Below are 52527 nucleotides of genomic sequence, written 5' to 3' on the forward strand. Positions count from 1 at the left end.
GCGCATGCGCGCGCCCGGCGGCTCGTTCATCTGGCCATAGACCAGCGCGCATTTGGAGCCGGCTCCGCCGCCCTTCTTGTTGACGCCGCCCTCGATCATTTCGTGATAGAGGTCGTTTCCTTCGCGCGTGCGCTCGCCGACCCCGGCGAACACCGAATATCCGCCGTGCGCCTTGGCGACGTTGTTGATCAGCTCCATGATCAACACCGTCTTGCCGACGCCGGCGCCGCCGAACAGGCCGATCTTGCCACCCTTGGCGTAAGGCGCGAGCAGATCGACGACCTTGATGCCGGTCTCGAGGATCTGCGCCTCGGTCGCCTGCTCCGCATAGGACGGCGCCTGCTGATGAATGGCGCGGCGGGCGGTGGTCACGATCGGACCGGCCTCGTCGACCGGCTCGCCGATCACATTGATGATGCGGCCGAGCATCTCGTCGCCGACCGGCACCATGATGGGGGCGCCCGTGTCGGCCACCGGCGTGCCGCGCACGAGGCCTTCCGTCGAGTCCATGGCGATGGTGCGAACCGAGTTCTCGCCGAGATGCTGCGCCACTTCGAGAACGAGGCGATTGCCCTGATTGGTGGTCTCCAGAGCATTCAGGATTTCCGGCAGGTGATCGTCGAATTTCACGTCGACGACAGCGCCGATCACCTGCGTGATGTGACCCGTGGGCGTGGGGGTAGCCATTGTCTCGTCCTCTCGGCTGTTGTTCTGGTCAGAGCGCTTCGGCGCCCGAGATGATCTCGATGAGTTCCTTGGTGATGATCGCCTGGCGCGAACGATTGTAGAGCGTCGTCTGCTTTTTGATCATGTCGCCGGCGTTGCGCGTGGCGTTGTCCATCGCGCTCATGCGCGCGCCCTGCTCGGAAGCGGCGTTCTCGAGCAATGCGCGGAAAATCTGCACCGATATGTTGCGCGGCAGCAGCGTCGCCAGAATTTCGTCCTGGCCGGGCTCATATTCGTAGGACGCCTGCGGGCCGGTCGCCGCCGTGTCGTTCTCATTGGCGGAAATCTGCGCCGGGATCAGCTGCAACGCTGTCGGAAACTGCTGAATCACAGATTTGAAGCGCGAGAAGAACAGCGTCGCCACGTCGAACTCGCCGCTCTCGAACAGATCGATGACCTTGCGGCCGATCGCGTCGCCCTGCTCGAAGCCGAGCTGGCGTATGCCGCGCAGCTCGACCAGCTCGATGATGTTCTTCTCGTAATTGCGGCGGAGCTGGTCATAGCCCTTCTTGCCGACACAGAGAATCTTGACCGTCTTGCCCTGGCCTTGCAGCCGCTGGATATGCTCGCGGGCGAGACGCACGATCGAGGAGTTGAACGCGCCGCAGAGGCCGCGCTCGGCGGTCGCCACGACGAGAAGATGCGTCTCGTCCCGGCCATTGCCCGAGAGCAGCACCGGCGCGCCGGAGGAGACGCCCCCGGCGAGATTGGCGAGCACCTTCTCGATGCGCTCGGCGTAGGGACGCGCCGCCTCGGCGGCGACCTGCGCGCGACGCAGCTTGGCGGCCGCGACCATCTGCATGGCCTTGGTGATCTTCTGCGTCGCCTTGACGGAAGATATGCGGTTTCGAAGATCCTTCAACGAGGGCATGAGAGAACCCGTCTCATTGCGACCAGAACCGACCCGTCGTCGTTGCGGAACGCGAAGCGGAGACGCGATCCGAGAGCCGCGCGACGGCGCTCGGTCGTTTCGCTTCGCTCACCACGACGGGCCATTGATTCCGGTCCTTGGTTGCGCGCGTCAGGCGAAGGATTTCACGAAAGCGTCGATGACGCTCTTCAGCTCGGCGGCCGTCGCGTCCGGCAGATCCTTCGTCGTGCGGATCGTCTCGAGGATGTTCGGATACTGCGTGCGCAGCAGCGCCAGCAGTCCGTCCTCGAAAGCGCGCACGCGAGCGACCGGCAGCGGATCGAGATAGCCGTTGACGCCGGCGTAGATCACCACCGTCTGCTCTTCCATCTTCAGCGGCGAGAACTGCGGCTGCTTCAGCAGCTCGGTCAGGCGCGCGCCGCGGTTGAGCAGGCGCTGCGTCACCGCGTCGAGGTCGGAGCCGAACTGCGCGAAGGCCGCCATCTCGCGATACTGAGCGAGCTCGCCCTTGATCTTGCCGGCGACCTTCTTCGTCGCCTTGGTCTGCGCCGAGGAACCGACGCGCGACACCGAGAGGCCGACGTTCACCGCCGGGCGGACGCCCTGATAGAAGAGGTCCGTCTCCAAAAATATCTGGCCGTCGGTGATCGAGATGACATTCGTCGGAATATAGGCCGACACGTCATTGGCCTGCGTCTCGATGATCGGCAGCGCCGTCAGCGAGCCGGAGCCGCGCTCGTCATTGAGCTTGGCGGCGCGCTCGAGCAGGCGGGAGTGGAGATAGAACACGTCGCCCGGATAGGCCTCGCGTCCCGGAGGACGGCGCAGCAGCAGCGACATCTGGCGATAGGCGACCGCCTGCTTGGAGAGATCGTCATAGACGATCACGGCGTGCAGCCCGTTGTCGCGGAAATACTCGCCCATGGCGCAGCCGGCGAAGGGCGCCAGGAACTGCATCGGCGCGGGATCGGAAGCGGTGGCCGCCACGATGATCGAATAGTCGAGCGCGCCGCGCTCCTCCAGCACCTTCACGAATTGCGCGACGGTGGAGCGCTTCTGGCCCACCGCGACATAGACGCAATAGAGCTTCGCCTTGTCGTCGTCGCCATCGTTCAGCGACTTCTGGTTCAGGATCGTGTCGAGCGCGACGGCCGTCTTGCCGGTCTGGCGATCGCCGATGATCAGCTCGCGCTGGCCGCGGCCGATCGGGATCAGCGCGTCGATGGCCTTGAGGCCGGTCGCCATCGGCTCATGCACCGATTTGCGCGGAATGATGCCGGGCGCCTTCACGTCGACGCGAGCGCGCGTCTCGGCGTTGATCGGGCCCTTGCCGTCGATCGGATTGCCGAGCGCGTCCACGACGCGGCCGAGCAGCCCCTTGCCGACCGGAACGTCGACGATCGCGCCGGTGCGCTTGACCGTCTGGCCTTCCTTGATGTCGCGGTCGGAGCCGAAGATCACGACGCCGACATTGTCGCTCTCGAGATTGAGCGCCATGCCGGTGATGCCGTTCTCGAACTGGACCATCTCGCCGGCCTGGACATTGTCCAGCCCATAGACGCGGGCGATGCCGTCGCCGACCGACAGGACCTGACCGACCTCGGCGACTTCGGCCTCATTGCCGAAATTGGCGATCTCGTTCTTGAGGATCGCGGAAATCTCTGCGGCGCGAATAGCCATCAGCCGACCTCTTTCATGCGTGTTCGAATGGAATTGAGCTTGGTCTTCAGCGACGCGTCGAGCATGCGCGAGCCGATTTTGACGACGAGACCGCCGATGATCGCCGGATCGACCTTCACTTCGAGGTCGATCGTCTTGCCGCCGGTGACGCCGGCGAGCGCGTCGCGCAGAGCGCTCTCGTGATGAGAGGCGAGCGGCGCGGCCACGGTGACGTCGGCGCGCACGACGCCCTTGGCGGCGTCATGCAGCTTGCCATAGGCGGCGACGATGGCGGGAAGAAGGAAGAGGCGACGTTTTGTCGCGATGAGCTTCACGAAATTGGCCGCGACGCCCGTGACGCCGGCGGCGTCGAGAATAGGCGAGAGGGCCTTGATCTGCGTTTGCGCAGAATAGATCGGGCTCTTGATCAGGCGCTCGAGATCCTTGCTCTCGTCGATCAGCGCGACAAAGCCGCGCAGCGCCGTCGCGATCTCGTCGGTGGAGCCTTTCTCCACCGCGAGATCATAAAGGGCGGAAGCATATCGCCCCGCTACTCCGGATAGATCGTCTCCGCCTGAAGCCACTTGCGTATCGCTCTCGGATCGCCGTCGCTCGAGGCGCCTCGCGCGCAACGCAGATATGCGTGCGACGAAATCCGCAATGGCCTCGAACAACGTGTATTGTCGGGGGAAGGAGCCAAGGGCGACGCCCCAGCTCCAAGGCGATCGTCCCCTAACACAGCATATTTTGCGGCGCAACCCTGCGGTGGCTGCGGAGAGGGCGGTTTTCATGGATCGCCCAAAAAAGCGTCACCTCTCCGTCATCGCGCGCAGGCCGTCGACTTGGCCTTTGACAATGTTGTATTTTTTGATGCTTCGCGATTTTTCGACGCATGCGCGCGGACGTCGGCGGCTTGCGCCGCTCGCGCCGCCATGGCACTGCGAAATCATATCCACAGATGGAGACGAAAGATGACGCGAGCGGTGGTCGGCATCATCGGAGGATCGGGCGTCTATCATCTGCCCGGCCTGCAGGATTTGCGCGAGGAGCGCGTGACGACGCCCTGGGGCGACCCGTCCGACGCGCTGCATTTCGGCCGCATCGGCGAGACCGAGGTGGTGTTTTTGCCACGGCATGGGCGCGGTCACGCATTCTCGCCTTCGGGCATCAACTACCGCGCCAACATCTATGCGCTGAAGCAAGCGGGCGTGACCGATCTCGTGTCCGTCTCGGCTTGCGGCTCGTTCAAGTCGGAGCTCTATCCCGGGCTCTTCGTGCTGCCGGATCAATTCGTCGATCGCACATTCGGCCGGCAATCCTCCTTCTTCGGCAATGGCTGCGTCGCGCATGTCTCGTTGGCGCATCCGGTCGCGCCCTTGCTCGCCAAGCGCATCGCCGCTGCGGCGAAAGCGGAAAGCATCGAGCATTCCGTCGGCGGAACCTATGTCTGCATGGAAGGCCCGCAATTCTCGTCCTATGCGGAATCGCTGACCTACAAGGCCGCGGGCTATGACGTCATCGGCATGACCGCCATGCCGGAGGCCAAGCTGGCGCGCGAGGCGGAGCTCTCTTATGCGACCATCGCCATGGTCACGGATTTCGACTGCTGGCATCCAGAGCACGACAATGTCGATGTCGCCGCCGTCATCGCAGTGGTGCGCGACAACGCCGACAAGGCGAGCCGCCTGCTCGCGCGCCTGCTCAGCGATTTTCCGCAGGAGCACGAGCCCTGCCCGATCGGCTCCGACCGCGCGCTCGACAACGCAATTCTGACGGCGCCCGATGCGCGCGATCCGGAATTGTTGAAAAAGCTCGGCGTCATCGTCGCGCGTGTGAGCGGCGCGGCGGCGTGACGATCGCGTTCAGCCGCGGTTAATGGCGAATTCGCGAGCATAGACTCCGATAGAAGGAGCATTTCATGCGGATTTTTTCTCTCTTCGCCATATGCGCGCCGATGCTCGTCGTAACATCCGCCCATGCGGCGGAGCGCGCGCATTGGGATTTTCCCGTCGCCGAGGTCCACGGAACGGCGACGCAGAACGTCAAGCCAGATCACGCCGATATTCAGCTCGGCGTCTTCGCCGATAAGCCGACGGCCGCCGAGGCGACGGCCGAGCTCGCGCGCTTATCGTCAGCGCTCATGCAGGACATAGAGGCAGCCGGCGTCGTGCGCAAAAATATCCGTTCGAGAAACGTGCAAGTGGCGCCCCTCTATTCCGAGGAGCGCGACCCGACGAATCGACAAATCATCAAGCGGAGCCTGACCGGATTTCACGCCTCGACGGATATCGTCGTCTCGACCTCCGACGTCGATCGCGTCGGCGACATCATCGGCCGACTTCTCGGCGCCCATGCCAATCGGCTCAATGGCGTCTGGTTCCGCGTCACCGACAGATCGGAGCGCGAGGAGATATTGCTCGGCAAGGCGATCGCCAATGCGCGTCATCGCGCCGAGCTGCTCGCCGAAGGCGCTTCGATGAAGCTCGGCGAGTTGGTGGCTATCGACCTCGACCCAGAATTCGCGATGGGCGAAGCGGCCGATCTTCCCAGCATGCGCCCCGATTCCGGTCCGCGCTCGATCACCATTCCCGTCAATCCGGGCGACGAACGCATAGAGGCGAGCGTGAAAGGCGTTTGGCGGCTGCTGCCGAAATAGCGCGCCCGAGGGCCCGACCTCGCGTCACTCCTCGCAGCTCTCCAGCCACACATCCGCGAGTCCGCGCCGCTCGCAGACGCCCGCGAGATATTTCTCGATGCGGCGCACGCGCTCGGCGTTGGCGGGCGTGCCCGGCGCGTAATCCTTCGGATCATTGCCGGTCGCGACGAGCGCGAGAAACTCCTCGTCGTCCAATTCCGCGAGCGGCTTGCCGAACCATTTGCGCGCCGCGAAATCGAAGCCGTTTACATCGATGAAGGCGGCGAGCTGCGCATTCTTCGAGGTCTGCGCGCCGACGGCAAATTGCGCGATGAGCGTCTGGCGGATCTTTCCGAAGCCCGGCTTGAAATCGGCGAAATAGAGCTTTTTCACCACGGATTGCGCAACAGTGGTGGCGAGCGGCGCGCTCCAGTCGACGCCGCCATGCGTCCAAAAGCTCGGGTCCTGAACTTTGACGAGCGTCTCGATCCGCTCGCGCGAAAAGCCGGGCGGCAATTTCGCGCCGTGATCGGTTTCCGCCTCATAGCGCGCAAAGAGCGCCGGCGTCGCCGCGCGGGCGAGCGCGATGGAGACCGCCTCATAGCCGACGAGGGCGGCGAGCGCCGCGCCCGCGAAGGCGGCCAGCGCCGAGCCCGCCGTCGCCGCGGCGAAGGATCGGGCCCGTCTTTTCGCATACAGCATAATCTGACAACTCCCGCCGAAACTCCCGCCACACCTTGCCGATCCGGAGTTTTGCGAGGAAAATGGGCGGCGCTGCGACAGGCCCATGGCCATCTCGCGGCCGGCGCCCCGGCGATTGCGGCGAGACGGAGCAGCGGATGCCTTTCGGCCGAGAATGCGCTATGACACGACGAGCCGAACACAATTCGCCGAGATTTCGCCCATGTCCCTCGCCTCCTCGATTCGCACGATTCCCGACTATCCCAAGCCCGGCATCATGTTCCGCGACATCACCACTCTACTCGGCGACGCCAAGGCGTTTCGTCGCGCCGTGGACGAGCTGGTGCAGCCCTGGGCGGGAACGAAGATCGACAAAGTGGCGGGCATGGAGGCGCGCGGATTCATTCTGGGCGGCGCCGTCGCGCATCAATTGTCGGCCGGCTTCGTGCCCGTGCGCAAGAAGGGCAAGCTGCCGCACACGACCGTCTCCATCGCCTATTCGCTGGAATATGGCGTCGACGAGATGGAGGTGCACGAGGATGCGGTGACGAAGGGCGAGCGCGTGATTCTCGTCGACGATCTCATCGCCACCGGCGGCACGGCGGAAGGCGCCGTGAAGCTGCTGCAGAAGATCGGCGCGGAAGTGATCGCCGCCTGTTTCGTCATCGACCTGCCGGAGCTCGGCGGCGCGCGGAAAATCGAGGCGCTCGGCGTGCCGGTGCGCAGGCTCGTCTCCTTCGAGGGCCATTGATTTTGCCGGCCGGGAGCGCTTTTAGCCGCGTCTCGGCCGTTCCTTCGCCAATATCGCGTTTCCTAATGCGTATTTCGCTGATTCTGTAACGACAGCCATGACGTCGAAACCGTCGCGCCCCATCCTCCTCGCCACGGCGCTCGTTCTGAGCTTCGTCGAGATCGGCGTTTTTGCGGCCTTCGCGTCGCGCGGTCCTTCGCAGCGAGCCGAGCCTCCGCTGCGAGCCGAGCCTCCCCACGAAGCGATCGCCGCGCCGCCGCGAGCCGCCGAGCGGCTCTCCAACCCCTTCGGCGCCGTGCTGCAAAATCTACGCGGGGCCATTGTCGAGACCGCGCGACGCGAGGAGGCCGCCCCTTCGGAGGAGGCGCCGGCGGCCGTCGCGGAGCCGGTCGCTCCGGCGCCGTCCTTCCTCGCCTCGCCCTCTCCCTTTTGGTCGGCGGAGCCGACGCTTTCCGCCGCCGCCCCGCCCGGCGACGCGCCGCTGCCGCCGGCCCGGCCGCGCGATCTCGCCGCCGAGCCGTCGACGATTCCGCTGCCGCCGATCGCCGTGACGCCGCCGGCGCAGTCCGCGGCCATGCCGGCGCTCGCCCTCGCCGCGGCACCGCCGGCCAATGAGCTGCCGCCCCTCACCCGCCGCGACGACGGGAATTTTCGAATGGGCGCTGCGGTCTATGTCCGCATTTTCAAGAAGGAAGGCGAGCTCGAGCTCTGGCAGAAGCAAGGCGGACATTACGCGCTCTATCGGACCTATCCGATCTGCCGATGGTCCGGCCATCTCGGGCCGAAGCTGCAATCGGGAGATTATCAATCGCCCGAGGGTTTCTACAGCGTCTCGGCGCGCCAGCTCAATCCGAACTCCCATTATCATCGCGCCTTCGACATCGGCTTTCCGAACGCTTTCGACCGGCAGAACGGCCGCACCGGCGGCTCGCTGATGGTCCATGGCGCCTGCAAATCCGTCGGCTGCTTCGCTATGACCGACAGGGTCATCGATGAAATCTACGGCCTGGTCGAGGCCGCGCTGCGTGGCGGACAGCGTGAGGTGCCGGTCCATATTTTCCCCTTCCGCATGACCGATACGGCCTTCGCCAAGGAGACGCAGGGCGATTGGACGACGTTCTGGTCGGCTCCGCCGGAGCATCAGCAATGGAGCGGCTTCTGGCGGAATTTGAAGGAAGGCTATGACCTTTTCGAGCAGACCGGCGAGCCGCCGACCGCCTACGCCTGCGGCTCACGCTACGCCTTCGGTCCCGCCGGCGGCTCCTGCCGTCGCATCGCCGGCTGGTAATCAATCGAAAATACCGATCGATTCGACAAGGATAATGCGTTGGACCGATTGATCTGAGACTGCGATCTGGACCGGACCCCAGAATGGAGTTCGGCCAAATGGAAGCTGTCTCGTCCGCCGCGCCCGCTTACCCGGGAACCGCGCCCTCCTTTCGCTCCCGCGCTCTCCGCTCTCTGCGCGGCGGCCTCGCCCCGCTCCCCGGCGTCGCCTTGACGGCGGCCATAGCGGCGGCGGCCTTCGCGCTGCGCCAAATTCCCGGCGTCGGCGCGCTGAGCCCGATGATCCTCGCCATTCTCATCGGCGTCGGCGTCCGCAATGGTTTCGGCGCACCGGCCTGGGCCGCGCCCGGCGTCGCCTTCTCGCTGCGCAAGCTCCTGCGCTTCGCCATCGTGCTGCTCGGCCTGCAATTATCGGCGGCGCAGATCGCCGATGTCGGCGTCGCCGGCCTCGCCATTATCGCCGCCACGCTGGTCGCCACTTTCCTTTTCACCACGGGTCTCGGCCGCGCGCTGGGCGTCGACGCCAAGCTCGCGCGATTGATCGCCGCCGGCACATCGATCTGCGGCGCCTCGGCGGTGGTGGCGGCCAATGCGATCACGCGCGCCCGCGACGAGGATGTCGCCTACGCCATCGCCTGCGTCACCGTTTTCGGCACGCTGGCGATGGTCTCCTATCCCGCGCTCGCCGATCTCGCACGGCTCGGCCCGCGCGCCTATGGTCTATGGGCCGGCGCCTCGATCCATGAAGTCGCGCAAGTGATCGCCGCGAGCTTTCAACATGGCCGCGAGGCCGGCGATTTCGGCGCCGTGGCCAAATTGTCGCGCGTCATGCTGCTCGCGCCGACCTTGCTCACGCTCGCCTTCGCGGCGCGGAGAGGCGGGCGCGGCGAGGAAAAGTTTTCGCCGCCCTTCCCCTGGTTCGTGATAGGCTTTCTCGCCTTGGTCGGCGTCGGCAGCCTGGTCGCCATCCCGCCGGACGCGAAAGCGGCGATCGCGACGACGACGACCGTCCTGTTGTCGATGGCGCTCGCCGCCATGGGGCTCGAGACCGATGTCGCCGCCCTGCGCGCCAAGGGGCTTCGCCCGCTGGCGCTGGGCTTCGCCGCCTCGCTCTTCGTGTCCGGCTTCAGCCTCGCGCTCATCGAGGCGTTCTTTCGCTGAGGCGTCATGACGCTCGAGCAATTGCGCATCTTCGTCGCCGTCGCCGAGCGCGAGCATGTCACGCAAGGGGCGCGCGACCTCAATCTCACCCAATCGGCAACGAGCGCGGCCATCGCGGCGCTCGAAACCCGCTACGCCACGAAATTATTCGACCGCGTGGGACGCAGAATCGCGCTCACCGAGGCCGGACGATTGTTTCTCGTCGAGGCGAGAGCGGTGCTAGCGCGCGCCGCGGCGGCGGAGGCGACCCTCTTCGATCTCGCCGGCCTCGAATGCGGCTCGCTGAGCATCGCCGCGAGCCAGACGGTCGGAAACTACTGGCTGCCGCCGATCCTCCATCGCTATCGCACGCTCTACCCCAAAATCGCGATAGAGCTGAAAATCTGCAACACGCTGACGGCCGCCGACATGGCGCGCGCCGGCGTCGTCGATTTCGCGATCGTCGAAGGCGAGATTTGCGACACCTCCCTGGCGATCGAGCCGGTCGCCCGGGACGAGCTGAAGCTCGTGACCTTTCCCGGCCATCCCTGGACGCGGGCGAAGCCGAAGCAGGCGGATGATTATCGGTCCGCGAATTGGGTTCTGCGCGAGAAGGGCTCGGGAACGCGCGCCATTTTCGAGGCCGTCCTCGGCCAATTCGGCGTCGACGCCGCCGAGCTGCGCATCGCGCTGGAGCTGCCGACGCACGAGGCGGTCGCTGCGGCGGTGGCGGCGGGCGCCGGCGTCGCCATGCTTCCGAGCCTCATCGCCGAGGCTTCCGCCGGGACCTTGGCGCCGCTCGACATTCCGCTGCCGAATCGCCGATTTCTCGCCTTGCGGCGCGAAGGCCGCCACATCACCCATGCGGCGCTGGCCTTTCGCGCGCTCTTGCAGCCCGGCTCGCCCTGAATCGCGCGCCGGCGCGCGGCGCATTCTCTCCCGCGCGCCGACGCGCCGCCGCTCGGACGTTCCCGTCGTCCGTCGGTCAGCGGAACAATTGCGACAATTGGTGCATGACGACGAGGAAGAAGGCGAGCACCGCGCCAATTCCCAACAAAGCTTTCACGACACTGCCGGCATTGCTCGTCTGCATGGCTCCCGCTCCGTGTTCGTTTGCGACGGATGGACGGTAGCGGAGCCAAAAATTGCGCTAAACCGCCAAGATTCCGGAGCCGACGGGTCCAAACGATCGCCAGGCGCGCCCGGCTTGACAGAGCGCGCGCGGCCGGAGGAAGCTGCCGGCGGCCCTGGGAAAAGAGCAATAATGCCGAATGGAGGGGTCCAATGACGCGCCCCTTCGCCTTCAGCCTGTCGCGCGCGATCGACCCGCGCCGCGGCGCGCCGCTCTATCTCCAGATCGTCCATTCGCTCATTCACGACATCAGGAGCGGACGGCTCGCGCCGGGCGCCGCTCTGCCGAGCAGCCGCGAGCTGGCCGAATCGCTCGGCGTCAATCGCAAGACGATCGTGCTGGCCTATGACGAGCTCGTCGCCCAGGGCTGGTTCACGACCCATGGCACGCGCGGAACCTTCGTCTCCGCCGAGCTGCCCGAGACGCTGCCGGCGCGGCGCGAGGCCTCCGCCGATCCGCGCACGCCCGGCTTTCCGTTCCGCGCGACGCCGAACCCCTCCTTCGTGCTGGCGGGGAAAGGTCTCGCCATCGACGACGGGCTTCCGGACGCGCGCCTTTTCTCGATGGACACGCTGCTGCGCGCCTATCGCGACGCGGGACGGCGCGCGGCGCGCTCCGGCGGGCTCGGCTATGGCGATCCGCGCGGGACCGGCGAGCTGCGGCGCGCCATCGCCGCGATGCTGGCCTCGCACCGCGGCCTCATCGTCGACGCCGAGGATGTCTGCATCACGCGCGGCAGCCAGATGGGGATTTTCCTCGCGGCGCGCATTCTCGTCGCGCCGGGCGACGCCGTGCTGGTCGAGGGGCTCGGCTATTCGGCGGCGCGCGAAGCCTTCGCCGCCGCCGGCGCCGAGGTGATCGGCGCCCGCCTCGACGCGGACGGCGTCGATGTCGAGGATGTCGAGCGACTGTGCCGACGACATCCCGTGCGCGCCCTCTATGTGACGCCGCACCATCAGTTCCCGACGACCGTTCCGCTGACGCCGGAGCGGCGGCTGCGGCTGCTGGACCTCGCCGCGAAATTCGAATTCGCGATCCTGGAAGACGATTACGATCATGAATTCCATTTCGAGCGCCAGCCACTGCTCCCCATGGCGAGCTATGCGCCGGGACGGGTGATCTATATCGGCTCGATGTCCAAGCTGCTGCTGCCCGGATTGCGCATCGGCTATGTCGTCGCGCCGACGCCGGTGGCGAGGTCCATGGCCAACGCCGCGGCGGCGGTGGATCGCCAGGGCAATGCGCTGACCGAGCTCGCCGTGGCCGATCTCATCGATTCCGGCGAGCTGCGCCGCCATGTGCGCAAGGCGCGCCAGATCTATGCGCAGCGGCGCGACGCTTTCGGCGATTTGCTCGCTCGCTCCTTCGGCGAGGCGATCGGCTTCCGCATCCCCGCCGGCGGCCTCGCCTTTTGGACGACCTTCCACGACGAGGCGACGCTCGACGCGCTCGAGCGCAACGCCGCCGCCCATGGCCTGCGCTTCCTGCCGTCGCGCTGCTTCGCGGCGCCGCCGCAATGCGGGCGCGGCCTGCGCCTCGGCTTCGGCAGCCTCGACGCCGCCGAGGCGGAGCGCGTCATCGCGCGCCTGCGCCGCGCCGCCCTCGCCGAGCCCTCGCTATCCTGTTGATTTGGGGAGCTCTGCCCAGCCGATCTGGACGTAGCCGGCCGCTCGAGCCACATTGGACGCGAGCCCGGGCCGGGGCGACGCGGAGAGACGCCGATGGGAGCGACGCAGGAGAATAGTCGCGCGACGGTCGTCGCCGACGCCGCGAAAGACGCGCTCTGGGATCATATTCTCCGCGAGGCCGAGGATATGCTGGCGCGCGAACCGGCGATGGCGAGCCTGCTGCTGACATTCGTCCTCAACCGACCGTCCTTCGAGGACGCGGTCGCGCGACGATGCGCGGCGCGCCTCGGCGGCGCGGTGACGGAGGACCTTCTCTTCGACGCCTTCGCCCGCGCGCTCGACGCCGATTCCACGATCGGAGACGCGTTTCGCGCCGACATCAAAGCGGTCGTCGAGCGCGACGCCGCCTGCGGCCGGCTGATCGAGCCCCTGCTGTTCTTCAAGGGCTTCCACGCGCTTCAGACGCATCGGCTCGCGCATTGGCTGTGGAGCAACGGCCAGACGGATTTCGCGCTCTATCTGCAGAGCCGCTCCTCCGACGCCTTCCAGACCGATATTCATCCGGCAGCCCGCTTCGGCCGCGGCATATTCCTCGATCATGCGACCGGACTCGTCGTCGGCGCGACGGCGGTCGTCGACGACGACGTCTCCATTTTGCAGAGCGTGACGCTGGGCGGCACCGGCAAGGAGAGCGGCGATCGCCATCCCAAGGTGCGGCGCGGCGTGATGATCGCCGCCGGCGCGAAGATTCTCGGCAATATCGAGGTCGGCGCCTGCTCGCGCGTCGCGGCGGGCTCGGTCGTGCTGCATCCGGTGCCGCGCAATTGCACTGTCGCCGGCGTCCCCGCCAAAGTGGTGGGAACCGCCGGCTGCGCCGAGCCGGCGCGCGACATGGATCAGTTCCTGAACAGCCTCTCTTACGATTCGTTCAGCTATTCCATCTGACCCGCCTATCGTTATTCAAGGCTTCTCTCTTCAAGGCGTCTCTCGACAAGTCTCTCGACAAGTCTCTTGGCCGACGCGGCCGGCGAGCTGCGCGAAGGAAAAGGCTTTGCCGGCCGCCGATTCGCGCAGAGCGAGACGCAGCAGCCGCGCCGGAAAGCAGATCGCCTCGAAATTGGCGTCGCGCAGCTCGCGCGGCCGCAGCGGATCGCGCGCCAGAGAACGCTCGACGTCGCCGAGCAGCGCGTCGATCTCCTCCGCGCCGAGCACGCCCTTGTCGCGCAATGCGCCGAACAGCGCCGAGAGTATGGCGTAGACGCCCTCGAGCTGAAGATTGGCCGTGTTCATATGTCGCCTCCGACGCCCCTTCAGCGTAACCGCCGGCGCGGCGATTCGATCCATCGGCCGCGAAAAATTGTTGCCGACGCAAATCGAAGCGGTTCAACCCGCGCTCCAGCGCAGCACGGGCTTGCGCGCGGCGGCGGTCTCGTCGAGGCGGCGGCGCGGGGCGTAGCGCGGCGCTCGCGTGAAGCGGCCCGTCTCGCCGCGCTTCGCGCTGGCGACGAGAGCGCGCAAAGTCGTGACGAAGAGATCGAGCGAGCGCTTCGATTCCGATTCTGTCGGCTCGATCAGCATGGCGCCGTGAACGACGAGCGGGAAATAGATCGTCATCGGGTGAAAGCCCTCGTCGATCATCGCCTTGGCGAAATCGAGCGTCGTGACGCCCGTCCCCTCGAGAAAGGCGTCGTCGAACAGAACCTCATGCATGCAGGCGCGGTCGCCATAGGGCTGCGTCATCACATCGCGCAGCGCGGCGCGCAGATAATTGGCCGACAGCACGGCGTCGCGCGAGGCCTGCGCGAGCCCATCCGAGCCATGCGACAAAATATAGGCGAGCGCGCGCACGAAAGTTCCGAATTGTCCGTGGAACGCCGTGAGCCGGCCGAGGCTCTGCGTGCCTCGCGCGTCCTCGACGAGCCGAATCGTCTCGCCGTCGCGCAGCAGAAACGGAACCGGCGCGAAAGGCGCGAGCCGCTGCGAGAGAACGACCGGCCCCGAGCCCGGGCCGCCGCCGCCATGCGGCGTCGAGAAGGTCTTGTGCAGATTGAGATGCATCGCGTCGACGCCCATGTCACCGGGCCGCGCGACGCCGGCGATGGCGTTGAAATTGGCGCCGTCGCAATAGAAATAGCCGCCCGCCTCGCGCACGCGCCGCGCTATGGCGACGACATTGCGCTCGAACAGGCCGCAGGTATTGGGATTGGTGAGCATGATCGCCGCGACATCCGGGCCGAGCGCGGCCGCGACCGCCTCCTCGCTCACCACGCCGTCAGCTCCGGCCTCGATCGCGCGCGGGCGAAAGCCGAGCAGAGCGGCGCTCGCCGGATTGGTGCCATGCGCCGATTGCGGAATGAGAATCGTCTTGCGCGCATCCGCTTCGCCGCGCGCCTCGAGCGCCGCCTTGATCGCCATGAGGCCGCAGAGCTCGCCATGCGCGCCGGCTTTGGGCGAGAGCGCGATCGCGCTCATTCCGGTGAGCGCGAGCAGCCAGCGCGACAGCTCCTCCATCAACGCGAGTGCGCCCGGCGCGGTGGATTGCGGCTGCAGCGGATGAATATCGGCGAAGCCCTCGAGCCGCGCCATTTTCTCATCGAGTCGCGGATTATGCTTCATCGTGCAGGAGCCCAGCGGATAGAGCCCCGCGTCGATCGAATAATTCATGCGCGACAGACGCACATAATGGCGCATCGCCTCGGGCTCGGAGAGGCCTGGCAGGCCGATCGGCCGCTTGCGCTCGAGATCGCCGAGCCGCGACGCGAAGGGCGCAGGCTCTTCCATGTCGACGCCGGTCGTCTCCGGGCGGCCGATCTCGAAGATCGGCGGCTCCTCTTGATCGAGCCCGCGATTTCCCGAGACGGTCGCGAAAGAAAAATCCTCTGGATGATCGAGCATCAGAGCGCCCCTTTCAATGCGGCGACGAAGGCCTCGCGATCCTCCACCGTATCGACCTCGGTGCAGGCGACGATGAGAAGATCGTCGAGCCCCGCGCCCGGCAGCAGACGCGAGACCGGGACGCCGGCGAGCACGCCCTGCTCCGCCATATGCTCGACGAGCTGCACCGCGTCGCGCGGAACGCGCAGAGTGAATTCGTTGAAGAAGCGCTCATTGAGCGTCTCGACTCCGGGAACGGCGGCGAGACGCTCGGCGAGATCGACGGCGCTCGCATGATTGACCCGCGCGAGACGGCGCAGCCCCGCCTCGCCGAGCAGGCTCAGATGAATGCTGAAGGCGAGCGCGCAGAGATTGGAGTTGGTGCAGATGTTGGAGGTCGCCTTGTCGCGGCGAATATGCTGCTCGCGCGCCGAGAGCGTCGCGACATAGCCTCGGCGTCCGTCCGCATCGACGGTCTCGCCGACGAGGCGCCCCGGCGTCTGACGCAGATAGAGCTGCCGTGTCGCGAGCAGGCCGAGATAGGGCCCGCCGAAGGAGAGCGGATTGCCGAGCGATTGGCCCTCGCCGACGACGATATCCGCGCCCATCTCGCCCGGCGGCGTCAGCAGGCCGAGAGAGACGACCTCGGTGAAGACGGCGATCAGCAACGCGCCATGACGATGGCAGGCCTCGGCGATCGGCGTGAGATCGCGCAGATTGCCGAAGACGTCCGGCGTCTGCACGATGACGCAGGAGACGCTCTCGTCGATCGCCGACGCAATGTCTTCCCTTGCGCGCACGTCCGGCGCGAGGGAGACGATCGCGTCGCCCGCGAAATGCGAGATCGTGCGCAGCACTTGCGCATAATGCGGATGCAGGCCGCCGGAGAGCACGGCTTTGGGCCGCTTGGTGATGCGATGCGCCATCAGCGCCGCCTCGGCGCAGGCGGTCGAGCCGTCATACATCGACGCGTTGGCGATCTCCATGCCGGTCAGCATGGCGACCTGCGTCTGAAACTCGAAGAGATATTGCAGCGTGCCCTGCGATATCTCCGGCTGATAGGGCGTGTAGCTGGTGAGGAACTCCGAGCGCTGGACGAGATGATCGACGCTCGCCGGAATGTGATGCCGATAAGCGCCCGCGCCGATGAAGAATGGCGCGCGCGCGGCCGAGAGATTGCGTTTCGCCATGGCGCCGAGCAGACGCTCGACCAACATCTCCGATTTGCCGCGCGGAAGATCGAGCGGCGCGTCGAGGCGCAGCGCCTCGGGCACGTCGGCGTAGAGCGCAGCGACATCGGCGACGCCGATCGCGGCGCGCATCTGCGCGCGATCCTCTTGCGTCAAGGGCAGGTAGCGCATGGGCTCATCCCTCGCTCTCGAGAAAGGCGCGATAGGCGTCTTCGTCCAGCAGCGCGTCGAGCTCGGCGGGGTTCTCGACGCGCAGCGTCAGCAGCCAGCCTTCGCCGAGCGGGTCCTTGTTCACCGCATCCGGCGACGATACGAGACCCTCATTGACGGCCAAGACCTCGCCGGAAATCGGCGCATAGACCTCGCTCGCCGCCTTGACGCTCTCGATCGTCGCCAATTGCTCGCCTCTCGCGACGCGCTTGCCCGGCGCGGGGAGCTCGACAAAGACGATGTCGCCGAGCTGCGACTGCGCGAAATCGGTGATGCCGATCGTCGCGACGGCGCCGTCGACGCGCAGAAAATCATGATCCTTGGTGTAGCGCTCGCCGCTCATGATCTGTCCTTTCCGGTGGACTCGCGGAAATAGCGATGCGGGACGAAAGGCATCGAGGCGACCTCGACCCGGACGGGCTTGTCGCGAAGGCGACTTTCCAGCCAGACGCCAGGGGCCGCGAAGGCCGTTTCGACATAGGCCATGGCGATGGGCCGCGAGAGCGTCGGCGAATAGCCGCCCGAGGTGATGCGACCGACGACGCGTCCATCCGGGGCCGCCAGCGTCGCGCCTTCGCGCAAAGGCGCCCGCCCCTCGGGCAAAAGCCCGACGCGTTTGCGCGCGGGCCCTTCGGTCAAGGCGGCGCGAATGCGCTGATAGCCGGGAAAGCCGCCCTGCTCGCGACGGCGGCGGCCGATCGACCAGGCGAGGCCCGCCTCGACCGGATCGGTGGTCGCGTCCAGATCATGGCCATAGAGGCAGAGTCCCGCCTCGAGCCGCAGCGAATCGCGCGCGCCGAGCCCGGCCGGCGCGACATCGGGATGCGCGAGCAGCGCCTCCGCGAAGATCTGGGCGAGATGATTGGGCACGGAGATCTCGAAACCGTCCTCGCCCGTGTAGCCGGAGCGCGAGACGAAAACGCCGGCGCCGCGAAACTCCGCGGCGCGCCAGCCCATGAAAGGCGTATCTGCGATATCGGGGAGGATCGTCGCCAGCGCGGCGGCGGCGCTGGGCCCTTGCAGCGCGAGCAGCGCGCGTCCGGCCAGCACGCTGAGCGCGAGCTGCGGCAGCTCCTGTCGCAAATAGGCGAAGTCCTGAACCTTGGCGGCGGCATTGACGACGAGGAGCAGCCGCTCGTCACGGCCGGGCAGCCGCGTGATCATCAGATCGTCGAGCACGCCGCCATCCTCGGCGAGAAGCTGGCTATATCGCGTGCGTTCGGGAGGAAGATCGCCGATATCGGCTGGAACGAGGCTCTCGATCAGCGCGGCGGCGCCACGGCCGCCGAGAATCGCCTGGCCCATATGAGAGACGTCGAAAAGACTGGCTTTTTCCCGCGTATGCAGATGCTCCGCGACGACGCCCGCCTTGTAGTGAAGCGGCAGCTCATAGCCGGCAAAGGGCGCCATGCGCGCGCCGAGACGACGGTGCAGAGCGTCGAGCGGGGTCTTTTCCAGCGTTGTCGGCGTGGTTGGGGCGAAGCTTTCGCTCAAAGGGCGCTCCCGACAGTCGGCGTTCCGCATAGGGCGGATTGCTCCGCCCGGCTCGCGCCCCCTCTGTCTGGAGACCTGAGAGATTCCCTGCAGCGCAGGTTACGCCCTTCGGTGGGCGCGGACGAGCCGCGCCACTTTCCAGAGTGCCTCTTCCTCCGCGGTCCTTTTGCCTGAGCGTTTCCGGGGCGGTTGCGCCTTCGGCTCCGGCGCGAGCGCCGGTCTCTTCCGCGAAGTTCGTCGAGACATTGGAAAGATGAGATCGAAACGCGCGCACGTCAAGCCTAGCCGGCCGGGAAACGCTGCGTCGGTCGGTCGCGCCCCTCGGGCGGGCGCGTCACTCTTCGCAATCGGTCGACAGGATCACCTCATCGGGCAATCCCGCCATCGGGCTCTTTTCAAAATTCACGCCGACGAGACGTGAGCAGGCGCCGTCTCCCTCGAGAACAACCACGGCTTCCGCCGGCATGTCCCCGAGCGCCTTGATCAATTGCGCGACCGTCATCGAATATCCTCGCGTCTACTTTCCGACGCGCCGACGCGCGGCGCGTCGGTCCCGCTCAGCCGAATTTGAACAGCACGCCGTAGCCGCCGCGCGGATAATTCCACACGATGTCGCCCTGCGGCTCGCAGAGGACGCGGCAGGTGCCGCATTCGAGGCAGCCATCCGGCGTGATCTCGACTTGGCCGGAAGCGTTCTGCTCATAGCAGCCGGCCGGACAGATCTTCGTCATCGCCACGAGATTCTTGGACGGCGTCGTGTGTGGTTGCACGACGATATGGGGTTTTCCCTGATCGACGAGATAGCGGTTCTGGAACAGCTTCTCCTCGACTCGCGCAGCTTGCGTCGACATCGCAATTCCTCCTCTCAGCGCCAGGCGCGCGCCAGACGCCATGCATCTCCGAATAATCCCGTCAGCGAGCGCTTCTCGCGCAAGGCTCGGACCGACGCTTTTTCCTTCTCGATCTTCGGCGTGCCGTCGACGCGTAGGAAATTCTCCATCGCCTTCGACACGAGTGTCGGATAGGTGAGGAAGAAATTCTGCGCCTGCGTGTGCAACAACGCCGGCATGTCCTTGTATTTCTTCAGATCCTTCATGACGAAACTGTCGTCGAGGAACTTCTTGTAGAGCGCCAGATTCTGCTTCGTCATCGGATCGCGGCGCGACTTCACCTGGAAAATCGCCTCGCCCGCGAGCCTGCCGGACGTCATAGCAAGATTCGAGCCTTCTCTATGAATGGCGTTGTTGAGCTGCGCGGCGTCGCCGACGACCACCCAACCATCGCCGAAAAGCTCGGGAATCGTGTTGTAGCCGCCCTCGGGAATGAGATGCGCGGCATATTCCTTCACTTCCGAGCCTTCGATCAGCGGCGCGATCGACGGATGCTTCTTGAAATTCTCCAGCATGCCGTAGGGCGTCTCCTCGTTTTCGGCGAAATCCGACACGAGGCAGCCAAATCCGACAGAAATGCTCTCTTTGTTCGTATAGACGAAGCCCATGCCGGTCATCCCCTTGGAGATGGTGCCGGCCGCCTCGATGACGACGCCCTCGTCGCCATGCAGGTTGAAGCGGGCTTCCAGCGTCTCGCGCGGCAGGAAGTGCATTTCCTTGACCGCCAGCGCGACATGCTCGGCCTTCGGCGTCGGACGCAGGCCGGCGCGCGCGCCGAGCAATCCGTTGACGCCCTCCGCCAGCACGACGACATCCGCGAACACCGTGCCGCCGCTGCGATCCGTGCGCACGCCGATCACCTTGCCATAGGCGTCGCTGACCAGCTCGGTGACGGTCGTCTCGCTGATGACGATCGCGCCCTGCGACTGCACCTGCTTGTTGAACCAGCGGTCGAACTGCGAGCGGATGATCGTGTAGCGGTTCGGCTTCTCTTCGTTGAAGTCGTCCGAACGATATTGCATGCCGGTGTGCGAGCGATCCGTCATCATCCAGAAGCGCTGCTCGATGAGATGCCGCTCCAGCGGCGCCTCCTCGCGGAAATCCGGAATGATCTTCTCCAGCATGTCGGCATAGAGAATGCCGCCCTGCACATTCTTGGAGCCGGGATATTCCCCGCGCTCCAGCTGAAGAACATTCATGCCGCGCGAGGCCATCGTGTAAGCGGCAGCGTTGCCGGCCATGCCGGCCCCGATGACGATCGCGTCGAATTTCTCTTCGATCATGACAATCTCCTCGGGTTCAGCCGGCGAGCCGGTCGGCGTTCTCGGGCGAGAGCCGTTTGCGGAAAGCTTCCGTCAGCGCCGGCAGCAGGCGAATAGCGTCGGTCACAATGCCGATATGCGCGAAATCGAAGATCGGCGCATTCTTGTCGGTGTTGATCGCGACGATGCAATCGGCGCCTTCGACGCCGACGCGATGCTGGATCGCGCCGGAAATGCCGGCGGCGATATAGAGCTTGGGCCGGATCGATTTGCCGGTCTGGCCGATCTGACGATCAGAAGTGATCCAGCCTTTCTGCACCAACGGACGCGAGCCGCCGAATTCCGCGCCGAGCACGGACGCGAGATTGCGCACCAGCTGATAATTCTCCGCGCTCTGCAGGCCGAGCCCCCCCGCGACGACGACGTCGGCGAAGGCGAGATTGCTCTTCGCAGACTCGCGGTCCGGAATGAACTTCAGCAGCTTGGTGATGATCGTCTCTTCGTCGAGATCGGCCTTGAACTCGACGACGCGACCGACGCGCGTCTCGTCACGCGTGGGCGTCGGCAATTGGCGCGGACGCACCGTCGCCATTTGCGGACGATAGTTCAACGTATAGATCGTGCACAGCAGCGAGCCGCCGAACGTCGGGCGCGTCGCCGCCAGCGAGCCGTCCGCGTCCACCGCGAGCTCCGTGCAATCGGCGGTGAGGCCGGTGAGCAGCGTCGTCGCCACCGAGCCCGCGAGATCGCGGCCGAGCGTCGTCGCGCCGAGCAGCAGGATCTCCGGCTTATGCGTGTCGACCAGCTGCGTGACCGCCTTCGAATAGGGCTCGTTGCGATAATCGGCGAGGATCGGATCGACGACCAGATAGGCGAGATCGGCGCCGTAAATAAAGGATTCCTGCACGGCTTTACGCGCCGCCTCGCCCGGCGCGCCGAGCACGACGGCGGCGAGATCGACCTTCAGCTGATCGGCGAGCTTGCGGCCGGCGCCGAGCAGCTCCCACGACACCGGATGCACCTCGCCGCGCTCCAGCTCGACGAACACCCAGACGTGCTTGTAGCCGCGGAAATGCTCCGGGAGCTCCTTCTTCGCGCTGGCGCGGCTCTGCTGCGGCGCGGCGGGGGCGGGCTTGTCGGACATTTTCGCTTCTCCTTTAGAACCCACTGGCCAATTTCGTCATGTCTTCCTCGAGCGCCGGGTGACGCTTGAAGATCGCCTCGAGCAGCGCGTCGGCGGATTCGCCGGCGTTCTTTTCCGGCTCCACGAAGGCGGCGCGATCGGTCCGCACCGGCGGAGCGAACACTTTTTTGACGATCGTCGGCGAACCCTTCAATCCGCATTTCGTAAGGTCTTCGATCTCCGCATCCTTGGCGCTCCAAGTGATGATCTCGGCGCGAGCGGCGCGCAGAGAGTCGGAGATCGAGCCGCGGCGCACCTCGTTGGTGCCCTCGAGCATGGCGATGAGGCAAGGCATTCTGGTCTTCAAAACCTGCGTGCCGCCCTCGGCGCGGCGCTCGATCACGACCTCGCGCTTTTCCGCATCGGCTTCGACGATTTTAGAGACATAGGTCAACAGCAGAAGGTTGAGACGTTTCGCCACACCCGGGCCGACCTGCGCCGTGTCGCCGTCGATCGTCTGCTTGCCGGTGAAGACGAGATCGAGATCGCCCCAGGTCTTCTCGATCTTGCGGATCGCCTGAGCGAGCGCGTAGGTCGTCGCCAGAGTGTCGGCGCCGGCGAAGAAACGGTCGGTGAGCAGAACCGCGCGATCGGCGCCGATCGCCAGCGCTCTGCGCAGCGAATCCGCCGCCATCGGCGGGCCCATGGTCAACACCGTCACCTCGCCGCCGAATTTGTCGCGCAGCTTCAGCGCCTCTTCCAGCGAGAAGAGATCATAAGGATTGATGATCGTCGGCACGCCCTGGCGCATGATCGTGTTGGTGACAGGATGCACGCGGATCTGGGCGCTGTCGGGAACTTGCTTGATGCAGACCAGTATCTTCATGAGTTTCTCCCTCTCGCCATCCCGACCATTGATCGATCGTCAGCCGTTCGACGTCGTGACCGTGCTGAGCGGCACGAAGGGCTTCTTCGGCTCCTCCTTCGGCTTTACCGCGTCCTTATGCACTTTGAAAAGCCGTTCTTCGATCGGCGACGATTTTGTGAAATCCTGATAGGCCTTCGCCAGGAAATCACGGCAGGCGTCACGCACCTCGTCGTCGGATGCGCCCTCGGGCGCCGCCTTGTGAAGATACTCGCCCATGCGTCGCAGAATATGCAAACGCGAATGTCGCACGATGTTGGGGTCGTATTCGACGCCGAGCAGGTCGAAGAATTCCTCGGCCGCCGACAATTTGCGCAGATCGTCCAAAATGCTCATGGCTTGTTGTCTCCGGATTGCCGGTGGGAGCCTTCGCTGACCCGCGCCTGAAGATGCACGAGCCGCGCTTCGAGAAAATCGATGCGGTCGATGAGCACGGAAATCGCGTCTCCGACCGGATCGGGAATGAGATGATGCTCGAGATCGATGCGCCCGTCGGGGCCCGAACGTCGACGCTGCTCTCGCACCACACGACCCGGAATGCCGACAACCGTCATCTCCGGAGGCACGTCCTCGATCACCACGGAATTGGCGCCGATGCGCGCGCGCGGACCGACGCTGATCGGCCCCAGTATCTTCGCGCCGGCGCCGATCAGCACGCCGTCCCCGACAGTCGGGTGACGCCTGCCGACCGACCAGGATGTGCCGCCGAGCGTGACGCCGTGATACATTGTGACGTCGTCGCCGATCGTCGCCGTCTCCCCGATGACGACGCCGGCGCCGTGATCGATGAAGAAGCGACCGCCGATCGTCGCACCGGGATGGATGTCGATATTGGTGACGAGGCGCGCGAACCATGACAGCGCGCGCGCGGTGAATTTATGGCCGCCCCGCCAAAGACGATTCGCGATGCGATGCCATATCAGCGCATGCACGCCGGGATAGAGCAGAACCACTTCCCAAGTGCTGCGCGCCGCCGGATCGCGCTGCGCGACACAGCCGACATCCTCGCGGATCAGCGCGAAAAGTCCTTTGCTCGCAGCCACGCGAGGCTCGGCGACGATAGAAATGGGGCTCATGACACGCCTCCGACATCATGCTGCGCCGCGATGGCCGCTTCCGCTTGCGCGCGATCCACGAGGCGAATGAACTCGCCGCGATTGACGGGCCCTTTTTGGTCCAGAGCACGCCGCTTGACGTGATCCAGAAGCCGCGCCGCCGTATCGCGATCGAGATCGACGCCGATTTCGGCGCATTTCTTCTGGATCGCGCTCAGCCCCGAATGCTTGGCGATGATGATGCGATGCCGCCGTCCGAGCCGCGCCGGGTCGAGACCCTGATAGGTGCGCACATCCTTCATCAGCGCGGCGACATGAATGCCCGATTCATGCGTGAATATATCGGCGCCGACCACCGCCTTGGCGCGTCCGATCTTTCGGCGCGCAGCCGCGGCGACCAGACGGGCGACGCCCTGCAGGCGCTTGAGATCGATGTTGGTGCGGCCGTGCGCGACATGGCCGAGCGCTAAGGCGACCTCCTCCAGCGCGGCGTTGCCGGCGCGCTCGCCGAGACCGAGCATCGTGACGGATGCGTGCGTCGCGCCGCCGCGCACAGCCGCGAGCGTGTTGGCGGTGGCGAGACCGACATCGTCATGGCCGTGGAACTCGATCGGCAGATCGGTCTCCTCGCGCACTCGACGGATCGATTCATAGGTCGCGAAAGGATCGAGCGTCCCGAGCGTATCCGCGAAGCGAAAACGCGTCGCCCCCGCCGCCGCGGCCGCGCGGACGATCCGCCCTATGTCGCGCGGATCGGCGCGTGACGAATCCTCGCCGCCCAGAGCGACGCTCAGCCCTTTCGATCGCGCGTAGCCGACGACGCGCTCGACACGCGCCGCGGCGCCGTCGACATCCGTCGAGAGCTTCACGCCGATCTGCAGCCGAGACATCGGGGATGAAACATTCACATGCGTGACATTGGCGGCGAGCGCGGCGTCGACGTCGCTTTCGCTCAGACGGCACCACGCCATGACCCGGCACGGCAAGCCGTCCGTCGCAATGGCGCCGATCGCCTCTATCTCGTCGCGACCCATCGCCGGCGTGCCCGCCTCGATCTCATCGACGCCGATGGCCGCGAGAGCGCGCGCGATCGCTAGCTTTTCCGCGGCGGTGAACGCCACGCCCGGCGCCTGCTCGCCATCGCGAAGCGTCGTGTCGTTGATGAAGATGCGGGGTTGGTCGCTGTTCACGGGATTCGCGCCTGTCACGCAAAAACGGGCTTGGTGTCGTTGGTCTTCTTCTCGGCGTCGGCCCAGAAGGGAGACATTTCGCGAAGCTTCTCGACAATGCCGGGCAGCGCCTCGATGACGCGATCCACATCCTCAGCGACATTGTCGCGCGAGAAGGAGAAACGCACGGCGCCGTGCAACGCCGCCTCCGGAATCTCCATGGCTTTCAGCACATGGCTCGGCTCCATCGATCCCGATGTGCAGGCCGAGCCCGAGGACGCAGCGACGCCGCTGCGATTGAGATGCAGCAGGATCGCTTCGCTCTCGACATATTCGAACGCGAGATTGGCGGTGTTCGGCAGACGATCGTGACGATCGCCGTTCACGATGCAATTGGGCACACGCTGCAGAACCGCTTTCTCGAGCCGATCCCGCAGCTCCCGCACGCGGCCCTGCTCTTCCGCCATATGCGCATGCGCCAGCTCGGCGGCCTTACCGAGGCCGATGATCGCCGGCACATTCTCGGTTCCGCCGCGGCGGGCCCGCTCTTGATGGCCGCCGCGGATCAGCGGCTTGAAGCGAGCGCCTTTCTTCACATACAACGCGCCGATCCCCTTCGGCCCATGCAGCTTGTGCCCCGACAACGACAGCATGTCGATCGCGCTGTCCTTCAGAGAAATCGGCGTCTTGCCGACGGCCTGCACCGCATCGGTGTGGAACAGCGCGCCATGCTCCTTGGCCAGCTCGGCAAGGCCCTCGACGGGAAAGATCGTCCCGGTTTCATTGTTGGCCCACATCAGCGACACGACGGCCACCTTGTCCGACAAAGCCGCGCGATAGGCGTCGATGTCCAGCTGGCCGACCTTGTCGACGCCGATCAAATGAACCTTGGCGCGCCCGGTCTTCTCGAGGTGCTCGCAAAGCGACAGAATCGCGGGATGCTCGACCTTGGAAATGACGATCTCGTTGCGATCCGGCAAAGCCTCTAGCGCCGACAGGATCGCAGCGTTGTCGCTCTCTGTGCCGCCCGAGGTGTAGATGATTTCGTGATCATGCGTTGCGCCCAGCAGCTGCTGAAGCTGCTGGCGCGCCGCCTTCACCGCGGTCCCGACCTCGGCCCCGAAGGAGTGAGCCGAAGAGGCGTTGCCGAAATGCTCCGTGAAGAAGGGGAGCATCGCGTCCACCACTGACGGATCGACTCTGGTCGTCGCATTGTTGTCGAGATAAATCGCCTTCATGACGAACTCCTCAATGAGCGTTCCGCCCGACCGGTATCACGCGCATGGGCACGCCCAGCTTCGCGATGAGCCGCTCTTGTATTCCCGAGACAGTGACGCTCGCCATTTGACAGCCGACGCAGGCCCCGGTCAGGCTGACGAGCACATTCGAGCCATCCACGTCGATCAGCTCGCAATCGCCGCCGTCCTTGCGCAGATAGACGCGAAGGTCTTCGATCGTCTCCTCGATCAGACGAATCTTCTTCAAATTCGTCATTCCGCCCGAGGATTCCGACAGAGGAGACGTGGGCGTCAACGGCGACGTCTCGGCGCCGGGCTTCACAGGAGCGGCAGGACGAGGCGCGGCCGCGCTGACGGGACGCGTCGCCGAGCGGAAGAGGTTGACCGAGCCCGGACGGGGCGCCGCGGGCGCATGTTGGACCGCGGCCGCCTCATCGGAGCCCGCGCTCTCTGAAGATCGAGCGGCGAGCGCGGCCGTCGCGGCGATATCGGATGCGACGCGAAACAATATATCTTCGACCTGCTCGTAGCAGGTCGTGCAGCCGGAACCCGCCTTGGTGAAGACCGCGACCTGCTCCACCGTCGACAACCCATTGTCTCTTATCGCGCGCTCGATCACCGCGGCGTCGACCCCATGGCATTTGCAGACGAGCGCGCTCTCCTCATGCGACGACCGCCAGACCTCGCCGCGAAAATTCGCGATCGCCGCCTGTAGCGCCTCATGGCCCATTACCGCGCAATGCTTCTTCTCGGGCGGCAGGCCGCCGAGATAATCGGCGATGTCGCGATTGGTGATGGCGCTCGCCTGCTCGAGCGTCTTGCCGATGACGAGCTCGGTGAGGGCCGAGGAGGAGGCGATCGCCGAGCCGCAACCGAAAGTCTGAAACTTGGCTTCGAGAACGATCTCGGTGACCGGATCGATGTGCAGCATCAGCTTGAGCGCGTCTCCACACGACAAGGCCCCGACCTCGCCGACCGCATTGGCGCCAACGAGAGCGCCCGCGTTCTTCGGATTGAAGAAATGCTCCTTGACCGTGTCGGAATATTCCCACATCGCCGCTCTCCCGAAGACGATCAACCGAACGACTTGCCGCAGGAACAGCTCGATTTGGCCTGGGGATTGTCGAAAGTGAAGCCAGCGCCTTCGAGCCCGCTGACGAAATCGACGCGCGTGCCGTCGAGATAGGCGAGAGAGCCCTCTTCCACGAAAACCTTCACGCCGTCGCGCTCGAAGACATGATCGGCCGGATTGCTCTCATTGACGAGGCCCATGGTGTACTGGAAGCCCGCGCAGCCGCCGGCCTCGACCATGATGCGGAGCCCCTCGACTTCCTGCCCGGCGCCCGAAATTGCCGAACGCACTGCGTTCACGGCATTGTCTGTGAGTTCGATCATTTGCTTAACCTCTTCCCGGAAAACTACCCGAGGTGAAGGAAGCAACCGTTATGCCAGATCGATTTGCCATCGTGATTCAGTCGATTCGCAGGGGTTCCGGCTGTCCGCATTCCCACAATGTCGGAGATCGGACAGGGATGGCGATTCCCCTTCGAATCGCGCAGAAAACGGCCCGAAATTCCGGGCCGCCCACCTCCGAAATGGGATGAAATCTCGAGACGGATCAGGAATCCGAGGGCTTGCCGTGGGAAAGCCGCGCCAGCGCGCTCTCGCCGCTCTCGTCGCCGAAACAATCGTGGAAATCGCTGCACTCGCGGCAGGTCGGCGAGGCGCAAAGGACAAAGCCTTCCATCTCGCAAAGAGACCGGTAAAAAAACTTCTTCCATTTCATATGGTTGACGTTGCGCTCGGCGAGGCCGGGAAAGCGCTCTCTCATCAAACGTCCGAGTTCCTCACGCTTAGCCAAGCCGAGATCCTGCCACAAATGTCGAGGCGACATCGAGCGCTTGGTCAATATCGACGCCAACCAGCCGGCCTCTTCCGAGGCGTCGCCTCGGAACCGCTCCAATAATTGGCGAATCTGATCTTCCTCGTCATCCAGCGCGACCGAGTCTGGCTCCGCGGAGACGTCGATCAGCGCATGCGCTTCCGGCGCCCAGCGATCGATCAGCCCAACGAGATCCACTCGTCCGAGCGCGAGCGAATGGCCGAGCGCCCCCGAGCGTCCTGCGGCTTCGCTCAAGGCGAGCGCGAGAACACAGCAGAAGACATGGGCCGTGAAGGGGTCGTCGCGTCCGGAATCGCTCGGACGCGACCGCAAGCGCACGTAGATGTCCGTCGGGTCGAGGCTCGGCGGAAGGAGCCCGCTCTCCGATCGGCGATCTTCGGAGAGAAAGGCCATCGGCTCAGCCGCCCAGTTGATCGACAGGAACGTGCGTCTGGCAGTCCTTCGGACAGACCTTCGAGCACGCCGAGCAGCCGATACAATCCTGCTCGCGCTCGACCTTCATGATCTTGCGATTGAGCTCGCCGTCGAAATCGTCGTCGTCATCGTCATCCGTGACGATGCCGAGGATCGTGCCCTCGGCGTCGACGCCATAAAGCGCCATGACGTCCTGCGGGCACACTTTGAAGCAGCGCCCGCAGCCGATGCATGTCGCCGGATTGATGTCGGTCAAATAAGACGGCGTCCAATCCGCGCCGCCTCTCGTCTTGAACGCCCCCATCACGCCGTCTCCAATTCCTTGAGTTTCTGGCGCGCGGCTTCGAGAGCCGCATACGCCTCATAGGCTTCCTGCGCGACGGTGAGAATCGTGCCCCAGTTGATCGGCAATTCTTCCGACAGGTCGTGCAGATTCATTTTCATATTCGTCGCCTTGGCCGAGAGCTTCTTGATCTCGGACTTCAGCTCGTCGACGGAGCTCATCCTTGCCTCTCCTTCGATATCAATAGCGCGCGACGTCCGGGAACTTCTCGACCATTTCGACGCCGGAGTTCACGAGCTTCGTGCCTTCCTCCGCGAGCTTGTCGAGCGTGTCGAAGCCGAAGCGATGCACATCACGCAATTGCTTGTTGACGACGATCAGACGGCCAGCGATGAGCACCTGACGACCGAAGCCCTCGTGGCTCATTTTGATCATCGGCTGAACCATCACACCGGTCGCGCGCTCGATCGACAGCGCGACAGCGTTATAGAAAAGCTCGACACGCCAAAGGATCTCCGGATCCGGATCGCCGATGAGCGGCAGCTGCTTGCGCGCCTCCTTGTCGACGATGTAGGGCTTGATGAGATCGAGGTCCTTCTTGTTCTCCCAGGTGCCGTGCGTGTCCTGCGCGCGCCACTGCTTGATAAGCTCCTTGACGAACAAGCTGTTCTCCGCATCATTCGCGGCAATCGTCTCGGTCTCAACCATTTGCAGCCTCTTCCTCGAAATCGAAGGATCTTTCCTGGCCCTTCGTCATGACCTTGCGCAACCACGGCGGCGGCGCGCCTTGCAGGACCACCTTGAGCTTTTCCAAGAGATCCGTGATGTTCTCCGGCTGCGTCACCTTCATCGGATGAATGCCCGAAGCGACCACGCGCGCGGCGCCAGAGCCGCCGATCGCCGCTATATAGAGAATTGCGCAGTCCTTGATCGCTTCGAGCTTGGGCTGCAGCTTATCCTCGTTGCCGTCCTCCTGAAGATCGCCTTGGAATTGGATCGCTTCGATAAAGCTGTATCCTTCCGCGGTGAGCTCATAGATCGCGATATTCTTCGCCCAACCAAAATGGGCGTCGACCCGTTCGAGGTCTTGCGTGGCGAATGCGACTTTCATGCTGCCTCCTCGTGGTCAAGCCATCGCGGTCAGTTGGACGAGCTCCGGAGTTTGCTCGCCCCCGAAATGCGTGACATTCTCGTCCTCTCGACGCCATGTGTCCGGACCGGGCTCATGCGCCTGTGAGATGAACATATTGCCGATGGTGAAGATGAGCGTCCGAGTGCCTCGGTAGCCCACAGTGAGCTCATGACCGGCGCCGAGCCGATCGAACGTCGGAAGCCCCAGTCGAAACAGCGGAACGCCGATACGTTCGGACGCTTGGCGACCATGCGAATGCGTCATCATGAGATCCGCCCCTTTGGAGCGGTTCTCGAGATCCTCGAGGTCGCCGATGAGCACCTCGTCGATCGCGAGCTTTTCCAGGACTGGCGAATGGGTCGTCGTGATCGCCGCCTGAAGCTGCGCTCCCATTTCCGTCAGCCAGGAGCCGATCGCGAATAGCAGGTCGGGCTCTGCGCCGATGGTCACTTTCCGCCCACCGAAATGGAAATGACCGTCGAGCATCGCGTCGACCAGCTGACCTCTCTGCCGTTTGAACTTCAACGGCACAGGCCGCCCGCTGATGCGCGACAAGAAGCCGATCAGCTCGTCATTCGGCGCGAGGCCGGTCAAACGATCGAAAAGCACGAACGGAACGCCGGCGCGACGCTCCAAGGTCGTCGCAGCGAGACGCATTTGCTCGCCGACCGCAATCGTCCAAGCGGCGGAACCCATCTCCGCCATTGCCGCACGCGTGGTTCCACCGAGAGTCGTCGGCGTGAAATCTTCGGGCAGGTGACCATCCAGCGAGCCGGAGAGATCGGGTAGAAACGTCGGCTCCAGCCCGAAGCTCTCGATAATGTCGCGCAACTCGTCGATATCGCCGGGCGTCAAATGGCACCCGGGAAGAACATTGACGCGCTGCGGCGCTCTTTGCACCGGCTTATCATTGGTGGGAACGAACGTCTCGATCAGCTTGGCGACCGTCTTCGCCCAACCATCCTGAAACGCGTCTTTGAAATCCGGCGTCGAAATATAGACGATGCCCATGTGATCGAGCTCGGGGTGCCTCTGCCGAACGAGCTTGATGTAGCCGTCGACATCGTCTCCCTTGGTCTCCGTCACACCCGTCGAGCATATTCCGATGACGTCGGGCTTTGCGCGTTTGGCGATATTGACGATCGCTTCTTCGACATTCTCCAATCCGCCCAGAACCGTCGCGACTTCGCTCATCGCCGTGGTCTGAAGCGGAATGGCTTCACGAAAATGCCGAACGAATAGCACGAGGCCAAACGAGGTGCAGCCCTGTGATCCATGCAGCAGCGGCATGCATCCATGAACACCCATGAAAGCGAGCGCGCCGCCGATTGGCTGGCTCATCTTCAATGGATTGACCGCACAGGCCTTTTTGGAAGATTCGACTTTAGCCATCGGAGCGCCTCACGCCGCTTTCGAAGCAGGAATCGCGCCACCGGCGTTGACCGCCTCGATCATCTGCTCGAGCGTGTCGCGGCATCCGCCGCAGCCCGTGCTCGCATGTGTCGCCTCGGCGAGCGCTTCGACTGTCGTCAACGAACCAGCCACGATCGCGTCTTCGAGCGCGCCGACGTTCACATTGTGACATTTGCAAACGCGCTTTTCGCGACGCACTTGCTCTGCCTTGGCCGGATCGGCCGCGAGCTCCGCCGCTTCCGCGGCAATCGCCTCATTGGCGCGATCTTCCCATGTCTTTTCCTGCCACGGCGGCGGACGTCGCACTTGCTCCCAGACCGGATTGAAAAACGCCTTGTCGATCTCGTGCACCAGCTCGACCATGCCCTCATAGCCGGCATAGGCGTGGTGTCGCTCCTGGTTGATGTCGAGCCAGGGCATTTTCGCCTTGAGCGCGATGAACTGAGAGCGGCCGCCCGACAACATGATATCCGCCTGCGCGTCTTTGAGCATTTTATACATTTCGCGCGGGGTCATATCGTCAATCATATGGGCGTCTTGTCCCATCAGCTCCTTGATGCGCTCTTTGTCCTCCTTGGTGGACTTCTTGACGCTGGTGCCGACGAGCTCCATCCCTGCTTCCTGCAGCGCGGCGACGACGGACCAGGATTTCACGCCGCCCGTGATGAGCAGCACCTTCTTGCCTTGCAGCCGCTCCTTATAGGGAGCGATGCGCGCCCATGCTCGCGCCTCCTCGCGCTCGATGACTGCGTCAGTGCGATCCTTCAGCTCGGCGGGAGCGCCCTTCTCGACCAACAGCCGCGCGATCTCGCGCAGCGAGTCGCTCATGTCGCCGATGCCGTAGAAAGATCCTTCGAAGAAGGGAATATCGTAGCGCTCCTCCATCTTGCGAGCGACGTTGATCATCGCTTTGGAGCAGACCATCATCGCCGCCTTGGCGCGATGCGAGGAGGCCACTTCCTGATATTTTCCGTCGCCGGAAATGCAGGAGAGAATTCGGATGCCGAGCTCGTCGAGGATCGGCTTCACCTGCCACAACTCACCCGCGAGATTATATTCGCCGATGATGTTGATGTCGTAGGGTGTCGTGTATTCCGGCTCCTGCGTGCCGATCACATGCTCGAGGATCGCCTCGCCAGCGAGCTTGTTGCCGAGATTTTTCGGCCCGACGAAGCCGGGCGAGTTCACCGGAATAACCGGCTTGTTGAATTTCTTCGCAGCCGCTTTGCAGACCGCGTCGATATCATCGCCGATCATGGCGGGGACGCAGGTCTGATAGACGAAGATCGCCGGCGGATCGTATTTATCGATGATTTCTTTGATCGATTTGTAGAGGCGCTTCTCACCGCCGAAGACGACGTCGGTCTCGCCGATATCCGTGGTGAAGCCAGTTCGATAGAGGCTGGAGCCGGAGGTCTTGGCCCCGCGATTGTCCCATGAATTGCCTTCGCAGGCGATGGGCCCATGGACGAGATGGGCTACGTCGGTGATCGGCTGAAGAGCGATTTTGGCACCGTCGAAGGCGCATCCACCGGCTGCGGCGCCTGGCGCCAATTGCTTCGTGCAGCCCTTTTTTCGCTCTTTTTCGGATTTGCCCTGGTTCTTATCGCAACCGGGCTCGTTGAAAACTTCTTGAACTTTAGCGGCCAGCGTGCTCATCCGCGCCTCCTGCAACGGCCATCGCCTCCCACTAGGCGCACGGATTGCGCCAGCGCGGCGACCGACCTGACGGATCAGGCTCTTGTTGTTCCGCCGGGCCGAAACGCGACCCGGCGGAAGTTCGTGAACGTCAGCGAATAATGTCGAAGCTGTAGTCCGACTTCGCGACGACGTTGGTGTGCCGGTCGATCTCGTCGAAGACCTTGTCGAGCAGCCACACGAGGACGTTCAGGCCACCCTGATAGCCCCACACCGGATAGCGGTGATAATGGTGACGATCGAAGACCGGGAAGCCGATACGGATCAGCGGAGTGCCGGTGTCGCGCTCGAGATATTTGCCGTAGGTGTTGCCGATCAGGAAGTCGACCGGCTCCGTGAACAGCAGCGAACGCATGTGCCAGAGATCCTTGCCGGCATAGGCGGTGCAGTTCTTGCCGAAAGGCGAGCTGGCGAACAACTGCTTCATCTTCTCTTCCCAGAGCTTGCCGCCATTGGAGGCAAGCACGGTGATCGGCTCGGCACCGAGCTCCATCAGGAAGGAAGCGAGGCCGTAGCAGAGATCCGGATCGCCATAGATCGCGAAACGCTTGCCGTGAAGATGCGCGGAGGAGTCGGCGAGGGCGTCGACCAGACGGCCGCGCTCACGGGTGAGCTCCGGCGAGATCGGCTTGCCGGTGACTTCCGAAACCTTCATCAGGAACTCATCCGTCGCGCGGACGCCGATCGGGTGATGGAAGGAGTAGGTCTCCTGGCCGCTAGCGGCGATCAGCGGCAGCGTCTTCTCGGTCGAGAAGTGCTGCATGGAGAAGGTCGCCTTGGCATGGATCGCGTTGGCGGCGTCTTCGAGCTTGGTGCCGCCGTCATACATGCGGAACTGGCCGTCGGTCGGCGTATCCCACACGTCGCTCGGATCGCCGAGGATCGTATATTCGACGCCCATCGACTCGAATATGCGCTTCACTTCGCGGATATTGCCGACGACATAGCCGTCGAAACCGCCGATGAAGTTGATCGAGTTGTTGGGAACGCGCTCAAGCTTGGGAGCGGTGCCAGCCTTGCCGTTCCAGAAATGATCGACGATGCCCTTCATGACATTGTCGTAGCCGGTGACATGGCTGCCGACGAACGCCGGAGTATGCGCGAAGGGAACGTCATACTCGGCCGGGACCGAGCCTTTTTCCTTCGACGTCTTGATGAAGGCGTTGAGATCGTCGCCGATGACTTCCGCCATGCAGGTCGTGGAGACGGAGATCATCTTCGGCTTATACATATTGTAGGTGTTGGCGAGGCCGTCGATCATGTTGTTGAGGCCGCCGAACACCGCAGCGTCTTCCGTCATCGAGGAGGAGACGCAAGACGTCGGCTCCTTGAAATGACGCGAGAAGTGCGAACGATAGTAGGCCACGCAGCCCTGCGAGCCATGCACGAACGGGATCGTGCTCTCGAATCCGAGCGAAGCGAAAACCGCGCCGAGCGGCTGGCATGCCTTCGCCGGATTGACGGTCAAAGCTTCGCGAGCGAAGTTCTTCTCTTGGTAGTCCTTCGTCTTCGCCCACTCGACAACACGCTCGACCTCGGCGTCGGGGTGATGGTTCTCGAACTCTTTCTTCTTCTTCTCGAACATCTCCAGATATTCCGGCTGGCGGAATAGATTGAAATGGTCGAGGACGTTGTCTGCATTCTGTGGCATGTCGATTCCCCTCGTTGTCCGCGAGTTCCCGCTCTCTCGGACCGAGGCGGCGACCCGGCCTCGGTCTCTCCAACGCGAACGGGGGAAGCCCCCGTTCGCGAAGAGAGCGTTTGCGTCTCAGCCGATCAAGCCGCCCAAGGCGCCTTGGCGAATTTCCAGACCGGCGAGTTGATCGCCATGTCCATGTCGCGAGCGAAGATCGCGAAGCCGTCATAGCCGTGATACGGGCCAGAGTAGTCCCAGCTGTGCATCTGACGGAAGGGCACGCCCATCTTCTGGAAGACGTACTTCTCCTTGATGCCCGAACCGACGAGGTCCGGCTGGATCTTCTCGACGAACTTCTCGAACTCGTAGCCGGTCACGTCGTCATAGATCAGCGTGCCGTCTTTCACATAGTGAGTCGTGCGCTGATAATCGTCGTTGTGGCCGAACTCGTAGCCCGTGCCGACGATCTCCATGCCGAGATCCTCATAGGCGCCGATCACGTGACGGGGACGGAGACCGCCCACGAACAGCATGACCTTCTTGCCTTCGAGGCGGGGACGGTACTTCGCGATCACCGCTTCCATCAGCGGACGATATTTGGCGATGACGCGCTCGGCGCCTTCCTTGATCTTGTCGTCGAAGTGGCTGGCGATCTTACGCAGCGACTCCTCGATCTTGGACGGTCCGAAGAAGTTGTACTCGACCCACGGAACCCCGTACTTTTCTTCCATGTGACGGGAGATGTAGTTCATCGAGCGATAGCAGTGCAGGACGTTCAGCTTCGCGCGCGGAGTGGCTTCCAGCTCCGCGATCGTGCCGTCGCCCGACCACTGCGCAACGACGCGAAGACCCATCTCCTCGAGCAGAATGCGCGAAGACCAGGCGTCGCCGCCGATGTTGTAGTCGCCGATGATCGCAACGTCGTAAGGGGTCGACTCGAACAGAGCCGGCTTGCCTTCCATCTTGTCGAACACCCAGTCGCGAATCGCGTCATTGGCCAAGTGATGGCCGAGAGACTGCGACACGCCGCGGAAACCCTCACAGCGCACCGGAACGATCGTGTGGCCGCCGTACTCCTTGGTTTTCGCCTTGGAGACAGCCTCGATGTCGTCGCCGATGAGGCCGATCGGGCACTCGGACTGGACGGAGATTCCCTTGTTGAGGGGGAACAGCACCTGGATCTCGTCGATCAGCTTGGCGAGCTTCTTGTCGCCGCCGAACACGATGTCCTTCTCCTGGAAGTCCGAAGTGAACTGCATCGTGCCGAAGGTGTCGATGCCGGTCACGCCGATGTAGTAGTTACGACGTGACGCCCAGGAATACTGACCGCAGCCCACCGGGCCATGGCTGATGTGGATCATATCCTTGATCGGGCCCCACACGACGCCCTTCGAACCGGCGTAAGCGCAGCCACGGATCGTCATCACGCCGGGGATCGACTTGATGTTGGACTTCACGCCGCAGTCCGGCTTGCCATCCTCGAAGGTGCCGAGGTGCTTCGCGCGGCGCTTGGCGGTCTTTTCAGGATAAACTTCGAGAACCTCTTTGATCAGCGCTTTATTGCGCGCCTTGAGGTCTTCGATCGATTCGGGTTGAGCCAGGCTCATGACGCCATCCCTTTCCAAATTGCCCTATCTGAAAGATCGGCCCGGCCCCGTTCGAGGCCGGGCCTTCATCTTTCAGGCGGATTACGCGATCGCGGCGAGATCGGCCGCAGTCTTGCCGACCTGCGACTCGTCGACGGCCTTCATGACGCCATGCTCCATGAGCAGGTCCTCGAGCTCGTCCATCGTGATCGGGGTCGGGATGATGCCATTGCCCTTGTTGGCATGGACCTTCACCGCGAGGCTCCGGTAGTGGCCGGCCTGCGTGGAGTCCGGCGCATACTCGAGGACCGTCATGCGGCGCAGCTCGGCGTGCTGGACGATATTGTCGCGCGGCACGAAGTAGATCAGCTGGGTGCCGAGCTTCTTCGCCAGCGACTCGGCCAGCTCGTATTCCTTGTCGGTCTGACGCTCGTTGCAGACCAGCCCGCCCAGGCGCACGCCGCCGGAGTTGGCATACTTCAGAATGCCCTTGGAGATGTTGTTGCCGGCATACATGGCCATCATCTCGCCAGACATGACGATGTAGATTTCCTGCGCCTTGTTCTCACGGATCGGCATCGCGAAGCCGCCGCAGACCACGTCGCCGAGCACGTCATAAGAAACGTAGTCGACGCCGTCGTAAGCGCCCTGCTCCTCGAGGAAGTTGATCGAGGTGATGACGCCACGGCCCGCGCAGCCGACTCCCGGCTCCGGACCACCGGACTCGACGCAACGGATGTCCATGAAGCCGACCTTCATGACGTCCTCGAGCTCGAGATCCTCGACCGAACCGGCCTCGGCGGCCAGGGACAGAATGGTGTCCTGAGCCTTGGCGTGCAGGATCAGACGGGTCGAGTCGGCCTTGGGGTCGCAGCCGACGATCAGGATTTTGTGGCCCATCTGAGCGAGAGCCGCGAGAGTGTTCTGGGAGGTGGTGGACTTGCCAATACCGCCCTTGCCGTAGAACGCGATCTGTCGAAGTTCTGACATTTCTGTCTCCTTAAGATACCGTTTCATTGCGATCGGCGCGCACGGCGCGCAGGCCGAAGTCGATTCGTCCGACCGAGCCCGGCGCCGGTTGCGGGATCGCCCCCTTGGTGATCGGGGCCGCCCAATCCGCAGCCACTCGCCTTGCGGGCCCTGTCTCGCAAGCGGCGTGCCAGCATGGCTGCGCGAGATTATATCATTTATAATCAATAGGATATCTGGGCGCGAGGAGTGGCTTCGGCTAGGTGTGTCAAAGCCGACAGTCATGCGCGGAATCAGACGAAGGGCATTTAGGTGACAGGCTCGTTCGGAACCATTGTAAGGTTCGGACAGGAATAGGGAACAATGTCTCATTTCCCACGGCATAACGATTGCTTAGAAAGAGGGCAGGATAACACGGAGCAGGCGAGATGCAGATCGGCGTCGAAACATCCAGGGCGGTCGAAAACAAGCGCATTTTCGTCGTCGACGACGACGAGATCATTCGGGCGGCGCTGCAGTTCATGCTGCACGACGAATATGAGACCCATGAGATCGGCGCTCTCGACGCGGCGATCGAGAAGGCGGCGTCATATAAGCCCGACCTTTTCATTTTGTCCGAAAATGTCGTGAAGGCCGCGGGCCTGGCGATTCTAGCGGAAATTCCGAAGCAGATCACTGGCGTCAAAGTGCTGGTGATCGTCGATTCTCTTCAGAGCGGTTTCGGCAAGGAGAGCCAGGCGGCTGGCGCGCACGGCTACATCGTCAAGCCGTTGACCGTCGAATTCGTGCGGCAGAAAGTCGACGTTCTTCTCGGACGCCGGCAGGGCGTCGCGATACCGCTGAACGTCCTCTGAATCGAAGACCCTCGAAATGAGGCCGGAGCCTTGGCTCCGGCCTTTTTTTTGGCCGCCGAATTTCGATCGCCGTCGTGAAAACGGCAATGCCCGCGACGAGCGCGGGCATTGCCATGTCGGTTCCGTCTAACGAGCGTCAGAGTTGCGGCACGATAATCAATCTTTCGACCGGATTCCCGTCGATGAAATGCGATTGCACGATTTCATCGATGTCTTCCGGTGTGCGCGGAGCATACCAGACTCCCTGCGGATAAACGACCATCAGCGGGCCAGCGCGGCAGAAGCCGAGGCAAGCGGTCGCCGTCATCGAGACGTCCGGGAGCGGTTGCGCGCCGAGCTTGGCCTGCAAGCGATCCCACAGCGGCTTTGCGCCGGAGGTCGAGCAGCTGCCGCGCGGATGTCCGGGCGGCCGCTGCTGAAAGCAGGTGAACACATGGTATTTGAACACTACCGGAAGTTCTTCGAGCATTTTCAATTCCTGGATAGATCTGGGCCGAGCGCCGGGGCGTCGGTCAAGCGGCGGCTTCCGCGGTCGCTGCAGCCACGGCTTGCCCGGTGAGGCCGGCGACGAACTCGGCGAGCGGCATGTCGATCAACTCGATCTTCTGCTCCTTGAGGAACTTCACCTCGTTCTTCGTCAACGCGCCTTCGATCACCGCCCAATGCTGGTCGGACGAACGCTTCATGATCTGGCGCGCGAAATTACGCTCGAGCTGAGTCGAGAAGCGACAACCGAGAAACAAGAAGTTGCGGCCTTTACGGACCGACTGGACGGTCTCGGGAATAGGCGTCTGAATGTCGATCTCTGTCAGCACTTCGACATAGTCCGAATCCGAAATGACATAATTCGACGCCGGCCTGACCGAGCCGATCGGTTGATAGAGCAATGTTTCCCAGGGCAAGGTCTCCGCCGGCGCCTCGGCGGGGGCTTTCGCGCCGGAGCCGTCGCGGAGGAACTCTTTATTGGGCACGAGCGTGGAGTCGGAGTGGAAGTAATTGACCCAATATCCGAAATGCTCCGCCTGCGAGACGCCCTGGACCATTCCCCAATTCTTTCTGACCGCCAATGCCTTTTGCGGCAGATCGTCGTACCAGGCATTGACGACCAGCGGAAGAACAGCGCGTTCGGCGAGCCATTTGTGCAGGACGCTCGGTTCGGGCGTCTGCTCGAACGTCTTGTTCATCGCTGCGGCGATCGTCTTGCGGTGCTTGAAGTTCTCTATGTATTGCGCCGCCGCCGTCAGATTGTTGCGAATCTTGTGCGGCACGGTCGCGGACTTGGTCAGCTCCACGACCAATTCTTCGGGGGCGGCGGGAATCGGGCTCCCGTCTGTCGCCAGCGTGAGCACGCCGGGTCCGAGATAGGGGATCACGAGGCCTCGCTCAAACCCCGTTTTGATTGCGCTCAGCACTTGTGTGTCTCCTCTCGTCGAACCCGGATTGCTCGTCTTGTCACTGAAGCGCGGCGCTTTTGGCGACTGCGAGCTCTTCGGGGGTCAGCTTGAACGCGCCACGACCGCCGGACAGGGCCATGAAGTCCATGGCGTAGGCGTTCGTGAGCTTGGTGAACCACTCCTGGCCGGACAGGCTCGCGGGACGCTCGCTGATTTCCAGGACGGTGCCGTCATTGAAGAAACGGACATGAATGATGACAGACTTGTCGCTCATTTTGATTCCCCTTCGGTTTTCAGCGACCGGAGTCGAAGCCGAGAAGCTCGACCGTCACGTTTTCGGTTCCGAAATTGACTTGGCAAGCGAGGCGCGATTTCGATCCCACGCCGACGATCGAATCCAAGCGCTCGTTTTCTGCGCGAGTCGTTTTCGACACGCTCTTCCTTCCGTCCTGGACGAAGAGGTGGCAGGTGCCACATTTGGCCTCGCCGCCGCATTTGCTGGATATGCTTTCTCCAGCCGCGAGGATTGCGTCCAGAAGTCTGCTGCCCTGCTCGGCCTCGATGGTTTTGCCTGACGGCAGAATGGTCAGTACCGGCATGTCGTTCACTCCTCCTTGCCAAAGGTTCTCACGACCTACGTCCAGCAAGTTTCGAACCACTCTAAAATTCACGTCGAATGCGCAAGGACAGTCGCCCGAGGCTAAAAACACCGGCATATTATCAAGGATTGGGGGTTTTCATCCGCGAGCCGCGGCGCTCTGCGCCACTCACGACGCGGTCACGTCGGTTTTTCGACAATGACGTCGTAGACGACGACGCGCCAGCCGACGGGCCGGCGCGTTTCTCAGAGATAGATGGCTGCGCCGGCTCCGATATTGATCGAGGCGTCCTTCATCGTGCCGACGATGAAGGCGATCTGATTTTCGGTGAGATGCGCATGGAACGGCAGCGCTACCGCACGGTCGGAGACTTTCTCGGTCACGAACAAATTGCCGCGACGATAGCCGAGATCGAAATAGTAGCGCTGCAGATGCAACGGATGCGAATAGGCGGCGCCGTCGATGTTTTCCGTCTGCAGATCCTCGATGATCTGATCACGGCTGGAGCGCGAGAAGCGCGTGCCGAGATGCACCACATAGAGGAACCAATGAACCTCGTCGACATCCGGCGCGATATAAGGATCTTTGATCCCTTCGAAGGACTTCACATATTGGTAGAACCAGCGCTCGACGCGCGTCCGTCGCGCGAGCAGCAGCTCCAGACGCCGAAACTGCGCGAGCCCGAGCGCCGCTGTGATGTCGCTCATCGCCGCCTGCATGGGCGGATAGGCGCCGAGCACGACGGAAGAGCGCTCCGCGATACGGCGGCCGCGCAGATTGCGAATCGTGGAGGCGCGATCATCGTCGTCGGTGACGATCATTCCACCCTCGCCGCAGGCGATGACGCCCGGCTGCGAGAAGTCGAACACCGAGCAATCGCCGAAGGAGCCGACCAGCTTGCCTTTGTAGACCGAGCCGATCGCCTCGGTCGAATCTTCGATCAGCGGGAGCTTCTTCGCATCGGCGAGCTGGCGAAACGCGTCCCAGGGCGCCGGATGACCATTGGTGTTTGCCGCGACGATAGCCTTCGTCCGCTCGGTAATGACCGCTTCCGCCTTCTCCGGCGCGAGCGTCCCCGCCCAATAGTCGATGTCTGCGAACACAGGCCGCGCGCCGGTCAGCGCGATCGCGTGTGTGGTCTCCCGGAAAGAATGGGCCGAGGCGACGACTTCATCGCCCGGACCGATTCCATAGGAGCGCAACGTGAGCAACAGACCGATCGTGCCGCTGGACACCGCGATCGCATGCTTGCGGCCGAGATAACGCGCGAACTCCGCCTCGAACTCTTCGACTTTGGGTCCAGCAGAGAGCCTCGGCGAAGTGATCGTCTCGACGACCGCGTCCAGATCGCTCTGGGCGAGGTCCGGATCATTCAACGGCAGAATGGTCGTCTTCATGCTCGCTCACCTTTTCGGGGCAACCACCAATCCAGTGGCGATAGACGGATCCGCCGTGATCTTGACGCAATGGTCCCGCGCGTCGATCAGGAACAGATCGCAGTTTTCATAGCTGCGAAACGGCGTCTCGTCCTGGATGTCCGCTTTGTCGCATCTCATCGCCGTGAGGCCGGGAGCGACATGTCTCAGAGCGGAAACGGCCGCCTGATCGGCGGCCGCCGTCGCGAGCGTCGCGTCGATCGCCTCGAATTGCTCGGTCGCGATCGGCATTCTTCAGTCTCCACTCACTTTTTTCGCTTCGACCGTGATCGGCAGCGACGTCTCCGCCGCCATTTCCGGCAGCTGAAGTATCCAACCATTGGCGAGCGTTACCGTGCCGCCCCACAATTGAGGGCTTTGCTGCTCGACGATCGGCTCTTCGAGGTCCTTCTTCGGCACATAGGCCGAAAGAATGCCGTCGGAGCCTCTGCGGATCATGACTTTCACACTGCGCCTCGCTGTTGGATTGACCCTGGTTCTTTAGCAATGTTCATACCGCGAGGGCAATGTTCACACTGCGAGTCGCGTGAAAAATCGCTGTGTCAGACAGGCTCGATCTCGTCCTGCAGGCAGCCGATCACGACCTTTTCGCCGAACTCCACGATATAGATCGGCGTGTCGCTCTCGACATGCTCGCCGATCTGGACGATCTCGCCCGGATCGCCAGCCTTGACGAGGAGAGCGTCGGGCTGGTGCCCCGGATGCGAGCCGTCGTTGAACAGATCGACCGTGGCGCGAACCCTCATTCCCCAATCGTATCGGCCACTCATCGCGCTGTCTCTTCCGTCACCGCCTCGACAGCCTCGAGCTCCTTTTTGCGCATCCCGACCTTGTATCCCGTGTCGACGAATTCGACGCCGTAGATGTAGAACTGCTGCAAAAAGGTGCCGATGCTCGAGACGTAGCCTATCTCGCCTTTCTTGACGAGAACGTCGCCGACGTCCTTGCCGGCAAAGGTTCCGTCGTTCCGCACCACTTTTTTCGACTTGACCTTTTCGCCATAATTGAAGACCGGCGGGTCATTGAGCTCGACGGAGCCATCGTCACGGTTGATATTGCTCATATCCGTTCCTCGATGTGTGTGTGGTTGCGCTCGAAAACCTTTTTGCCGGATGGGTCCGGCGTCTTGCCAAGGCGCGCCTCGGCCGTTTCCCTCACGATCGGATCTTCATCCGAGAGCAGCGGTCGAATGTCGGTGAGGGCTGCTCGCCGCGCCACCTCATAGCGCACGCGCCAATCCGGATCGGCGATGAGATCCGGCAATTGGACGGCGTCGAGCCGTTGCGCGGCCTCGAAGCGGACGCCCGCGTCGCTATCCGTCGTCACGCGCTTCAACGCCTGCGGCGAGATGCGTTCTGCGACCACGCGCCGAACTTCGACGTCGTCGTCGTCGATCATGAGAACGAGAAGATCGGGTGAGATGCGTCGGGCGACCACCTGGCGCACATAATAATCGCGATCTTCGATCATTGGCAGAAGGTCGACGGCGTCGAGTCGATGCGCCACTCTTATGCGCACCTCGCGATGCGGATCGTTGCGGAGCTTGAGAAGATAGCGATCGGGAAGGCGCCGCGCGGCGCTCCAGCGAACCGCCTCCTCGGGATCGTCGAGCATCGCCGGCAGGAGAAATATCTCGGCCGCCTTGGCGGCGCAGGAGCGCACCTCGAAATAGGGATGCGCGAGATAATGCCGCGCGATTTCTGGATTCCAGTCGAAGAACCGATCGATCCGCCGCGCGTAGCGATCGAACAGGCAGGCTCGGAGCGGCTTGCAGCGTCCCTGGCCCAGCAGCTCCTTATGGGCGCATGCGTTGCAATCGACAGGATCCCCGAGCCAATCGACGGCTTCGTCGATCTCGTCAGTCGACATCTTCCGCCTCCATTCCTGCCAGAACGGTGAGGAGAAGTGTCGCGCCGACTTTGTCGGTCGGATCGAGCTCCAGCAGCTTCTGCGCCGCCTCGCGCCCTTCCTCATATTCGCCCAGGCGCAGCTGAAGATAAGCGTAGCCTTTGAGCACGAACATGAAAAAACGCGCCATCACCGCTTCGTAATTGGCGAAGTCGGCGTCGCCCTTCCGCACGTCGCGCCAGTCGAGCGGCAAGGAATTGTCGATCGCCGCGCGGGTCAGGCACGTCTTGGCGATCTGGAGCGTTTCGTCGAGTCGGTTCTTGTAGAAGTAGAAACGGTAGAGGCCGATCAGCACCGCCACATGGGTCGGAGCCAATCGTCGAGCCTCGAACAAATGCTGTTCCGCGACTTCGCCGAGATGATAGGTCAACGCCGCTTCGCGGAGATGGCGCTCGGCTTCCGCCGGCAATCCTGCCCCGAACACAGGAGAAGAAAGGATTTCGTCTCCCGTATCGAAGGCTTCACTGCGTAGAGCGCCATCTCCGTTCAACATGAAGCGTTCCTATCCACTCACGCCACGGTGATCTCCGGCAACTCGACGACGCTTTGCGTCGACGAGCAACCGCAGGCCTTCGCTTTCGGATCGATGAAGGCGAAGCCAGTGGAGGTGGCCGTCTCCTTGAAGTCGATCGTCACGCCATCGAGCAGCAAGCGGCTCTGCGCGGGCAGAAACAGCTTGAAGCTGGGGAAGTCGAACGCCTGCTCGCCTTCGCGCGGCGCCGGATGGACGGAGAACTCCGCGCTCATGCCCGAGCAGCCGCCCGGAGACACGAGGAGGCTCATGCCATAGCCCGGACCACCATCGAACATGACGAGGCGACGGATGAATTTCTCCGCGGCGGGAGTGAACTGGATATTCATGCCGCGCCCCCGGCCGCCTGATAACGCGGAAGAGAGTTGTCGATGACGCAGGTGTCATCGACAGGGCAGACCGCGACGCACTGGGGCACATCGAAATAGCCGAGGCACTCCGTGCACTTCTTCGGATTGATGACGAAGGTTCCGTTTTTCTCGGAGATCGCCACATTGGGGCATTCCGCTTCACACGCCGAACAGGACGTGCATTGCGAAGCAACGATCTTATAGGTCATTCGCTTGCTCCTCCATCGAGCCGTCACCGAGCTCGAGATTAGGGGTTCTCGATAGCTCGAATTCTTCATGCATTTCGCGGTTTCGACCGAAGCGCGGGCCGCTAGGCGGCTCGTGCTTCGGTATCGGCGAAAGCCGGTCGTTTTGTATCAGGCCGTGATGAAGGCGCCCTGACGCAGGGTCGCGTCGCCGCGCTCCTTGTGCTCGAGCTCACCGCTCTTCACACGATCGAGATAGCGCTTGAAGTAGGTGATCGCCGACTGCTCGATGAACTCGAAGGCGAATTCATCGACCGGATCGATGCCGGCCTTGACCAGATCGTTCTTCGGGCAACCGCCGATCTTGGCGACGAACACGGCCGTGCAATCATTGATCGCGCGGATGATCGTGTCGAGGCTGTCCTCCTCGCCATAGCCGCCCTGGCAATACAGGTCGACGCGACGATGACCGACGAACTTCGCGCCTTGGGTGCTGAGCTCGTAGATCTGGAACTCCTTGGCGTGACCAAAGTGCTCGTTGACGCGACCGCTGCCCTTGGTCGCCACGGCGATCAGGATCTTGATGTCGACATTGTCCTCGCCGGCGAGCGTCGCCAGCTCGGCGTTCTTGGCCGCAGCGACCTTCTGGCGCTCTTCCTCGACCTTGACCTGATAAGCCTTGCGGCTTTCAAGATCATAGGTGACTTCCATCGCCATGATCTTGTCGGTCGTGAACTCCGCGCTGCGATCCTCGCCCAGCAGCCCGACCGCGTCGGCGCGGCACTGGCGGCAATGGCGCATCATGTTCATCTCGCCTTCGCAGCTGTCTTGCAGATGCTTCAGCTCCTGAGCGGTCGGGCCGCGCTGGCCATTGAGGCCGAACACAGTGCCGTGCTCCGGCGAAGAGATGAGCGGCATGATGTTGTGCAGGAACGCCCCGCGCGACTTCACGGCCCGATTCACCTCGACGAGATGCTTGTCGTTGATGCCCGGGATCATGACCGAGTTGACCTTGCACAGAATGCCGCGCTCGGTCAGCATCTCGAGACCACGCATCTGGTGCTGCGTCAGGATCTCGGCGGCCTCACGGCCATAGATGCGCTTATGCTCCCAATAGATCCAGGGATAGATCTGCGCGCCGACGTCCGGATCGACCATGTTGATGGTGATCGTGACGTGATCGACATTGTATTTGGCGATCGTGTCGACGTGCTCGGGCAGAGCCAGGCCGTTCGTCGACAAGCAGAGCTTGATGTCGGGAGCGGTCGCGGCGATCAGCTCGAAGGTCTTGAAGGTCTTCTCCGGATTGGCGAGCGGGTCGCCCGGGCCGGCGATGCCCAGAACGGTCATCTGCGGGATCGTCGACGCGACGGCCAGAACCTTCTTGGAGGCCTGCTCGGGCGTCAGCTTCTCGGAGACGACGCCAGGGCGCGACTCATTGGCGCAATCATATTTGCGATTGCAGTAGTTGCACTGAATATTGCAAGCCGGCGCCACAGCGACGTGCATGCGCGCATAGTGGTGATGCGCTTCCTCGCTGTAGCAAGGATGGTTCTTGACCTTGTCCCAGATTTCCTGGGGCAGATCGTTTTCGCCGGCCGCCGTGCCGCAGCTCGCCTTGCCGCTGCCGCCAGAGGTGCCGCAGCCCTTATGCTCGGCCACTTGCTGCATCACGGCGTCGATCGACTGAGCCGCGTCGACTTCGAAGTTTTCGGGAGAAATTGAGTCGTCCATGTTCGGTTCCTCATGAGTTGAAGAGTTTCAAACCCTTGCGGAACGCAGTCGCGACATATCCGTCTGCCATTGCACCGGCGCTGTCGCGGAAGCGGTGTCCGGGCACGAGGTTCGCAACAACTATGCCATGCCGGAATAATCTTCTAACAACTTGAAAATATGAGATAAGTTTCGTTTGTTTGGAAGCTGTCCAAATCCGGACACATGTCAGAAAGTGTCGGATTCGGCTGTCGCTAACGCGACACTTGGTCGCGAGGGCTTAAATTGCCCGCCGGAGTCCCTCGAACCATAGAGTCCCGCCGATATCGGGAGGGGCTTTCGGATGCGGCGGCCGCGGGGGCGCCCTCGCCGGACGCGGTCGGCTGCGCCGAGGGCGCTTTCGGCCGCTTGGCGCGACAATTGCCTGCGGGCGCGGCATGAATGATCTCACGCGTGAAAATGACCTCGTCGACTTCGGTGAGCTCTCGCCGGCAGTCAATGAACTATTGCAAAAAGGCGTCCTGGCCTATCGGAGCGACCGGGCGCGAGCGGACGAATTGTTCCGGGAGGCGCTGGAGCTGTCTCCCGAGGAACTGCCGGCCTATTACTGCCTCTATAAGATTCATACTTATATGGGTAACCTCGAGGTGGCCTGGAGCGTTGCCAATAGGGGCCTCGTCGAGGCGACCCGCCAAGCGGGCTGGTCGACCGATCCGCGGCTCTGGCCGCCGAAAGAAACGGCGCCTGGCTCGGCCGAGCGCTTCGCACTGTACACTTTGAAGGCGTTGAGCTTCATTCAGCTCAAGCGTGGCAATAAAGCGGAAGCAATGGAAAACCTTGGGATTTTGGAAATTCTCGACCCACGCGGATATGTCGGCTGGACAGTTATCTATGAGCTCGCGCAAGGCGTTGCCTGACGTGGCTGGCGCAGGACCGTGTCCCGGCGCGGTCGGGGGCGTAGAATTTGTCACGGCGACGGCACGTTAGTTGCTAAACATTCCAACGTGAACTATCGATTCCCGCGGAACGTCAGGCACGTCTATGGGATACGAAGCTGGAAGCAGCATGAACACGGCTCAGGCTCGCGCGTTCGACCCGAGCGAATCTGCTCTCGTCGGAATCTATGAAATTTCGAAGCTGTTGGCGTCGCCCAACCGTCTCGAGAAAACGCTGGCGGGTGTGCTGGCGCTGTTGTCGAGCTTTCTCGACATGCGCCACGGCCTCATCGCTCTGCTCGACTCGCATGGCGACCCGGAAGTGGTCGTCGGATCGGGTTGGAGCGAGGGCAACGCCAAAAAATTCTTCGAGCATCTTCCCGAGCGGGCCGTCGGCCAGATCGTGGCGACCAAGATGCCGCTCGTGGTGGAGAATGTCGCCGCCTCGCCGCTCTTCGAGGGCACGGATCTCTCGGAATGGGGCCCGACGGATGGGCAGCCCTTCTCGCTGATCGGCGTGCCGATCAAGGAGGCCGACGCCGTCGTCGGCACGCTGACGGTCGATCGCGTCTATAGCGACCGCTCGTCGGTGCGCTTCGATCACGACGTCCGCTTTCTGACAATGATCGCCAATCTGGTCGGACAGACGCTGCGGCTCCACAAGCTGATCGCGCGTGATCGCGATCGCCTGATGCAGGAGAAGGCGCGGCTCGAGAAGGCGGATCGGCCCGCCCATATCGAGGCGAAGCTCGACAATATCAAGGGGATCGTCGGCGAGAGTCCGGCGGTGCGCGCCGTCGTCGAGAAGATACGCATCGTCGCCAAAGCCAAATCGACCGTGCTGCTGCGCGGAGAATCGGGCACGGGCAAGGAGCTGTTCGCCGCCGCGATCCACAATCTCTCGCCCCGGCACAGCAAGCCTTTCGTCAAGCTGAATTGCGCCGCTCTGCCAGAGAGCGTGCTCGAATCCGAATTATTCGGCCATGAGCGCGGAGCCTTCACCGGCGCCGCCGCCTTGCGCAAGGGTCGGTTCGAGCTCGCCGACGGCGGCACGCTTTTTCTGGACGAGATCGGCGACATCACGCCGGCTTTCCAGGCCAAGCTCCTGCGTGTGCTGCAGGAGGGCGAGTTCGAGCGCGTCGGCGGCACGCGTACGATGAAGGTCGATGTGCGCTTCGTCTGCGCCACCAACCGCAATCTCGAAGAGGCGGTGCAGAAAGGCGAGTTCCGCGCCGATCTCTATTACCGCATCAGCGTCGTGCCGATCTTTTTGCCGCCGCTGCGCGAGCGCAAGGGCGATCTGGCGCCGCTCGCCAGTGAATTCCTGAAGCGCTTCAACCATGAGCAGAACGTTCATCTGACGCTGTCGGATTCGGCGATGGAAGTGCTCAACGAATGTAGTTTTCCGGGCAATATTCGCGAGCTCGAGAACTGCGTCTATCGCACGGCGACGCTGGCGCGCGCCGACTCCATCGTCGACAAGGACTTCTCCTGTCGCAATGACGGCTGCTTGTCCTCGGTGCTGTGGAACGGCTCGCGTGAATCGTCGGTCGGCGGGCTCCATCCGCCGAGCTTCACGCCTCTGCCGATCGTCTCCAAGCCGCAGGCCCCGCCGCCGCCTCCCCCGCCGGCTCGGCCTCCCGTCGTCCGGCCGCCGGTCGAGGAGCCGGCTCCGGTCGCAGCGGCTCCGGCCGCCCCCTGTCCGGGAGCGGAAAACTGTACCGTCATCGATAGCGACCATCGCTCCGACCGCGACAAGCTCATCGAAGCGATGGAGCAGGCCGGATGGGTGAAGGCCAAAGCGGCGCGCCTTCTCGGCCTGACGCCTCGGCAGATCGGCTATGCGTTGCAAAAATATGATATCCCCGTGAAGAAGTTCTGATTCGAGGAAAGAAGACGGCTCCCCAATGGCCGCAGAACCAGAAAGAATAAGCGACGATCCGCTCGACTGGCGCGGTCGCCCCATCCGCTGCAGGGAATGCTCCCATGTGGCGCTCAATCTCGAGGGGCTGTGCCGCAAAGGCGCGGCCTGCGTTCGAGACCGGCGCGCCAAACGTGTCGATCTTTTCTTTCGCGGCCATCCGCATCTCGCGGACGCCTATCTCGATCACGTTTATTTCGAGGTTCGCGCTCGCGCGGCGCGTTATGCGTCGGTGCTGCGGCTTCCGCCATTGCTGGATGATCCGGAGCCCGAGGTGCGCGCCACCGTCGCCTCGCGCCTGCCGGCCTCGCGCATCGGCCGCCTCGCGCATGATCCGGAACCGCGCGTGCGCATCGTGATCGCCAATCGGCTGGAAGGCGCGGCGCTGCTCGCAATGTATTCGGACGCGGATTATCTGGTCCGCATTCACGTCGTCCGACGAATAGCGCCTGATTTGCTTCCGATCGCCGTCCACGACGAGGACCCGGAAGTGCGGCGCTGGGTGGCCCGACGCCTTCCCGAAGATCGGCTGCATCTCGTCGTCAATGACCCGGAGCCGCTCGTGCGTCTCGTCGTCGCCGAGCGCCTTCCGGAGGATCGGCTCGACGCAATGTGCAAGGACGAGGATTTGCGCATTCGTTTCACTGTCGCGGAACGGTGCCCGCGGCATATGCTGGCCATTTTCCTCGATGACGAGGACGAATTGGTGCGCGCCTGCGCGCGGGCCCGGCTGGAAAGCGAATGATCACCGCCGGTCGGGCAGTGTCCGCCCCAGCGCCAGGCTCGCTTTAAAAAAAAGCAATCCAGAGCCGGGAATGCCTCTGGATTGCGTGGTCGAAATCGAGATTTCAGGGTCGCGTCAGACCGGCCGGTTCTCGTTGCGATTGCGCACCGGGCCCATGACGGCGAGCCCCTGCTCGAAGGTGATCTTCTCGAACGTCTGGTCGAAGCCGATGCCGGCGTTGGCGACGGCGTCGATCTTGCCGCCGATCGACAGCTTCTTCAGATCGTTCTTCTCGATGTAGAACAGCTCGAGCAGCTCATTGTAGACCGTCGATTCATCGATCGGCAGCACATAGAAATTAATGCCGTCGATCTCGACCTGATATTTGCTGAGAAGGTCGATATTGTTGGCGAAGATGAAATATTTGCCGGTCGGGCTGAGCAGTCCCTTCAGCACTTCGGCGACGGTTCCGAGATGCTCGAAAGAGAGAATCCACTGCGCGAAGAAGTCGAAAGTGGGCTTGCCGGCCTCCGCCACCGCGATCACCTGATCTGAGCACAGTTCCGGCGGACGCGCCTCGTCGGCGAACTGCTGGGCGTATTTCAACGCCAGCTTGCCGCGGAAGCCAAAGCGACCGGGCTTTTCGGTCGGGCCCTTATGGACCGGGCTGAGCAGCCGCTTCTGCTGCTCCAAAGTCGAAAACGCCGTATCAGTGATGCTTGTCATGTTGGTTACCCGGGTCGTTACGTAGCCAATCCGCCAGTTTGGCGAAGTTCTGCTTCAATGTCTCTCGCACTCTCACATCATCGACCACCTCTTCGAGCGCGCCCGTCATGCAGGCCATCCACGCATCGCGCTCGGCGGGTCCGATCGCGAAGCCCATGTGACGCATGCGCAGCCGGGGATGTCCCCGCTGCTCCGAATAGCTCTTTGGTCCGCCCAGCCATTCGGCCAGATAGAGCTTCAGAACCGCCTTGGTGGGGCCGAGATCCACCGCATGGATCGCGCGGATGTCACGCGCCTGCGGCAGAACGTCCATATTGCGATAGAACGCCTCGACGAGACGATCGACGGCGTCCTGGCCGCCGATGATGTCGAATGCGGTCTTTGTCGATTGCACGGCGTCCATTGTCATGCCTCGCGAGCTAGCAATTCATATGCCGGGGCCTGGGCGTAACGCGCTCCGCGCGACGGCGCAACGAGGCCGCGGGGAATGGAGCGCTCAAATCGGCGCGGACGGAAACGCCGCCCGAATTCGGCCGCGAGACGAGAATAAAAAGGCATAGCAAGGCGCAATTTTATGCATTTGCGGCTCCGGCGCCCGATTTCGGCGCTGCTCGCCCTTGACAGAGCGGGGCGTCGCTTCCTATTTCATCGCTAGCTTGTTGGCACTCGCCACCGCTGAGTGCTAATAGGCATTTTACGCAATCTTTCGCCCGCGCGCTCCGGCCGGGCTCCCAACGAAGGAAGACGACATGGCGTTCCGTCCCCTCCACGACCGGGTCGTGGTCAAGCGCCTCGAAGGCGAAGACAAGACCAAAGGCGGCATCATCATTCCGGATACCGCCAAAGAGAAGCCCGCCGAGGGCAAGATCGTCGCCGTCGGCCCCGGCGCCCGCGACGAGAGCGGCAAGCTCGTCGCCCTCGACGTCAAGGAAGGCGACCGCGTGCTGTTCGGCAAATGGTCCGGCACCGAGGTCAAGATCGACGGGGAAGATCTCCTCATCATGAAAGAAAGCGACATTCTGGGCGTCATCGCCTGAACCCGCCGACTCTCGCCCAATCCTTCTTCCAACGGAGCTGAACGACAATGGCAGCCAAGGACATCCGCTTTTCTTCCGACGCGCGCGACCGCATCATGCGCGGCGTCGAAATTCTGAACAACGCGGTGAAGGTCACGCTCGGCCCCAAGGGTCGCAACGTGGTCATCGAGAAGAGCTTCGGCGCTCCGCGCATCACCAAGGACGGCGTCACCGTCGCCAAGGAAGTCGAGCTCGAGGACAAGTTTGAGAACATGGGCGCCCAGATGGTGCGCGCCGTGGCCTCCAAGACCAACGACATCGCCGGTGACGGCACCACGACCGCCACGGTTCTCGCCCAGGCGATCGTCAACGAAGGCGTCAAGCTCGTTGCCGCCGGCATGAACCCGATGGATCTGAAGCGCGGCATCGATCTGGCCGTCGCCGAAGTCGTCGAGAACCTCGCCAAGGCCAAGAAGACCATTTCGGCCAACGCCGAAGTCGCCCAGGTCGGCACCATTTCGGCCAACGGCGAAACCGCCATCGGCGAGATGATCGCCGTCCTCGAAGACGCCGTCATCCTGCTGCATGAGAAGAAGCTTTCGAACCTCCAGGCCATGCTGCCGATCCTCGAAGCGGTCGTGCAGTCGCAGCGTCCGCTGCTGATCATTGCCGAGGACATCGAGGGCGAGGCTCTGGCCACGCTCGTCGTCAACCGCCTGCGCGGCGGCCTCAAGGTCGCGGCCGTCAAGGCCCCGGGCTTCGGCGATCGCCGCAAGGCCATGCTGGAAGACATCGCCGTTCTCACCGGCGGACAGGTCATCTCCGAAGACCTCGGCATCAAGCTCGAGAATGTCACCCTCGACATGCTCGGCACTGCCAAGCGCGTTGAGATCTCGAAAGAGAACACCACCATCGTCGATGGCGCCGGCAAGAAGAAGGACATCGAAGCCCGCGTCAAGCAGATCAAGGCGCAGATCGAGGAGACCACCTCGGACTATGATCGCGAAAAGCTGCAGGAGCGTTTGGCCAAGCTTGCCGGCGGCGTCGCGGTGATCCGCGTCGGCGGTGCGACCGAGGTCGAGGTCAAGGAAAAGAAGGATCGGGTGGACGATGCGCTCAACGCCACCCGTGCGGCGGTGGAGGAAGGTATTTCCCCCGGCGGCGGCGTCGCGCTGCTGCGCGCCAAGGGGGCGGTCGCCAAGCTCAAGAGCGACAACTCCGACGAGCAGGCCGGCATCAACATCGTGCTGAAGGCGCTCG

General features: G+C 63.3%; 60 protein-coding genes, 1 pseudogene and 1 riboswitch. Of the genes and pseudogenes, 14 read left to right on the forward strand and 47 right to left on the reverse strand.

Going from position 1 to position 52527, the window contains the following annotated elements; genetic code table 11:
* The 4 genes and pseudogenes from VIF40_RS03705 to VIF40_RS03720 form a co-directional block, all read right to left on the reverse strand.
* Window positions 1-666: pseudogene (locus VIF40_RS03705) on the reverse strand (F0F1 ATP synthase subunit beta); the annotation flags it as partial.
* A 49-nt stretch (window positions 667-715) separates the two neighbouring features.
* Window positions 716-1597, reverse strand: coding sequence for a F0F1 ATP synthase subunit gamma (locus tag VIF40_RS03710; protein ID WP_331936173.1), 882 nt, complete (start codon window positions 1595-1597; stop codon window positions 716-718).
* A gap of 150 nt (window positions 1598-1747) precedes the next feature.
* The gene (gene atpA / locus VIF40_RS03715) at window positions 1748-3277 is read right to left on the reverse strand and encodes a F0F1 ATP synthase subunit alpha (RefSeq protein ID WP_331936174.1); all 1530 of its coding nucleotides are present in this window, start codon (window positions 3275-3277) and stop codon (window positions 1748-1750) included.
* Window positions 3277-3840, reverse strand: coding sequence for a F0F1 ATP synthase subunit delta (locus VIF40_RS03720; protein ID WP_331936175.1), 564 nt, complete (start codon window positions 3838-3840; stop codon window positions 3277-3279). The genes atpA and VIF40_RS03720 overlap by 1 nt, the downstream gene beginning before the upstream one ends.
* Window positions 3841-4227: 387 nt before the next feature.
* On the opposite strand from VIF40_RS03720, the gene VIF40_RS03725 reads away from it, so the two are divergent.
* A complete protein-coding gene (locus VIF40_RS03725) occupies window positions 4228-5109 on the forward strand; it encodes an S-methyl-5'-thioadenosine phosphorylase (RefSeq protein ID WP_331936176.1) in 882 nt (293 codons plus the stop codon).
* A 65-nt stretch (window positions 5110-5174) separates the two neighbouring features.
* Window positions 5175-5912, forward strand: coding sequence for an SIMPL domain-containing protein (locus VIF40_RS03730; protein ID WP_331936177.1), 738 nt, complete (start codon window positions 5175-5177; stop codon window positions 5910-5912).
* A gap of 24 nt (window positions 5913-5936) precedes the next feature.
* Here VIF40_RS03730 and VIF40_RS03735 read toward each other — a convergent pair whose 3' ends face one another.
* Window positions 5937-6593, reverse strand: a complete 657-nt coding sequence (locus tag VIF40_RS03735; protein WP_331936178.1) for a transglycosylase domain-containing protein — start codon at window positions 6591-6593, stop codon at window positions 5937-5939.
* Window positions 6594-6795: 202 nt separating this feature from the next.
* Here VIF40_RS03735 and VIF40_RS03740 point away from each other — a divergent pair, with 202 nt between their 5' ends.
* The 6 genes from VIF40_RS03740 to cysE (VIF40_RS03765) all read left to right on the forward strand — a co-directional run bounded on the left by VIF40_RS03740 (window position 6796) and on the right by cysE (VIF40_RS03765) (window position 13455).
* Window positions 6796-7323, forward strand: coding sequence for an adenine phosphoribosyltransferase (locus VIF40_RS03740; protein ID WP_331936179.1), 528 nt, complete (start codon window positions 6796-6798; stop codon window positions 7321-7323).
* Between the two features lie 97 nt (window positions 7324-7420).
* Window positions 7421-8611: a murein L,D-transpeptidase family protein gene (locus VIF40_RS03745; protein ID WP_331936180.1), complete on the forward strand. Its 1191-nt coding sequence runs from the start codon at window positions 7421-7423 to the stop codon at window positions 8609-8611.
* Between the two features lie 98 nt (window positions 8612-8709).
* Window positions 8710-9771, forward strand: coding sequence for a YeiH family protein (locus VIF40_RS03750; RefSeq protein WP_331936181.1), 1062 nt, complete (start codon window positions 8710-8712; stop codon window positions 9769-9771).
* Window positions 9772-9777: 6 nt separating this feature from the next.
* Window positions 9778-10659 (forward strand): LysR substrate-binding domain-containing protein, encoded by an 882-nt coding sequence (locus VIF40_RS03755; protein WP_331936182.1) that lies wholly within the window; start codon window positions 9778-9780, stop codon window positions 10657-10659.
* 375 nt (window positions 10660-11034) lie between these two features.
* Entirely contained in the window at window positions 11035-12510 is a 1476-nt protein-coding gene (locus VIF40_RS03760) for a PLP-dependent aminotransferase family protein (RefSeq protein WP_331936183.1), read from the forward strand.
* 93 nt (window positions 12511-12603) lie between these two features.
* On the forward strand, window positions 12604-13455 hold the full coding sequence (cysE, locus tag VIF40_RS03765) for a serine O-acetyltransferase (RefSeq protein WP_331936184.1): 852 nt from the start codon (window positions 12604-12606) through the stop codon (window positions 13453-13455).
* A 30-nt stretch (window positions 13456-13485) separates the two neighbouring features.
* Here the strand turns inward: cysE (VIF40_RS03765) and VIF40_RS03770 are convergent, their stop codons facing one another.
* The 26 genes from VIF40_RS03770 to nifH all read right to left on the reverse strand — a co-directional run bounded on the left by VIF40_RS03770 (window position 13486) and on the right by nifH (window position 36995).
* Window positions 13486-13800 (reverse strand): hypothetical protein, encoded by a 315-nt coding sequence (locus VIF40_RS03770; protein WP_331936185.1) that lies wholly within the window; start codon window positions 13798-13800, stop codon window positions 13486-13488.
* Between the two features lie 93 nt (window positions 13801-13893).
* A complete protein-coding gene (gcvPB, locus tag VIF40_RS03775; protein WP_331936186.1) occupies window positions 13894-15405 on the reverse strand; it encodes an aminomethyl-transferring glycine dehydrogenase subunit GcvPB in 1512 nt (503 codons plus the stop codon).
* Complete coding sequence (gcvPA, locus tag VIF40_RS03780) at window positions 15405-16745, reverse strand: aminomethyl-transferring glycine dehydrogenase subunit GcvPA (protein WP_331936187.1); 1341 nt, start codon at window positions 16743-16745, stop codon at window positions 15405-15407. Before gcvPA ends, gcvPB begins: the two co-directional genes overlap by 1 nt.
* Window positions 16746-16749: 4 nt before the next feature.
* Window positions 16750-17127: a glycine cleavage system protein GcvH gene (gene gcvH, locus VIF40_RS03785; protein ID WP_331936188.1), complete on the reverse strand. Its 378-nt coding sequence runs from the start codon at window positions 17125-17127 to the stop codon at window positions 16750-16752.
* On the reverse strand, window positions 17124-18278 hold the full coding sequence (gcvT, locus tag VIF40_RS03790) for a glycine cleavage system aminomethyltransferase GcvT (protein ID WP_331936189.1): 1155 nt from the start codon (window positions 18276-18278) through the stop codon (window positions 17124-17126). Before gcvT ends, gcvH begins: the two co-directional genes overlap by 4 nt.
* A 148-nt stretch (window positions 18279-18426) precedes the next feature.
* Window positions 18427-18516, reverse strand: a riboswitch (glycine riboswitch).
* 96 nt (window positions 18517-18612) lie between these two features.
* Entirely contained in the window at window positions 18613-18780 is a 168-nt protein-coding gene (locus tag VIF40_RS03795; protein ID WP_331936190.1) for a hypothetical protein, read from the reverse strand.
* A gap of 55 nt (window positions 18781-18835) precedes the next feature.
* Window positions 18836-19129 (reverse strand): ferredoxin family protein, encoded by a 294-nt coding sequence (locus VIF40_RS03800; protein WP_024881116.1) that lies wholly within the window; start codon window positions 19127-19129, stop codon window positions 18836-18838.
* Window positions 19130-19143: 14 nt separating this feature from the next.
* Window positions 19144-20451: an FAD-dependent oxidoreductase gene (locus tag VIF40_RS03805; protein WP_331936191.1), complete on the reverse strand. Its 1308-nt coding sequence runs from the start codon at window positions 20449-20451 to the stop codon at window positions 19144-19146.
* Between the two features lie 16 nt (window positions 20452-20467).
* Window positions 20468-21574 (reverse strand): electron transfer flavoprotein subunit alpha/FixB family protein, encoded by a 1107-nt coding sequence (locus tag VIF40_RS03810; RefSeq protein WP_331936192.1) that lies wholly within the window; start codon window positions 21572-21574, stop codon window positions 20468-20470.
* A gap of 13 nt (window positions 21575-21587) precedes the next feature.
* Window positions 21588-22439 (reverse strand): electron transfer flavoprotein subunit beta/FixA family protein, encoded by an 852-nt coding sequence (locus VIF40_RS03815; RefSeq protein ID WP_331936193.1) that lies wholly within the window; start codon window positions 22437-22439, stop codon window positions 21588-21590.
* Window positions 22440-22478: 39 nt separating this feature from the next.
* Entirely contained in the window at window positions 22479-22814 is a 336-nt protein-coding gene (nifW, locus tag VIF40_RS03820; RefSeq protein ID WP_331936194.1) for a nitrogenase stabilizing/protective protein NifW, read from the reverse strand.
* Window positions 22811-23554, reverse strand: a complete 744-nt coding sequence (gene cysE / locus VIF40_RS03825) for a serine O-acetyltransferase (protein WP_331936195.1) — start codon at window positions 23552-23554, stop codon at window positions 22811-22813. Before cysE (VIF40_RS03825) ends, nifW begins: the two co-directional genes overlap by 4 nt.
* A complete protein-coding gene (gene nifV / locus VIF40_RS03830; RefSeq protein WP_331936196.1) occupies window positions 23551-24723 on the reverse strand; it encodes a homocitrate synthase in 1173 nt (390 codons plus the stop codon). The genes cysE (VIF40_RS03825) and nifV overlap by 4 nt, the downstream gene beginning before the upstream one ends.
* Window positions 24724-24737: 14 nt before the next feature.
* Window positions 24738-25940 (reverse strand): cysteine desulfurase NifS, encoded by a 1203-nt coding sequence (gene nifS / locus VIF40_RS03835; protein ID WP_331936197.1) that lies wholly within the window; start codon window positions 25938-25940, stop codon window positions 24738-24740.
* A 10-nt stretch (window positions 25941-25950) separates the two neighbouring features.
* Window positions 25951-26994, reverse strand: a complete 1044-nt coding sequence (nifU, locus tag VIF40_RS03840) for a Fe-S cluster assembly protein NifU (protein ID WP_331936198.1) — start codon at window positions 26992-26994, stop codon at window positions 25951-25953.
* Window positions 26995-27014: 20 nt separating this feature from the next.
* On the reverse strand, window positions 27015-27335 hold the full coding sequence (locus VIF40_RS03845; protein ID WP_331936199.1) for an iron-sulfur cluster assembly accessory protein: 321 nt from the start codon (window positions 27333-27335) through the stop codon (window positions 27015-27017).
* A gap of 223 nt (window positions 27336-27558) precedes the next feature.
* A complete protein-coding gene (locus tag VIF40_RS03850) occupies window positions 27559-28236 on the reverse strand; it encodes a nitrogen fixation protein NifQ (protein ID WP_331936200.1) in 678 nt (225 codons plus the stop codon).
* A gap of 4 nt (window positions 28237-28240) precedes the next feature.
* Window positions 28241-28561: a ferredoxin III, nif-specific gene (fdxB, locus tag VIF40_RS03855; protein WP_331936201.1), complete on the reverse strand. Its 321-nt coding sequence runs from the start codon at window positions 28559-28561 to the stop codon at window positions 28241-28243.
* The gene (locus tag VIF40_RS03860; protein ID WP_331936202.1) at window positions 28561-28761 is read right to left on the reverse strand and encodes a CCE_0567 family metalloprotein; all 201 of its coding nucleotides are present in this window, start codon (window positions 28759-28761) and stop codon (window positions 28561-28563) included. Before VIF40_RS03860 ends, fdxB begins: the two co-directional genes overlap by 1 nt.
* A gap of 19 nt (window positions 28762-28780) precedes the next feature.
* The gene (locus tag VIF40_RS03865) at window positions 28781-29248 is read right to left on the reverse strand and encodes a NifX-associated nitrogen fixation protein (RefSeq protein ID WP_331936203.1); all 468 of its coding nucleotides are present in this window, start codon (window positions 29246-29248) and stop codon (window positions 28781-28783) included.
* Window positions 29241-29651 carry a nitrogen fixation protein NifX gene (nifX, locus tag VIF40_RS03870; RefSeq protein ID WP_331936204.1) on the reverse strand — a complete coding sequence of 137 codons (411 nt, stop codon included), beginning with the start codon at window positions 29649-29651 and terminating at the stop codon, window positions 29241-29243. Before nifX ends, VIF40_RS03865 begins: the two co-directional genes overlap by 8 nt.
* Before the next feature lie 15 nt (window positions 29652-29666).
* The gene (gene nifN / locus VIF40_RS03875; protein ID WP_331936205.1) at window positions 29667-31064 is read right to left on the reverse strand and encodes a nitrogenase iron-molybdenum cofactor biosynthesis protein NifN; all 1398 of its coding nucleotides are present in this window, start codon (window positions 31062-31064) and stop codon (window positions 29667-29669) included.
* A gap of 9 nt (window positions 31065-31073) precedes the next feature.
* Window positions 31074-32744 carry a nitrogenase iron-molybdenum cofactor biosynthesis protein NifE gene (gene nifE / locus VIF40_RS03880; protein ID WP_331936206.1) on the reverse strand — a complete coding sequence of 557 codons (1671 nt, stop codon included), beginning with the start codon at window positions 32742-32744 and terminating at the stop codon, window positions 31074-31076.
* Window positions 32745-32874: 130 nt separating this feature from the next.
* Window positions 32875-34434 (reverse strand): nitrogenase molybdenum-iron protein subunit beta, encoded by a 1560-nt coding sequence (gene nifK / locus VIF40_RS03885; RefSeq protein WP_331936207.1) that lies wholly within the window; start codon window positions 34432-34434, stop codon window positions 32875-32877.
* Window positions 34435-34559: 125 nt separating this feature from the next.
* Complete coding sequence (gene nifD / locus VIF40_RS03890; protein ID WP_331936208.1) at window positions 34560-36026, reverse strand: nitrogenase molybdenum-iron protein alpha chain; 1467 nt, start codon at window positions 36024-36026, stop codon at window positions 34560-34562.
* A gap of 81 nt (window positions 36027-36107) precedes the next feature.
* Window positions 36108-36995 (reverse strand): nitrogenase iron protein, encoded by an 888-nt coding sequence (nifH, locus tag VIF40_RS03895; RefSeq protein ID WP_331936209.1) that lies wholly within the window; start codon window positions 36993-36995, stop codon window positions 36108-36110.
* 407 nt (window positions 36996-37402) lie between these two features.
* Between nifH and VIF40_RS03900 the strand changes: the two genes are divergently transcribed.
* On the forward strand, window positions 37403-37828 hold the full coding sequence (locus VIF40_RS03900; RefSeq protein ID WP_331936210.1) for a response regulator: 426 nt from the start codon (window positions 37403-37405) through the stop codon (window positions 37826-37828).
* A 136-nt stretch (window positions 37829-37964) separates the two neighbouring features.
* Here VIF40_RS03900 and VIF40_RS03905 read toward each other — a convergent pair whose 3' ends face one another.
* The 14 genes from VIF40_RS03905 to nifB form a co-directional block, all read right to left on the reverse strand.
* Window positions 37965-38297 carry a (2Fe-2S) ferredoxin domain-containing protein gene (locus tag VIF40_RS03905; protein WP_331936229.1) on the reverse strand — a complete coding sequence of 111 codons (333 nt, stop codon included), beginning with the start codon at window positions 38295-38297 and terminating at the stop codon, window positions 37965-37967.
* A gap of 43 nt (window positions 38298-38340) precedes the next feature.
* The gene (locus VIF40_RS03910) at window positions 38341-39201 is read right to left on the reverse strand and encodes an SIR2 family protein (RefSeq protein WP_331936211.1); all 861 of its coding nucleotides are present in this window, start codon (window positions 39199-39201) and stop codon (window positions 38341-38343) included.
* A 79-nt stretch (window positions 39202-39280) separates the two neighbouring features.
* On the reverse strand, window positions 39281-39496 hold the full coding sequence (locus VIF40_RS03915) for a hypothetical protein (RefSeq protein WP_331936212.1): 216 nt from the start codon (window positions 39494-39496) through the stop codon (window positions 39281-39283).
* 19 nt (window positions 39497-39515) lie between these two features.
* A complete protein-coding gene (locus tag VIF40_RS03920; RefSeq protein ID WP_196408570.1) occupies window positions 39516-39821 on the reverse strand; it encodes a 2Fe-2S iron-sulfur cluster-binding protein in 306 nt (101 codons plus the stop codon).
* A 245-nt stretch (window positions 39822-40066) separates the two neighbouring features.
* Window positions 40067-41218 carry a DegT/DnrJ/EryC1/StrS family aminotransferase gene (locus VIF40_RS03925; RefSeq protein WP_331936213.1) on the reverse strand — a complete coding sequence of 384 codons (1152 nt, stop codon included), beginning with the start codon at window positions 41216-41218 and terminating at the stop codon, window positions 40067-40069.
* Window positions 41219-41224: 6 nt separating this feature from the next.
* Complete coding sequence (locus tag VIF40_RS03930; RefSeq protein WP_331936214.1) at window positions 41225-41488, reverse strand: hypothetical protein; 264 nt, start codon at window positions 41486-41488, stop codon at window positions 41225-41227.
* A gap of 3 nt (window positions 41489-41491) precedes the next feature.
* Window positions 41492-41704 carry a putative nitrogen fixation protein NifT gene (gene nifT, locus VIF40_RS03935; protein ID WP_312030585.1) on the reverse strand — a complete coding sequence of 71 codons (213 nt, stop codon included), beginning with the start codon at window positions 41702-41704 and terminating at the stop codon, window positions 41492-41494.
* A 95-nt stretch (window positions 41705-41799) separates the two neighbouring features.
* Window positions 41800-42027, reverse strand: a complete 228-nt coding sequence (locus VIF40_RS03940) for a nitrogen fixation protein NifZ (protein ID WP_331936215.1) — start codon at window positions 42025-42027, stop codon at window positions 41800-41802.
* Complete coding sequence (locus VIF40_RS03945) at window positions 42024-42320, reverse strand: nitrogen fixation protein NifZ (protein WP_331936216.1); 297 nt, start codon at window positions 42318-42320, stop codon at window positions 42024-42026. The genes VIF40_RS03940 and VIF40_RS03945 overlap by 4 nt, the downstream gene beginning before the upstream one ends.
* A complete protein-coding gene (locus VIF40_RS03950) occupies window positions 42317-43126 on the reverse strand; it encodes a 4Fe4S-binding leucine-rich repeat protein (protein WP_331936217.1) in 810 nt (269 codons plus the stop codon). Before VIF40_RS03950 ends, VIF40_RS03945 begins: the two co-directional genes overlap by 4 nt.
* Window positions 43116-43658: a hypothetical protein gene (locus VIF40_RS03955; RefSeq protein WP_331936218.1), complete on the reverse strand. Its 543-nt coding sequence runs from the start codon at window positions 43656-43658 to the stop codon at window positions 43116-43118. Before VIF40_RS03955 ends, VIF40_RS03950 begins: the two co-directional genes overlap by 11 nt.
* A gap of 17 nt (window positions 43659-43675) precedes the next feature.
* Window positions 43676-44026, reverse strand: a complete 351-nt coding sequence (locus VIF40_RS03960) for an iron-sulfur cluster assembly accessory protein (RefSeq protein WP_331936219.1) — start codon at window positions 44024-44026, stop codon at window positions 43676-43678.
* Window positions 44023-44256, reverse strand: a complete 234-nt coding sequence (locus VIF40_RS03965) for a 4Fe-4S dicluster domain-containing protein (protein ID WP_331936220.1) — start codon at window positions 44254-44256, stop codon at window positions 44023-44025. The genes VIF40_RS03960 and VIF40_RS03965 overlap by 4 nt, the downstream gene beginning before the upstream one ends.
* A 147-nt stretch (window positions 44257-44403) precedes the next feature.
* On the reverse strand, window positions 44404-45966 hold the full coding sequence (gene nifB / locus VIF40_RS03970) for a nitrogenase cofactor biosynthesis protein NifB (protein ID WP_331936221.1): 1563 nt from the start codon (window positions 45964-45966) through the stop codon (window positions 44404-44406).
* Between the two features lie 416 nt (window positions 45967-46382).
* On the opposite strand from nifB, the gene VIF40_RS03975 reads away from it, so the two are divergent.
* The 3 genes from VIF40_RS03975 (at window position 46383) to VIF40_RS03985 (ending at window position 49546) form a co-directional block, all read left to right on the forward strand.
* On the forward strand, window positions 46383-46862 hold the full coding sequence (locus VIF40_RS03975; RefSeq protein ID WP_331936222.1) for a hypothetical protein: 480 nt from the start codon (window positions 46383-46385) through the stop codon (window positions 46860-46862).
* Window positions 46863-47010: 148 nt separating this feature from the next.
* Window positions 47011-48762: a nif-specific transcriptional activator NifA gene (nifA, locus tag VIF40_RS03980; protein WP_331936223.1), complete on the forward strand. Its 1752-nt coding sequence runs from the start codon at window positions 47011-47013 to the stop codon at window positions 48760-48762.
* Between the two features lie 25 nt (window positions 48763-48787).
* Window positions 48788-49546 carry a 4Fe4S-binding leucine-rich repeat protein gene (locus VIF40_RS03985; RefSeq protein ID WP_331936224.1) on the forward strand — a complete coding sequence of 253 codons (759 nt, stop codon included), beginning with the start codon at window positions 48788-48790 and terminating at the stop codon, window positions 49544-49546.
* A 114-nt stretch (window positions 49547-49660) separates the two neighbouring features.
* On the opposite strand, the gene VIF40_RS03990 is transcribed toward VIF40_RS03985, so the two are convergent.
* Together VIF40_RS03990 and VIF40_RS03995 are read right to left on the reverse strand one after the other, a co-directional pair.
* The gene (locus VIF40_RS03990) at window positions 49661-50251 is read right to left on the reverse strand and encodes a hypothetical protein (protein ID WP_331936225.1); all 591 of its coding nucleotides are present in this window, start codon (window positions 50249-50251) and stop codon (window positions 49661-49663) included.
* Window positions 50235-50654, reverse strand: coding sequence for a group II truncated hemoglobin (locus VIF40_RS03995; protein ID WP_331936226.1), 420 nt, complete (start codon window positions 50652-50654; stop codon window positions 50235-50237). Before VIF40_RS03995 ends, VIF40_RS03990 begins: the two co-directional genes overlap by 17 nt.
* A gap of 346 nt (window positions 50655-51000) precedes the next feature.
* Here VIF40_RS03995 and groES point away from each other — a divergent pair, with 346 nt between their 5' ends.
* Together groES and groEL are read left to right on the forward strand one after the other, a co-directional pair.
* Complete coding sequence (gene groES, locus VIF40_RS04000; RefSeq protein ID WP_331936227.1) at window positions 51001-51288, forward strand: co-chaperone GroES; 288 nt, start codon at window positions 51001-51003, stop codon at window positions 51286-51288.
* 47 nt (window positions 51289-51335) lie between these two features.
* Window positions 51336-52527, forward strand: a 1192-nt coding sequence (gene groEL / locus VIF40_RS04005) for a chaperonin GroEL (RefSeq protein WP_331936228.1), incomplete at its 3' end; no start/stop codon positions are given.

It is taken from the genome of Methylosinus sp. (assembly GCF_036560965.1).
Lineage (GTDB): Bacteria > Pseudomonadota > Alphaproteobacteria > Rhizobiales > Beijerinckiaceae > Methylosinus.

Coding starts and splice junctions, on each gene's coding strand:
- VIF40_RS03710 (WP_331936173.1), bottom strand. CDS start 1,597: ATGCCCTCGTTGAAGGATCTTCGAAACCGCATATCTTCCGTCAAGGCG.
- atpA (WP_331936174.1), bottom strand. CDS start 3,277: ATGGCTATTCGCGCCGCAGAGATTTCCGCGATCCTCAAGAACGAGATC.
- VIF40_RS03725 (WP_331936176.1), top strand. CDS start 4,228: ATGACGCGAGCGGTGGTCGGCATCATCGGAGGATCGGGCGTCTATCAT.
- VIF40_RS03730 (WP_331936177.1), top strand. CDS start 5,175: ATGCGGATTTTTTCTCTCTTCGCCATATGCGCGCCGATGCTCGTCGTA.
- VIF40_RS03735 (WP_331936178.1), bottom strand. CDS start 6,593: ATGCTGTATGCGAAAAGACGGGCCCGATCCTTCGCCGCGGCGACGGCG.
- VIF40_RS03740 (WP_331936179.1), top strand. CDS start 6,796: ATGTCCCTCGCCTCCTCGATTCGCACGATTCCCGACTATCCCAAGCCC.
- VIF40_RS03745 (WP_331936180.1), top strand. CDS start 7,421: ATGACGTCGAAACCGTCGCGCCCCATCCTCCTCGCCACGGCGCTCGTT.
- VIF40_RS03750 (WP_331936181.1), top strand. CDS start 8,710: ATGGAAGCTGTCTCGTCCGCCGCGCCCGCTTACCCGGGAACCGCGCCC.
- VIF40_RS03755 (WP_331936182.1), top strand. CDS start 9,778: ATGACGCTCGAGCAATTGCGCATCTTCGTCGCCGTCGCCGAGCGCGAG.
- VIF40_RS03760 (WP_331936183.1), top strand. CDS start 11,035: ATGACGCGCCCCTTCGCCTTCAGCCTGTCGCGCGCGATCGACCCGCGC.
- cysE (WP_331936184.1), top strand. CDS start 12,604: ATGGGAGCGACGCAGGAGAATAGTCGCGCGACGGTCGTCGCCGACGCC.
- VIF40_RS03770 (WP_331936185.1), bottom strand. CDS start 13,800: ATGAACACGGCCAATCTTCAGCTCGAGGGCGTCTACGCCATACTCTCG.
- gcvPB (WP_331936186.1), bottom strand. CDS start 15,405: ATGCTCGATCATCCAGAGGATTTTTCTTTCGCGACCGTCTCGGGAAAT.
- gcvPA (WP_331936187.1), bottom strand. CDS start 16,745: ATGCGCTACCTGCCCTTGACGCAAGAGGATCGCGCGCAGATGCGCGCC.
- gcvH (WP_331936188.1), bottom strand. CDS start 17,127: ATGAGCGGCGAGCGCTACACCAAGGATCATGATTTTCTGCGCGTCGAC.
- VIF40_RS03795 (WP_331936190.1), bottom strand. CDS start 18,780: ATGACGGTCGCGCAATTGATCAAGGCGCTCGGGGACATGCCGGCGGAA.
- VIF40_RS03800 (WP_024881116.1), bottom strand. CDS start 19,129: ATGTCGACGCAAGCTGCGCGAGTCGAGGAGAAGCTGTTCCAGAACCGC.
- VIF40_RS03805 (WP_331936191.1), bottom strand. CDS start 20,451: ATGATCGAAGAGAAATTCGACGCGATCGTCATCGGGGCCGGCATGGCC.
- VIF40_RS03810 (WP_331936192.1), bottom strand. CDS start 21,574: ATGTCCGACAAGCCCGCCCCCGCCGCGCCGCAGCAGAGCCGCGCCAGC.
- VIF40_RS03815 (WP_331936193.1), bottom strand. CDS start 22,439: ATGAAGATACTGGTCTGCATCAAGCAAGTTCCCGACAGCGCCCAGATC.
- nifW (WP_331936194.1), bottom strand. CDS start 22,814: ATGAGCATTTTGGACGATCTGCGCAAATTGTCGGCGGCCGAGGAATTC.
- cysE (WP_331936195.1), bottom strand. CDS start 23,554: ATGAGCCCCATTTCTATCGTCGCCGAGCCTCGCGTGGCTGCGAGCAAA.
- nifS (WP_331936197.1), bottom strand. CDS start 25,940: ATGAAGGCGATTTATCTCGACAACAATGCGACGACCAGAGTCGATCCG.
- nifU (WP_331936198.1), bottom strand. CDS start 26,994: ATGTGGGAATATTCCGACACGGTCAAGGAGCATTTCTTCAATCCGAAG.
- VIF40_RS03845 (WP_331936199.1), bottom strand. CDS start 27,335: ATGATCGAACTCACAGACAATGCCGTGAACGCAGTGCGTTCGGCAATT.
- VIF40_RS03850 (WP_331936200.1), bottom strand. CDS start 28,236: ATGGCCTTTCTCTCCGAAGATCGCCGATCGGAGAGCGGGCTCCTTCCG.
- fdxB (WP_331936201.1), bottom strand. CDS start 28,561: ATGGGGGCGTTCAAGACGAGAGGCGGCGCGGATTGGACGCCGTCTTAT.
- VIF40_RS03860 (WP_331936202.1), bottom strand. CDS start 28,761: ATGAGCTCCGTCGACGAGCTGAAGTCCGAGATCAAGAAGCTCTCGGCC.
- VIF40_RS03865 (WP_331936203.1), bottom strand. CDS start 29,248: ATGGTTGAGACCGAGACGATTGCCGCGAATGATGCGGAGAACAGCTTG.
- nifX (WP_331936204.1), bottom strand. CDS start 29,651: ATGAAAGTCGCATTCGCCACGCAAGACCTCGAACGGGTCGACGCCCAT.
- nifN (WP_331936205.1), bottom strand. CDS start 31,064: ATGGCTAAAGTCGAATCTTCCAAAAAGGCCTGTGCGGTCAATCCATTG.
- nifE (WP_331936206.1), bottom strand. CDS start 32,744: ATGAGCACGCTGGCCGCTAAAGTTCAAGAAGTTTTCAACGAGCCCGGT.
- nifK (WP_331936207.1), bottom strand. CDS start 34,434: ATGCCACAGAATGCAGACAACGTCCTCGACCATTTCAATCTATTCCGC.
- nifD (WP_331936208.1), bottom strand. CDS start 36,026: ATGAGCCTGGCTCAACCCGAATCGATCGAAGACCTCAAGGCGCGCAAT.
- nifH (WP_331936209.1), bottom strand. CDS start 36,995: ATGTCAGAACTTCGACAGATCGCGTTCTACGGCAAGGGCGGTATTGGC.
- VIF40_RS03900 (WP_331936210.1), top strand. CDS start 37,403: ATGCAGATCGGCGTCGAAACATCCAGGGCGGTCGAAAACAAGCGCATT.
- VIF40_RS03905 (WP_331936229.1), bottom strand. CDS start 38,297: ATGCTCGAAGAACTTCCGGTAGTGTTCAAATACCATGTGTTCACCTGC.
- VIF40_RS03915 (WP_331936212.1), bottom strand. CDS start 39,496: ATGAGCGACAAGTCTGTCATCATTCATGTCCGTTTCTTCAATGACGGC.
- VIF40_RS03920 (WP_196408570.1), bottom strand. CDS start 39,821: ATGCCGGTACTGACCATTCTGCCGTCAGGCAAAACCATCGAGGCCGAG.
- VIF40_RS03925 (WP_331936213.1), bottom strand. CDS start 41,218: ATGAAGACGACCATTCTGCCGTTGAATGATCCGGACCTCGCCCAGAGC.
- VIF40_RS03930 (WP_331936214.1), bottom strand. CDS start 41,488: ATGCCGATCGCGACCGAGCAATTCGAGGCGATCGACGCGACGCTCGCG.
- VIF40_RS03940 (WP_331936215.1), bottom strand. CDS start 42,027: ATGAGTGGCCGATACGATTGGGGAATGAGGGTTCGCGCCACGGTCGAT.
- VIF40_RS03945 (WP_331936216.1), bottom strand. CDS start 42,320: ATGAGCAATATCAACCGTGACGATGGCTCCGTCGAGCTCAATGACCCG.
- VIF40_RS03950 (WP_331936217.1), bottom strand. CDS start 43,126: ATGTCGACTGACGAGATCGACGAAGCCGTCGATTGGCTCGGGGATCCT.
- VIF40_RS03955 (WP_331936218.1), bottom strand. CDS start 43,658: ATGTTGAACGGAGATGGCGCTCTACGCAGTGAAGCCTTCGATACGGGA.
- VIF40_RS03960 (WP_331936219.1), bottom strand. CDS start 44,026: ATGAATATCCAGTTCACTCCCGCCGCGGAGAAATTCATCCGTCGCCTC.
- VIF40_RS03965 (WP_331936220.1), bottom strand. CDS start 44,256: ATGACCTATAAGATCGTTGCTTCGCAATGCACGTCCTGTTCGGCGTGT.
- nifB (WP_331936221.1), bottom strand. CDS start 45,966: ATGGACGACTCAATTTCTCCCGAAAACTTCGAAGTCGACGCGGCTCAG.
- VIF40_RS03975 (WP_331936222.1), top strand. CDS start 46,383: ATGAATGATCTCACGCGTGAAAATGACCTCGTCGACTTCGGTGAGCTC.
- nifA (WP_331936223.1), top strand. CDS start 47,011: ATGAACACGGCTCAGGCTCGCGCGTTCGACCCGAGCGAATCTGCTCTC.
- VIF40_RS03985 (WP_331936224.1), top strand. CDS start 48,788: ATGGCCGCAGAACCAGAAAGAATAAGCGACGATCCGCTCGACTGGCGC.
- VIF40_RS03990 (WP_331936225.1), bottom strand. CDS start 50,251: ATGACAAGCATCACTGATACGGCGTTTTCGACTTTGGAGCAGCAGAAG.
- VIF40_RS03995 (WP_331936226.1), bottom strand. CDS start 50,654: ATGGACGCCGTGCAATCGACAAAGACCGCATTCGACATCATCGGCGGC.
- groES (WP_331936227.1), top strand. CDS start 51,001: ATGGCGTTCCGTCCCCTCCACGACCGGGTCGTGGTCAAGCGCCTCGAA.